General features: G+C 61.2%; 50 protein-coding genes (2 of these 50 cut by a window edge). 23 read left to right on the top strand and 27 right to left on the bottom strand.

Annotation, left to right across the window (positions count from 1 at the left end):
- Positions 1-113, bottom strand: the 5' portion of a protein-coding gene (locus LIS66_RS23415; RefSeq protein ID WP_024014441.1) for a hypothetical protein. The gene continues 211 nt to the left of window position 1, outside the view; the window shows 113 of its 324 coding nt (coding positions 1-113); it begins with the start codon at positions 111-113; the stop codon falls past the left edge of the window.
- A gap of 254 nt (positions 114-367) precedes the next feature.
- On the opposite strand from LIS66_RS23415, the gene leuS reads away from it, so the two are divergent.
- From leuS to LIS66_RS23440, 5 genes are all read left to right on the top strand, one after another.
- The gene (gene leuS / locus LIS66_RS23420; protein ID WP_227973129.1) at positions 368-2,974 is read left to right on the top strand and encodes a leucine--tRNA ligase; all 2,607 of its coding nucleotides are present in this window, start codon (positions 368-370) and stop codon (positions 2,972-2,974) included.
- 88 nt (positions 2,975-3,062) lie between these two features.
- On the top strand, positions 3,063-3,668 hold the full coding sequence (lptE, locus tag LIS66_RS23425; protein ID WP_042610574.1) for an LPS assembly lipoprotein LptE: 606 nt from the start codon (positions 3,063-3,065) through the stop codon (positions 3,666-3,668).
- Positions 3,669-3,707: 39 nt separating this feature from the next.
- On the top strand, positions 3,708-4,745 hold the full coding sequence (gene holA, locus LIS66_RS23430) for a DNA polymerase III subunit delta (RefSeq protein WP_064364060.1): 1,038 nt from the start codon (positions 3,708-3,710) through the stop codon (positions 4,743-4,745).
- Positions 4,746-4,921: 176 nt separating this feature from the next.
- Positions 4,922-5,086: an alternative ribosome rescue factor ArfA gene (gene arfA, locus LIS66_RS23435; RefSeq protein WP_042610576.1), complete on the top strand. Its 165-nt coding sequence runs from the start codon at positions 4,922-4,924 to the stop codon at positions 5,084-5,086.
- 61 nt (positions 5,087-5,147) lie between these two features.
- The gene (locus LIS66_RS23440; RefSeq protein ID WP_083353633.1) at positions 5,148-6,470 is read left to right on the top strand and encodes a lytic murein transglycosylase; all 1,323 of its coding nucleotides are present in this window, start codon (positions 5,148-5,150) and stop codon (positions 6,468-6,470) included.
- A 100-nt stretch (positions 6,471-6,570) separates the two neighbouring features.
- Here the strand turns inward: LIS66_RS23440 and LIS66_RS23445 are convergent, their stop codons facing one another.
- From LIS66_RS23445 to LIS66_RS23505, 13 genes are all read right to left on the bottom strand, one after another.
- Positions 6,571-7,518 (bottom strand): S66 peptidase family protein, encoded by a 948-nt coding sequence (locus LIS66_RS23445; RefSeq protein WP_159245714.1) that lies wholly within the window; start codon positions 7,516-7,518, stop codon positions 6,571-6,573.
- A 171-nt stretch (positions 7,519-7,689) separates the two neighbouring features.
- Complete coding sequence (gene lipA / locus LIS66_RS23450; RefSeq protein ID WP_160768663.1) at positions 7,690-8,688, bottom strand: lipoyl synthase; 999 nt, start codon at positions 8,686-8,688, stop codon at positions 7,690-7,692.
- Between the two features lie 25 nt (positions 8,689-8,713).
- Positions 8,714-9,361, bottom strand: coding sequence for a lipoyl(octanoyl) transferase LipB (gene lipB, locus LIS66_RS23455; RefSeq protein WP_042610579.1), 648 nt, complete (start codon positions 9,359-9,361; stop codon positions 8,714-8,716).
- On the bottom strand, positions 9,361-9,636 hold the full coding sequence (locus LIS66_RS23460; protein ID WP_042610580.1) for a DUF493 domain-containing protein: 276 nt from the start codon (positions 9,634-9,636) through the stop codon (positions 9,361-9,363). Before LIS66_RS23460 ends, lipB begins: the two co-directional genes overlap by 1 nt.
- 80 nt (positions 9,637-9,716) lie before the next feature.
- Positions 9,717-10,874, bottom strand: coding sequence for a D-alanyl-D-alanine carboxypeptidase family protein (locus LIS66_RS23465; RefSeq protein ID WP_016773028.1), 1,158 nt, complete (start codon positions 10,872-10,874; stop codon positions 9,717-9,719).
- A gap of 187 nt (positions 10,875-11,061) precedes the next feature.
- On the bottom strand, positions 11,062-12,072 hold the full coding sequence (locus tag LIS66_RS23470; RefSeq protein ID WP_016773027.1) for a septal ring lytic transglycosylase RlpA family protein: 1,011 nt from the start codon (positions 12,070-12,072) through the stop codon (positions 11,062-11,064).
- Positions 12,072-13,082 carry a lytic murein transglycosylase B gene (mltB, locus tag LIS66_RS23475; protein ID WP_042610581.1) on the bottom strand — a complete coding sequence of 337 codons (1,011 nt, stop codon included), beginning with the start codon at positions 13,080-13,082 and terminating at the stop codon, positions 12,072-12,074. The genes LIS66_RS23470 and mltB overlap by 1 nt, the downstream gene beginning before the upstream one ends.
- A gap of 17 nt (positions 13,083-13,099) precedes the next feature.
- Complete coding sequence (gene rodA, locus LIS66_RS23480; RefSeq protein ID WP_042610663.1) at positions 13,100-14,203, bottom strand: rod shape-determining protein RodA; 1,104 nt, start codon at positions 14,201-14,203, stop codon at positions 13,100-13,102.
- A 31-nt stretch (positions 14,204-14,234) separates the two neighbouring features.
- Positions 14,235-16,130 (bottom strand): penicillin-binding protein 2, encoded by a 1,896-nt coding sequence (gene mrdA / locus LIS66_RS23485; RefSeq protein WP_042610582.1) that lies wholly within the window; start codon positions 16,128-16,130, stop codon positions 14,235-14,237.
- Between the two features lie 10 nt (positions 16,131-16,140).
- Entirely contained in the window at positions 16,141-16,608 is a 468-nt protein-coding gene (gene rlmH, locus LIS66_RS23490) for a 23S rRNA (pseudouridine(1915)-N(3))-methyltransferase RlmH (RefSeq protein WP_011063671.1), read from the bottom strand.
- A gap of 9 nt (positions 16,609-16,617) precedes the next feature.
- A complete protein-coding gene (gene rsfS / locus LIS66_RS23495) occupies positions 16,618-17,112 on the bottom strand; it encodes a ribosome silencing factor (protein ID WP_227973130.1) in 495 nt (164 codons plus the stop codon).
- 72 nt (positions 17,113-17,184) lie between these two features.
- A complete protein-coding gene (nadD, locus tag LIS66_RS23500) occupies positions 17,185-17,859 on the bottom strand; it encodes a nicotinate-nucleotide adenylyltransferase (protein WP_376779090.1) in 675 nt (224 codons plus the stop codon).
- Between the two features lie 16 nt (positions 17,860-17,875).
- Positions 17,876-19,147 carry a glutamate-5-semialdehyde dehydrogenase gene (locus LIS66_RS23505; protein WP_227973131.1) on the bottom strand — a complete coding sequence of 424 codons (1,272 nt, stop codon included), beginning with the start codon at positions 19,145-19,147 and terminating at the stop codon, positions 17,876-17,878.
- Positions 19,148-19,325: 178 nt separating this feature from the next.
- On the opposite strand from LIS66_RS23505, the gene LIS66_RS23510 reads away from it, so the two are divergent.
- The 5 genes from LIS66_RS23510 to LIS66_RS23530 all read left to right on the top strand — a co-directional run bounded on the left by LIS66_RS23510 (position 19,326) and on the right by LIS66_RS23530 (position 29,470).
- Complete coding sequence (locus LIS66_RS23510) at positions 19,326-20,051, top strand: DNA-3-methyladenine glycosylase (RefSeq protein WP_065615615.1); 726 nt, start codon at positions 19,326-19,328, stop codon at positions 20,049-20,051.
- A 151-nt stretch (positions 20,052-20,202) separates the two neighbouring features.
- Entirely contained in the window at positions 20,203-21,519 is a 1,317-nt protein-coding gene (locus LIS66_RS23515; RefSeq protein WP_042610587.1) for a bifunctional DedA family/phosphatase PAP2 family protein, read from the top strand.
- Positions 21,520-22,125: 606 nt separating this feature from the next.
- Entirely contained in the window at positions 22,126-23,832 is a 1,707-nt protein-coding gene (locus LIS66_RS23520; protein ID WP_227973132.1) for a hypothetical protein, read from the top strand.
- A 69-nt stretch (positions 23,833-23,901) separates the two neighbouring features.
- Positions 23,902-27,387, top strand: coding sequence for a calcium-binding protein (locus LIS66_RS23525; RefSeq protein WP_227973133.1), 3,486 nt, complete (start codon positions 23,902-23,904; stop codon positions 27,385-27,387).
- Between the two features lie 307 nt (positions 27,388-27,694).
- Complete coding sequence (locus tag LIS66_RS23530; protein ID WP_227973134.1) at positions 27,695-29,470, top strand: hypothetical protein; 1,776 nt, start codon at positions 27,695-27,697, stop codon at positions 29,468-29,470.
- 42 nt (positions 29,471-29,512) lie between these two features.
- Here the strand turns inward: LIS66_RS23530 and LIS66_RS23535 are convergent, their stop codons facing one another.
- The 5 genes from LIS66_RS23535 to LIS66_RS23555 form a co-directional block, all read right to left on the bottom strand.
- The gene (locus LIS66_RS23535) at positions 29,513-30,091 is read right to left on the bottom strand and encodes a hypothetical protein (RefSeq protein WP_042610591.1); all 579 of its coding nucleotides are present in this window, start codon (positions 30,089-30,091) and stop codon (positions 29,513-29,515) included.
- Positions 30,092-30,160: 69 nt separating this feature from the next.
- Positions 30,161-30,391: a hypothetical protein gene (locus LIS66_RS23540; protein ID WP_042610592.1), complete on the bottom strand. Its 231-nt coding sequence runs from the start codon at positions 30,389-30,391 to the stop codon at positions 30,161-30,163.
- 113 nt (positions 30,392-30,504) lie between these two features.
- Entirely contained in the window at positions 30,505-31,095 is a 591-nt protein-coding gene (locus LIS66_RS23545; protein ID WP_227973135.1) for an LON peptidase substrate-binding domain-containing protein, read from the bottom strand.
- Positions 31,096-31,105: 10 nt separating this feature from the next.
- Positions 31,106-31,822 (bottom strand): LrgB family protein, encoded by a 717-nt coding sequence (locus LIS66_RS23550; protein WP_016773013.1) that lies wholly within the window; start codon positions 31,820-31,822, stop codon positions 31,106-31,108.
- The gene (locus LIS66_RS23555; RefSeq protein WP_227973136.1) at positions 31,822-32,184 is read right to left on the bottom strand and encodes a CidA/LrgA family protein; all 363 of its coding nucleotides are present in this window, start codon (positions 32,182-32,184) and stop codon (positions 31,822-31,824) included. Before LIS66_RS23555 ends, LIS66_RS23550 begins: the two co-directional genes overlap by 1 nt.
- A 193-nt stretch (positions 32,185-32,377) precedes the next feature.
- Between LIS66_RS23555 and LIS66_RS23560 the strand changes: the two genes are divergently transcribed.
- The 3 genes from LIS66_RS23560 (at position 32,378) to LIS66_RS23570 (ending at position 35,332) form a co-directional block, all read left to right on the top strand.
- Complete coding sequence (locus tag LIS66_RS23560; protein ID WP_227973137.1) at positions 32,378-32,833, top strand: MaoC family dehydratase; 456 nt, start codon at positions 32,378-32,380, stop codon at positions 32,831-32,833.
- A gap of 102 nt (positions 32,834-32,935) precedes the next feature.
- Positions 32,936-34,663, top strand: coding sequence for a C13 family peptidase (locus LIS66_RS23565; RefSeq protein ID WP_227973138.1), 1,728 nt, complete (start codon positions 32,936-32,938; stop codon positions 34,661-34,663).
- Positions 34,664-34,690: 27 nt separating this feature from the next.
- On the top strand, positions 34,691-35,332 hold the full coding sequence (locus LIS66_RS23570) for an oxidoreductase (protein ID WP_227973139.1): 642 nt from the start codon (positions 34,691-34,693) through the stop codon (positions 35,330-35,332).
- Positions 35,333-35,492: 160 nt separating this feature from the next.
- Here LIS66_RS23570 and LIS66_RS23575 read toward each other — a convergent pair whose 3' ends face one another.
- From LIS66_RS23575 to LIS66_RS23590, 4 genes are all read right to left on the bottom strand, one after another.
- Complete coding sequence (locus LIS66_RS23575; protein WP_064364047.1) at positions 35,493-35,777, bottom strand: YceK/YidQ family lipoprotein; 285 nt, start codon at positions 35,775-35,777, stop codon at positions 35,493-35,495.
- Entirely contained in the window at positions 35,770-36,417 is a 648-nt protein-coding gene (gene ubiX, locus LIS66_RS23580; protein WP_024014462.1) for a flavin prenyltransferase UbiX, read from the bottom strand. Before ubiX ends, LIS66_RS23575 begins: the two co-directional genes overlap by 8 nt.
- Positions 36,414-37,763, bottom strand: coding sequence for a UDP-N-acetylmuramate:L-alanyl-gamma-D-glutamyl-meso-diaminopimelate ligase (gene mpl, locus LIS66_RS23585; RefSeq protein ID WP_227973140.1), 1,350 nt, complete (start codon positions 37,761-37,763; stop codon positions 36,414-36,416). Before mpl ends, ubiX begins: the two co-directional genes overlap by 4 nt.
- A gap of 266 nt (positions 37,764-38,029) precedes the next feature.
- Entirely contained in the window at positions 38,030-39,943 is a 1,914-nt protein-coding gene (locus LIS66_RS23590) for a sigma-54-dependent Fis family transcriptional regulator (protein WP_227973141.1), read from the bottom strand.
- 302 nt (positions 39,944-40,245) lie between these two features.
- On the opposite strand from LIS66_RS23590, the gene LIS66_RS23595 reads away from it, so the two are divergent.
- The 10 genes from LIS66_RS23595 (at position 40,246) to LIS66_RS23640 (ending at position 50,305) form a co-directional block, all read left to right on the top strand.
- Positions 40,246-41,766: an aldehyde dehydrogenase family protein gene (locus LIS66_RS23595; RefSeq protein ID WP_024014465.1), complete on the top strand. Its 1,521-nt coding sequence runs from the start codon at positions 40,246-40,248 to the stop codon at positions 41,764-41,766.
- A gap of 192 nt (positions 41,767-41,958) precedes the next feature.
- A complete protein-coding gene (gene eat / locus LIS66_RS23600) occupies positions 41,959-43,410 on the top strand; it encodes an ethanolamine permease (RefSeq protein WP_227973142.1) in 1,452 nt (483 codons plus the stop codon).
- A gap of 52 nt (positions 43,411-43,462) precedes the next feature.
- Complete coding sequence (locus LIS66_RS23605) at positions 43,463-44,857, top strand: ethanolamine ammonia-lyase subunit EutB (RefSeq protein WP_123420054.1); 1,395 nt, start codon at positions 43,463-43,465, stop codon at positions 44,855-44,857.
- Between the two features lie 5 nt (positions 44,858-44,862).
- Positions 44,863-45,687, top strand: coding sequence for an ethanolamine ammonia-lyase subunit EutC (gene eutC / locus LIS66_RS23610; RefSeq protein ID WP_227973143.1), 825 nt, complete (start codon positions 44,863-44,865; stop codon positions 45,685-45,687).
- A gap of 115 nt (positions 45,688-45,802) precedes the next feature.
- Positions 45,803-46,264, top strand: a complete 462-nt coding sequence (locus tag LIS66_RS23615) for a GNAT family N-acetyltransferase (protein WP_007958617.1) — start codon at positions 45,803-45,805, stop codon at positions 46,262-46,264.
- Between the two features lie 259 nt (positions 46,265-46,523).
- Positions 46,524-47,174 (top strand): DedA family protein, encoded by a 651-nt coding sequence (locus LIS66_RS23620; RefSeq protein ID WP_016773001.1) that lies wholly within the window; start codon positions 46,524-46,526, stop codon positions 47,172-47,174.
- A gap of 4 nt (positions 47,175-47,178) precedes the next feature.
- Entirely contained in the window at positions 47,179-47,991 is an 813-nt protein-coding gene (locus LIS66_RS23625) for a zinc-dependent peptidase (protein WP_227973144.1), read from the top strand.
- Between the two features lie 112 nt (positions 47,992-48,103).
- A complete protein-coding gene (gene ppa / locus LIS66_RS23630) occupies positions 48,104-48,631 on the top strand; it encodes an inorganic diphosphatase (RefSeq protein ID WP_003205933.1) in 528 nt (175 codons plus the stop codon).
- A 320-nt stretch (positions 48,632-48,951) separates the two neighbouring features.
- On the top strand, positions 48,952-49,698 hold the full coding sequence (locus LIS66_RS23635) for a S24 family peptidase (protein WP_042610604.1): 747 nt from the start codon (positions 48,952-48,954) through the stop codon (positions 49,696-49,698).
- A 436-nt stretch (positions 49,699-50,134) separates the two neighbouring features.
- Positions 50,135-50,305 (top strand): hypothetical protein, encoded by a 171-nt coding sequence (locus LIS66_RS23640; protein WP_227973145.1) that lies wholly within the window; start codon positions 50,135-50,137, stop codon positions 50,303-50,305.
- Positions 50,306-50,379: 74 nt separating this feature from the next.
- Here LIS66_RS23640 and LIS66_RS23645 read toward each other — a convergent pair whose 3' ends face one another.
- The 4 genes in view from LIS66_RS23645 to LIS66_RS23660 are tightly spaced (at most 3 nt apart) and all read right to left on the bottom strand, a layout consistent with a single transcriptional unit that may run on beyond the window.
- On the bottom strand, positions 50,380-51,192 hold the full coding sequence (locus LIS66_RS23645; RefSeq protein ID WP_227973146.1) for a YfaP family protein: 813 nt from the start codon (positions 51,190-51,192) through the stop codon (positions 50,380-50,382).
- A 3-nt stretch (positions 51,193-51,195) separates the two neighbouring features.
- The gene (locus LIS66_RS23650) at positions 51,196-52,815 is read right to left on the bottom strand and encodes a DUF2300 domain-containing protein (protein WP_227973147.1); all 1,620 of its coding nucleotides are present in this window, start codon (positions 52,813-52,815) and stop codon (positions 51,196-51,198) included.
- 1 nt (position 52,816) lies between these two features.
- Complete coding sequence (locus LIS66_RS23655; RefSeq protein ID WP_227973148.1) at positions 52,817-57,391, bottom strand: alpha-2-macroglobulin family protein; 4,575 nt, start codon at positions 57,389-57,391, stop codon at positions 52,817-52,819.
- Positions 57,388-57,671, bottom strand: the end of a protein-coding gene (locus LIS66_RS23660) for a DUF1175 domain-containing protein (RefSeq protein ID WP_227974545.1). The gene runs 367 nt beyond the window's last position; the window shows 284 of its 651 coding nt (coding positions 368-651); its start codon lies beyond the right edge, outside the window — the gene reads right to left on this strand; it ends in the stop codon at positions 57,388-57,390. Before LIS66_RS23660 ends, LIS66_RS23655 begins: the two co-directional genes overlap by 4 nt.

A 57,671-nucleotide genomic window follows, 5' to 3' on the forward strand; every position in this document is an offset into this window, starting at 1 on the left:
TCGTCGCGCAGCCGGTCAGCGGTTTTCACGGCGTCCAACGCCATGCCCAGACGATCGATCAACCTTTCGTACAACTCGGGTTTCGTTACGTTTTTTTTCCGTTGCTCCACCATCCCTCACCTCATTGAAGATAAGACTCACTCCCCAGTTAGAGCTTAGCTTCGCTGCACGAACCGGCTACACGCCGCGACCAACGGCCCTCGCCACGCAACCCTCTGGCAAACAGCTGTAATCAGGGTTTCCCTCGGCCAAGCGCGGTCATGTATGCTACGGCGCTTCCTGTCATTCCACTTCCAGCGCACTCGGGCGATCCCGAATGCAGCCGTCGAAGCGGATTAGGCCACCCCTATCCAGTACAAAAGTAGCCATGCACGAACAATATCAGCCACGTGAGATCGAAGCCGCCGCCCAGTCGTTCTGGGATGAGCAAAAGTCCTTTGAAGTCAGTGAACAGCCAGGCAAGGAAACCTACTACTGCCTGTCGATGTTCCCGTACCCCAGCGGCAAGCTGCACATGGGCCACGTGCGCAACTACACCATCGGCGACGTGATTTCGCGCTACCAGCGCATGCAAGGCAAGAATGTTCTGCAGCCAATGGGTTGGGATGCGTTCGGCATGCCGGCGGAAAACGCCGCGATGAAGAACAACGTGGCGCCCGCCAAGTGGACCTACGAAAACATCGCCTACATGAAGTCGCAGCTGCGCAGCCTCGGCCTCGCGGTCGACTGGTCCCGTGAAGTGACCACCTGCAAGCCGGACTACTACCGCTGGGAACAATGGCTGTTCACTCGCCTGTTCGAAAAAGGCGTGATCTACCGCAAGAACGGCACCGTGAACTGGGACCCGGTCGACCAGACCGTGCTGGCCAACGAGCAAGTCATCGACGGACGCGGCTGGCGCTCCGGCGCGCTGATCGAAAAGCGCGAAATCCCGATGTACTACTTCAAGATCACTGCCTATGCGGACGAGCTGCTGGAAAGCCTCGACGAACTGACTGGCTGGCCGGAACAGGTCAAGACCATGCAGCGCAACTGGATCGGCAAGTCCCGCGGCATGGAAGTGCAGTTTCCGTACAACGTCGACTCGATCGGCGAAGCCGGCACCCTGAAAGTCTTCACCACCCGTCCGGACACCCTGATGGGCGCGACCTACGTCGCCGTGGCGGCCGAGCACCCGCTGGCGACCCTTGCCGCGCAAAACAACCCTGAGCTGCAAGCGTTCATCGCTGAATGCAAGGGCGGCAGCGTCGCTGAAGCCGACGTCGCCACCCAGGAAAAGAAAGGCCTGCCGACCGGCCTGTTCGTCGAGCACCCGCTGACCGGTGAAAAACTGCCGGTGTGGGTCGCCAACTACGTGCTGATGCACTACGGCGACGGCGCAGTCATGGCGGTCCCGGCGCACGACGAGCGCGATTTCGAATTCGCCCACAAGTACAATCTGCCGGTGAAATCGGTGGTGCGCACCAGCTCCGGTGACACCAACCCGGCGCCGTGGCAAGACGCCTATGGCGAGCACGGCACGCTGATCAACTCCGGTGAGTTCGACGGCCTCGACTTCGCTGGCGCGTTCGACGCCATGGAAGTGGCCCTGATCAAGAAAGAGCTGGGCGCCTCGCGCACCCAGTTCCGCCTGCACGACTGGGGCATCAGCCGCCAGCGCTACTGGGGCTGCCCGATCCCGATCATCCACTGCGCTGCGTGCGGTGACGTACCGGTGCCGGAAGATCAACTGCCGGTCGTATTGCCTGAAGACGTGGTGCCGGACGGCGCCGGTTCGCCGCTGGCGCGCATGCCCGAGTTCTACGAGTGCACTTGCCCGAAATGCGGCGAGCCTGCCAAGCGTGAAACCGACACCATGGACACCTTCGTCGAGTCGTCGTGGTACTACGCCCGTTACGCCTCGCCGCACTTCGAGGGTGGTCTGGTCGAGAAATCCGCCGCCGATCACTGGCTGCCGGTGGATCAGTACATCGGTGGCATCGAACACGCCATTCTTCACCTGCTCTATGCGCGCTTCTTCCACAAGCTGATGCGCGATGAAGGTCTGGTCAGCTCCAACGAGCCGTTCAAGAACCTGCTGACCCAAGGCATGGTGATCGCCGAAACCTACTATCGTCGCGAAGCCAACGGCGCCTACACCTGGTTCAACCCGGCCGACGTCGAACTCGAACGCGACAGCAAAGCCAAGGTCATCAGCGCCAGGCTGAAATCCGACGGCCTGCCGGTGGAAATCGGCGGCACCGAGAAGATGGCCAAGTCGAAGAACAACGGCGTCGACCCGCAGTCGATGATCGACCAGTTCGGTGCCGACACTTGCCGCCTGTTCATGATGTTCGCCTCGCCGCCCGACATGAGTGCGGAATGGTCGGACTCCGGCGTTGAAGGCTCGCACCGCTTCCTCAAGCGTGTCTGGCGTCTGGCGCAAGCCCACGTCACCCAAGGCTTGCCGGGCAAGCTTGAGGTTGGCGCTCTGAGCGACGAGCAGAAATCCGTGCGTCGCGCGATCCACCTGGCGATCAAGCAGGCCAGCCATGACGTCGGCCAGAACCACAAATTCAACACCGCCATCGCGCAAGTCATGACGCTGATGAACGTGCTGGAAAAAGCCGCCCAAGGCACCGAACAGGATCGCGCGCTGCTGCACGAAGGTCTCGAAGCGGTCACTTTGCTGCTGGCGCCGATCACTCCGCATATCAGCCATGAACTGTGGAAACAGTTGGGTCACGCCGATGCGGTGATCGATGCCGGCTGGCCGGCGGTGGACGAAAGCGCTCTGGTGCAGGACAACCTGACTCTGGTCATTCAGGTCAACGGTAAACTGCGCGGCCAGATCGAAATGCCGGCCAGCGCCACCCGCGAGGAAATCGAAGCCGCCGCGCGCGTCAACGAGAACGTGCTGCGGTTCGTCGACGGCCTGACCATTCGCAAAGTGATTGTGGTGCCGGGCAAACTGGTCAACATCGTCGCCAGCTAAATTGGATCGGGTGTCGGGTTCGCCTGGCACCCAGTAAAACCTTTCGGGCCGCAGAGTCGGCTCACCTGGTTTCAAGGGGAGCAACACAATGATCAAACGCAATCTGCTGGTGATGGGCCTCGCCGTTCTGCTGAGCGCCTGCGGTTTCCAGTTGCGTGGTACCGGCACCAACGAACTGTCGATCAAGGAACTCGACCTGAGCGCGCGCAACGCCTACGGCGAAACCGTGACGCAACTGCGTCAGGTGCTTGAGTCCAGTGGCGTCAAGATCTACAGCGGCGCGCCGTACAAGCTGTTTCTGGCTGACGAGCAGGAAAGCCAGCGCATCCTCAGCTACGCCGGTGCCGGTCGTACAGGCGAATATCAGGTCAGCACAGTGCTGAGCTACGATATCCGCGGCGAGAAGAACCTGTCGCTGCTCAGCGACAAGCTCGAAGTGCAGAAAGTCTTCATTCATGACGGCAACAACCTCGTCGGTTCCGATCAGGAAGCCAACGATGCCCGTCGCGAAATCCGCCGCGAACTGGTACAGCGCATGATGCTGCGCCTGCAACAGCTGACTCCGGGGCAATTGCAGCAACTGCAGCAAGCCGCCAATGACCGCGCCAAGGCCGAAGCCGACGCGCTGGAAGCGGCACAAAAGGCTGAAGCGGAAACTCCGCGTCAGTCGCCGCTCGAAATCCCGCAGCAGTAAGACGGCCGGGGCGCTCAGGCGCCCCGCTCGCCCTTCCTTATGAAGCTCACCCCCGCGCAACTCGGCAAACACCTGCAAGGCGCACTCGCGCCGGTCTACATCATCAGCGGCGATGACCCGTTGCTGTGTCAGGAAGCCGCCGATGCCATCCGCAGTGCTGCTCGCCAGCAAGGTTTCGACGAACGTCAGGTCTTCGCCGCCGACGCCAATTTCGATTGGGGGACGTTGCTGCAGGCGGGTGCGAGCATGTCGCTGTTCGCCGAAAAACGCCTGTTGGAGCTGCGTCTGCCGTCGGGCAAACCGGGCGACAAAGGCGCGGCCGCGCTGATCGAATATTGCTCGCGCCCCGCCGAAGATACGCTGCTGCTGATCAGCTTGCCGAAGCTCGATGGCAGTGCGCAGAAAACCAAGTGGGGCAAGGCCCTGGTCGAAGGCCAGCAAACCCAGTTCGTGCAGATCTGGCCGGTGGATGCCAATCAGCTGCCGAGCTGGATTCGTCAGCGATTGTCACAGGCAGGCCTGTCGGCCAGTCAGGACGCTGTCGAATTGATTGCCGCACGTGTCGAAGGCAACCTGCTCGCCGCCGCCCAGGAAATCGAAAAGCTGAAGTTGATGGCCGAAGGTGGGCAGATCACCGTCGAAACCGTGCAGGCCGCCGTGGCCGACAGTGCGCGGTTTGACGTGTTCGGCCTGACCGACGCGGTGCTCAACGGCGAACCGGCTCACGCCCTGCGCATGCTCGAAGGTCTGCGCGGTGAAGGCGTCGAGCCGCCTGTGATCCTTTGGGCGCTGGCGCGGGAGTTGCGCCTGCTGGCCAATATCTCCCTGCAATACAGCCAAGGCACACCGCTGGACAAGTGCTTCAGCCAGTCGAAACCGCCGGTCTGGGACAAGCGCAAGCCGCTGATGAGCAAGGCCCTGCAACGCTATTCGGCGCAACGCTGGGCGCAGCTGCTGCTCGAAGCCCAGCGTATCGATGCGCAGATCAAGGGTCAGGCCGCGGGTTCGCCATGGATGAGCCTTAGCCGTCTGGCTTTATTGATGTCAGGCCAGCGACTGTCATTGCCTGCTGAATAAGATCAAAAGATCGCAGCCTTCGGCAGCTCCTGCACCGATCCCTGTAGGAGCTGCGGCACGCTGCGATCTTTTGATCTTGTTTTCCTACAAACACTGCCCATATTTGTCCTATAGACAGATGCCCGACATCGGCAGATTATTCCCCCCGCAAAACTCACCTCACCGAGAGAACCCTCATGAGCAAAAAGCCTGCAAAGCATGGCCCCAACAAGGCCAAATCCATCGTCGCCCAGCCCTTGTTTCGCAGCCGCCAGGAACGACCTTCCAAGGGCAAAGGCAGCTACCGCCGCGAAGCCTTCCAGTCTGACAACTGGGAGGCTTCTTGTTTTCTGGCTGCCTGAAGCGCACTACCCCCCGCTCATGTTAAGGTCTGCACCTGATTCGTTTCCCCTGGAACTGTGCATGCCCCCAAGTCTTTCCCGTCGTTGGCCTGTTCGCCAATTGATCGCTGCCTCCAGCTTCATTCTGCTTGTCGCCTGCGCGGAAAAACCCACCGCCGCCGATGCACAACCGCTTCAAGCCGCCCCGGTCACCACGGCCCCAGCGATCATTCCGCCGGTAGTGCCGTCCACCGACCCGCTCGATATTCAACCGACCCAGACCTTTGCCGAATGGCAGGCCGGTTTCCGCAAGGATGCCCTCGCCGCGGGGATTCGTGCCGAGCTGTTCGATCAGGCATTTGCCAATGTCAGCTTCGACGCCAGCGTGATTCGTGCCGATCGCAGTCAGCCAGAGTTCTCCCGCCCCGTGTGGGAATACCTCGATGGCGCGCTGTCGCCACTGCGCGTACGCAAAGGCCAGGCGTTGATCAGCCAGTACGCCGACATTCTGCAAAGCATCGAGCAGCGTTATGGCGTTGATCGCCAGGCGTTGGTGTCGGTGTGGGGCATGGAAAGCAATTTCGGCCAGTTCCAGGGCAGCAAGTCGGTGATCAACTCGCTGGCCACGCTCGCCTACGAGGGGCGTCGCCCGGGCTTTGCTCACGCGCAATTGATCGCCGCCCTGCAGATTCTGCAACAGGGCGATATCACACCGGAGAAGATGCTGGGTTCCTGGGCCGGTGCAATGGGCCAGACGCAGTTCATTCCCACCACCTACAACACCCATGCGGTGGACTTTGACGGTGACGGTCGCCGCGACATCTGGGGCAGCCCGGCGGATGCGCTGGCTTCGACTGCGCATTACCTGCAAAGCTCGGGCTGGCAGCGTGGCCAGCCATGGGGCTTCGAAGTGCAGCTGCCGAGCGGTTTCAACTACACCCTGGCGGACGGCGCGATTCGTAAAAGCGTGGCTGAATGGCGGCAACTGGGCGTGAACCTGCCGAACGGCGCTCAGGTTCCGGCAGGTTCAGAACAACTGTCCGCCGCCCTGCTGCTGCCCGCCGGCTATCGTGGCCCGGCGTTTCTGATCCTCGACAACTTCCGGGCGATTCTCAAGTACAACAATTCGTCGTCCTATGCGCTGGCAGTGAGTCTATTGTCCGAGCGTTTCGAAGGTGCAGGCCTGATCAATGGCAACTGGCCGAAAGATGACCTGCCGCTGAGCCGTACCGAGCGCATCGAACTGCAGACGCTGTTGAGCGCGCGTAATTACGACGCCGGCACGGCTGACGGGATTATCGGCGCCAACACCCGCAAAGCGATTCGCAGCGCACAGCAAGCGCTGGGGTGGCCGGCGGATGGTTATCCGACGCACAAGCTGCTTGAGAGCCTGCGTAGCCAATAGAACAAATCAAAAGATCGCAGCCTTCGGCAGCTCCTACAGGACGCTCGTCAATCCCATGTAGGAGCTGCCGAAGGCTGCGATCTTTTGAGCCTCACCCCAATTATCGGATGACCACATCCTGCTCCAGCATCAACTCCTGCTTCCCCGCATCCAGCCGCACCAGCGCGCCCAACGGCAGCGTCAGGTTCGGATCACAATGGCCACTGCGCCAGCCCGACAACACTGGGATCCGCAACGGCTCAAACGTCTGCTTGAGCAAGCGATTCAGCGCCTCGACATCGACCCCGGCGATATCACCGACCAGCACACCGCGCAGCCTGGCCAACTTGCCAGCCAGACGCATCTGGGTCAGCAGCCGGTCGATACGATACAGCGGCTCGTTGATGTCCTCGATGAACAGGACCGCGCCGTCGACATCGATCTCGTAAGGCGTGCCGAGGGTCGCGGCGATCATCGCCAGATTGCCTCCCAGCAACCGCCCGTGGGCAACGCCCGGCTCGACGGTTGATAGCGGATAAGCCGCCGGATGGCTCAGCACACTGCCCGCCTTCATTTGCCCGCGGAGCATGGCGAAGAATGAAGTGACGGTCGGCGGCTCCTTGTCGCCCAGAAGGTCGGCATTGAGCAACGGCCCGTGAAAGGTCACGAATCCGGCGTAGCGACTGATGGCCAGATGCAGCGCGGTGATATCGCTGTAGCCGACAAAGGGTTTGGCGTGACGGCTCAGCAGGTCGTAATCGATTCGGTCGAGCAGACGCGGCGTGCCGTAGCCGCCGCGCAGGCAAATGATCGCGTCGACGTCGGGATCAGCGAACGCCGCGTGCAGATCGCGCAGACGCACGTCATCACTGCCGGCCAGATAGCCGTCCTTCTCGTAGACGCCGGGAAACACCTTCAGCCCATAGCCGCGTGCGCGCATCCATTGCAGCGCCTTATCGGTGTCCAGAGCACCCGGGCCGGCAGGCGCAATGACGCCGATCAGCCCTTCCGAGGGCAGTGCGGGCACGGCTTTGTGCGGGCAGAGTGTATGGGTCGGTCGAACGGTCATCCTTGGATCTCCCTGTGAATTGATGCTCACACATTAGTCAGGAACGTGAACAAACAGAAGAGGATCAGCCACGCCGTGCATTGAAGGAAAAATCAGCAGCGAATGTAAGTCGGGCAAAAAAATGCCCGCCGGGCTATCAGACCTCGGCGGGCATTTTTCCTCGGCGCTGAATCAGGAACCCAGCAGCTCGGCCTTGACCAGCTTCGCCTGCTCGTCGGCGTGGTACGAGGAACGTACCAGCGGGCCCGATGCAACGTTCTTGAAGCCCATCTTGTAACCTTCTTCGGCGAACCAGGCGAAGGTGTCCGGGTGCACGAAACGCTGCACCGGCAAGTGGCTGCGCGACGGTTGCAGGTACTGGCCGAGAGTCAGCATGTCGATGTCGTGTTCGCGCATGCGCTTCATGACTTCGATGACTTCCTCGTCGGTCTCGCCCAGGCCCAGCATCAGGCCGGACTTGGTCGGAATGTGCGGCATCATCTGCTTGAAGCGCTGCAGCAGCGTCAGCGACCACTGGTAATCCGAACCCGGGCGCGCAGCCTTGTACAGGCGCGGCACGGTTTCCAGGTTGTGGTTGAACACATCCGGTGGCTCGGCGGCGGTGATTTCCAGCGCGATGTCCATGCGGCCACGGTAGTCCGGGACCAGGGTCTCGAGCTGCACGTTCGGCGACAGTTTGCGGATTTCGCGGATGCAGTCGGCAAAGTGCTGGGCACCGCCGTCACGCAGGTCATCGCGGTCCACCGAAGTGATCACCACGTATTTGAGCTTGAGGTCGGCAATGGCGATGGCCAGGCTTTCCGGCTCGTTGACGTCCAGTGGCTTCGGACGGCCGTGGCCAACGTCGCAGAACGGGCAGCGACGGGTGCAGATGTCGCCCATGATCATGAAGGTCGCGGTGCCGCCGGAGAAGCATTCGCCGAGGTTCGGGCAGGATGCCTCTTCGCAGACGCTGTGCAGCTTGTGCTTGCGCAGCAGGCTCTTGATGCGGTCGACTTCCGGCGAAACCGGGATGCGCACGCGAATCCAGTCAGGTTTCTTCGGCAGTTCGGTGGTCGGGATGATCTTGACCGGGATGCGTGCAACCTTCTCGGCGCCGCGCAGCTTGACGCCGGCTTCAACCTTGGGACGCGGGGCCGGGCGCTCGGTCACGTCGAGCGTCGGGATCATGGTTTGCACTGCATCAGTAGTCATATCAGTCGATTCCGCCCGTGAGGGTCGTCTGCTCAGCATAGTCGAGGTGTTTGACGAGCTGCGCGCGCAGCCGGGCACTTACCTCGGCAAATTCAATCGATCCTGCGTGATCGCTCAGCTGGGTCATGGCCAGCCCGGCGTAGCCGCAGGGATTAATCCGTCGAAACGGTTCCAGGTTCATATCCACGTTCAGGGCCAGGCCATGAAAGGAACAACCGTGGCGAATGCGCAAACCCAGAGAAGCGATTTTCGCTCCATCGACATACACGCCGGGAGCATCTGGCTTGGCCGCAGCGGTGACGCCGTAGCTGGCCAGCAGTTCGATCAGGCAGGCTTCCATGCGGCTGACCAGATCACGCACGCCGAAACCCAGCTTGCGCACATCCAGCAACAGATAAGCCACCAGTTGCCCGGGGCCATGATAAGTCACTTGGCCGCCACGATCGACCTGCACCACCGGAATATCTCCCGGCAGCAACAGGTGTTCGGCCTTGCCGGCCTGGCCCTGGGTGAACACCGGCGGGTGTTCGACGAGCCAGATTTCGTCGGCGGCAGCGCTGCCACGTTCGTTGGTGAAGCGTTGCATGGCATGCCAGACCGGCTCGTAAGCCATCTGGCCAAGCTCGCGAAAGCCCAGCGTGCCGTGCATCACAACACCATGTGCACGAAGCCGGTCGCCCGCAGTTCGCTGTTGATGTTGTACAGCTGATCCTGGTCGGTGGCGACGATATGCAACTGAATCGTGGTGTATTTGCCGTTGGTGCTTTGACGTTCGTCGATGCGCTCATCGTTGATGGTCGCGTGTTTCTTGACGATGTCGATGATCTGGTCTTTGTTGCCGACGCCCGTGTCGCTGATCACCTTGATCGGATAATCAGTCTGGGGAAATTCGATCTTTGGCGCCTTTACTTCGGTATCGGTCATGGCGTAACGGCCTCTTAAGCCGTGGTAACGCACACGGCCCCGCACCGGATCGGGGCGGGGCCATGCAGGTCAACACTGAATCAGTTGAACAAGCCGTAGAAGAATAGACGGATGCTATCCCACATGCGGCGGAAGATACCACCCTCCTCGACGCCATCCAGAGCGATCAGGTCGGCGCTGTGCACCACCTTGTCTTCCAGTTTGACTTCGACTTTACCGATCACGTCGCCCTTGGCGATTGGCGCAACCAGTTGCGGGTTCATGGTCATGCTGGCAGCGAGCTTCTTCAGCTGGCCTTTCGGCAGGGTCATGGTCAGGTCTTGTGCCAGGCCGGCCTTGACCTGGCTGGTGGTGCCTTTCCACACCGGCGCCTGCGCCAGTTCAGTACCCTTCTGATAGAAGGTCTGGGTTTCGAAGAAGCGGAAACCGTAGGTCAGCAGCTTCTGGGTTTCTGCGGCGCGGGCCACTTCGCTGTTGGTGCCGAACACCACGGCGATCAGGCGCTGGCCGTCACGTACCGCCGAGGACACCATGCAGTAGCCGGCTTCGTCGGTGTGGCCGGTTTTCAGACCGTCAACGGTCTTGTCGCGCCACAGCAGCAGGTTGCGGTTAGGCTGCTTGATGCCGTTCCAGAAGAACTCCTTCTGCGAGTAGATCGCGTAGTGAGCCGGGTCTTCGTGGATGATCGCACGGGCCAGGATCGCCATGTCGTGGGCCGACGAGTAGTGCTCAGGGTTCGGCAGACCGGTCGGGTTCATGAAGTGGGTATTGGTCATGCCCAGTTCGGTGACGGTCTTGTTCATCAGGTCGGCGAATGCGTCTTCGCTGCCGGCGATGTGCTCGGCCAGGGCGACGCTGGCGTCGTTACCGGACTGGATGATGATGCCGTGCAGCAGGTCGCTGACAGTCACCTGCGAGCCGACCTTGATGAACATCCGCGAACCGCCGGTGCGCCAGGCGTTTTCGCTGACGGTCACCGGGTCGTTTTCACCGATCTGGCCGCGACGGATTTCCAGGGTCGCGATGTACGCGGTCATCAGCTTGGTCAGGCTGGCCGGTGGCAGACGCTGGTCGCCGTTGTTTTCGACCAGCACGTTGCCGCTGCTGGCATCCATCAGAACATAGGCCTTGGCGGCCAGTTGTGGTGGCGACGGCATCATCTCGGCCGCGAAAGCGGCTGGCGAGAGGAGCAGCGGGACTAGCAGACACAGGCGTTTGGCAAAGGTGGTGATGTTCATCCGTCTCTCGAAATCGCTAATGGAAACTTGCCCGAAGGCAAAACTTATTCAGACAGCCTTCTAACGGGCCATCGCGTGTTCAGTTGCTCACTCCAGTCACCCTTGCCGGGCTTTTGTTCTTCGACGAGCCAACAACCTGGTTCACCCCCCGAATACCGCAAGTGAACCGTCAATCAAGGTCTACGTATTACTCGGTGACCACGCTGGGCGAACCCAGATTGGCCAGCCGCACACTGTTCTGCACCTGGGCGATTTCACCCGGCGAGCCGATCGGCCCCAGGCGTACCCGGTGCAGGGTCTGCTGATTGCGCACGATCGAGCTGATGAACACCGGCGCGCTCACCATCCCGCTGAGCTTCGACCTCAGCAGTTCGGCAGCGTCCGGGTTGGCGAACGCGCCCACCTGCAGATACTGGCCAGACGCTGGTGCAGAAGCGTTTTTTTTTGCATCGATCTGCACGGGCACCACGGCCGCCGCGTGCTGCTGCGGCGGCGGCGTCCACTGCTCGACAGTACCGGCCGAAGCGGTGATCACCGGGGCGCTATTCTGCGCCACTTGCGGCTCGTTGAGCATCAGCGGCGCCGGACGGCCCTTGGCCGCCCACCATTGCTGCGGATCGATGCCTTCGACCTTGACCCGTGCGGTGCCGGTTTCGGCATAGCCGAGTTTTTTCGCCGCCGCGTAGGACAGGTCGATGATGCGATCGGAGTAGAACGGCCCACGGTCGTTGACGCGCAGGATCACGGTCTTGTTGTTGTCCAGGTTGGTCACCCGAACGTAACTTGGCAGTGGCAAGGTCTTGTGCGCGGCGCTCATGCCGTACAGGTCATACACTTCGCCGTTGGCGGTGTTCTGACCGTGGAACTTGGTGCCGTACCAGGACGCCGTGCCCGAGGCCACGTAGGTCTTGGATTCCTGCAGCGGGAAATAGGTCTTGCCCAACACCGTGTAAGGGTTGGCCTTGTACGGGCCGGTGTGCAGGGTCGGTGTCGCATCGGGGATGCGCGAGACATCGACGTCCCACCACGGCGCGCCGTCTTTGTGCGCGCGGTTGATGTCCAGGCCCGGTTGGGCGCGGACCGCGGTGGACGGGGTTTTCTGTGTCGGCGTGCGGCTGGTCGTGCAACTGGCGACCAGGACTGCCAACGCAGCGAAAGCCACCAGCTTCAGGGGTTTATTGTTAGGCAATGCCTGCATTACTTGACGCCCCGTGCTTGTACCAGCTGTTCAGACAGTTGATGTACGGCCATGGCGTACATCACGCTGCGGTTATAACGCGTGATCGCGTAGAAATTCTGCAGGCCCATCCAGTATTCAGGGCCGTTGTCGCCTTCGAGGCGAAATGCGGTAACCGGCATATCATCGCGCAGCGCATCATGACTTGACCAGCCCAGCGCCCGCAACTCTGCGACCGTTTTCACTGGCTCGATACCGGTGGTCAGGCCTTCATCGACCTGCTCGCCGCGCACATCGGCGCGGCTGACCACTGGCTCACCGGCGACCCAGCCATGGCGCTTGAAATAGCTGGCGACGCTACCGATCGCATCGTCCGGGTTGTTCCAGATATTGATGTGGCCGTCACCGTCGAAATCCACTGCGTAGGCGCGAAAGCTGCTCGGCATGAACTGCGGCAGGCCCATGGCCCCGGCGTACGAGCCTTTCAGGGTCAGCGGATCGACCTGCTCTTCGCGGGCCAGCAGGAGGAACTCACGCAGTTCCTTGCGGAAAAATTCGGCACGGGGAGGATAGTCGAAGCCGAGGGTCGACAATGCATCGATCACTCGGAAATTACCGGTATTACGTCCAAAAAAGGTCTCGACGCCGATGATCGACACGATGACCTGTGCCGGCACGCCGTATTCCTGCTCGGCGCGGGCCAGGGTCGCCTCGTGCTGACGCCAGAAGTCCACACCCCGGGCGATGCGCGCGTCGGTGATGAACATCGGACGATATTCGTTCCACTGCTTGACCCGTTCGGCGGGTTTGGAGATGGCGTCGAGAATCGACTGCTTGCGTTGCGCCTCGCGGAACACACCCATCAGTTGTTCGCCGGCGAAACCGTAGTCGCGGGTCATTTCACCGACGAATTCGGCCACCTGCGGCGAGCCTTCATAGTCGCCGGCCAGCGCTTCCTGCACGCTCCCCAGCAGGCCCATCAGGCCAACCAGCGGCGCGCATCGAGTCGCCCAGCCACGCATTGCTTGCATTGCACTCTTCACCTTATTCAAACCTGTGCGATCCACTTGCGATGGGTATGGATCGACATCAAAACCCCAAACGCTGACAGCAGCGTCACCAGCGAAGTTCCTCCGTAGCTAATGAACGGCAACGGCACCCCCACGACCGGCAACAGGCCACTGACCATACCGATGTTGACGAAAACGTAAACAAAAAAAGTCATGGTCAACGCGCCGGCGAGCAATTTGCCGAACAGCGTTTGCGCCTGGGCAGTGATCACCAGCCCGCGACCGATCAACAGCAAGTAGATCAGCAGCAGTGCGCAAATCCCCACCAGACCGAACTCTTCGCCCAGCACGGCAATGATGAAGTCGGTGTGGCTTTCCGGAAGGAAATCGAGGTGCGACTGGGTGCCGAGCAGCCAGCCTTTGCCGAATACGCCGCCGGAACCGATCGCGGCTTTCGACTGAATGATGTTCCAGCCGGTGCCGAGCGGATCGCTTTCCGGGTCGAGAAAGGTCAGGACCCGCTGCTTCTGATAGTCGTGCATGACGAAGAACCACATCGCCACCGACACCGGCACCGCCGCCGCCAGCACGCTGAGAATCCAGCGCCAGCGCAGGCCGCCCATGAACAGGACGAAGGCGCCACCAGCCAGAATCAGCAGCGATGTGCCGAGATCCGGCTGGCGCACGATCAGAATGAACGGCACACCAATCAGCATCAGGCTGATGCCGACGTGCTTGAGCTGCGGCGGCAAGGTGCGTTTCGACAGATACCAGGCGATGGTCGCCGGCATGAGAATTTTCATGAATTCCGAGGGCTGGAAGCGGATCACCCCGGGGATGTTGATCCAGCGCGTGGCGCCCATGGCGTTGTGGCCCATGATGTCGACGACGATCAGCAACACCACGCCGATCACGTAGCCGAGCGGCACCCAGCGGGCCATGAATCGCGGCTCGAGCTGGGCGATGACGATCATCGCCACCAGGCCGATGCCGAACGACGTCGCCTGCTTGCCGAGCAGATCCCAGCTCTTGCCGCTGGCCGAATACAGCACGAACAGACTGCCGGCGGCGAGGATCAGCAACAGGATCAACAGCGGGCCATCGATATGCAGTCTTTGCAGCAACGTCGCGCGGCGACGCATCACATCCTCGCTGGAGAGCATGCGATCAAAATTATTCATCACGGGCCGTGGCCTCCGCAGTGATAGGGCTGGCGTACTCGGCTTTCAGATGGCCGTCCTGGTCGAGCAACCAGGCATCCATGACCTGACGTACCACGGGCGCGGCCACGCCGGAGCCGGACTCACCGTTCTCGACCATCACCGAGACGACAATTTTCGGGTCATCGGCCGGGGCGAAGCCGACGAACAGGGCGTGGTCGCGGTGGCGCTCCTGAACCTTGGAGCGGTCGTATTTCTCGCCCTGCTTGATCGCCACCACCTGCGCGGTACCGGACTTGCCGGCGATCCGGTATTGCGCGCCGATCGCCGCTTTGCGCGCGGTACCACGGGCACCGTGCATCACCTGCTGCATGCCATGGTTGACCTTGTTCCAGTCGGAGGGGTCGCGCAGGACGATGTTAGGCATCGGGTTGTCATCCACGGGTTTGACCCCATCGAGGGACCTGGCCAGGTGCGGACGATTCCAGATGCCCTTGTTCGCCACCAGCGCCGTGGCCTGGGCCAGTTGCAGCGGAGTCGACTGCATGTAGCCCTGGCCGATCCCGAGAATCAGGGTTTCGCCGGGGAACCACGCCTGTTTGCGCGTCGCCCGCTTCCATTCGCGAGACGGCATCAGGCCCGGGGACTCTTCAAACATGTCCAGCGAAACCTTCTGGCCGATGCCGAACTTGTTCATGTAGGTCGACAGCCGATCGATGCCGAGCTTGTGCGCCAGGTCATAGAAGTAGGTGTCGTTGGACCGCATGATCGCCGTGTCGAGGTCGACGAAGCCGTCACCGGTGCGGTTCCAGTTGCGGTACTTGTGATCGTAGTTGGGCAGCATGTAATAGCCCGGGTCGAACACTCGGCTGGAAGCCGTGACCACGCCAGCGTCGAGACCGGCAATCGCCACCGCCGGTTTAATCGTCGAGCCCGGCGGGTACAGGCCGCGCAGCACACGGTTGAACAGCGGCCGATCAATGGAATCGCGCAACTCGGCGTAAGCCTTGAAGCTGATGCCGGTGACGAACAGGTTCGGGTCGAAACTCGGCTGACTGACCATCGCCAGCACTTCACCGGTTTTCGGATCGAGCGCTACCACCGCGCCACGTCGCCCGCCCAGTGCGGCCTCGGCGGCTTCCTGCAATTTGATGTCGAGGCTCAGGACGATGTCCTTGCCGGGAATCGGATCGGTGCGTTTGAGCACGCGCAACACGCGGCCACGGGCGTTGGTCTCGACTTCCTCGTAACCGACCTGACCGTGCAACTCCGGCTCGTAGAAACGCTCGATGCCGGTTTTGCCGATGTGGTGGGTGCCGCTGTAGTTGACCGGATCCAGCGACTTGAGCTCCTTCTCGTTGATCCGCCCCATGTAGCCCACCGAGTGCGCAAAATGCGCACCCTGCGGGTAATGCCGGACCAGTTGCGCGACCACTTCCACCCCGGGCAGGCGGAACTGGTTCACCGCGATCCGGGCGATCTGTTCTTCGGTCAGCTCGAACAGGATCGGTACCGGCTCGAACGGCCGGCGCCCCTGACGCATGCGCTTCTCGAAGATCACCCGGTCCTCGGGCGTCAGCTCCAGCACCTCGACAATGACGTCGAGCACCTGTTGCCAGTCGCCGGAGCGCTCGCGGGTCATGCTCAGGCTGAAGCTCGGCCGGTTGTCGGCCACGACCACACCGTTGCGGTCGAAAATCAGCCCGCGCGTCGGCGGAATCGGCTGCACGTGGACGCGGTTGTTTTCCGACAGGGTCGAGTGGTACTCGTACTGGATCACCTGCAGGTAATACAGGCGCGCGATCAGCACACAGATCAGCGACACGATCACGATCGCACCGAACACGACACGGCTGCGCACCAGACGGGCGTCCTTTTCGTGGTCCTTGATGCGGATCGGCTGAGACATGAGGGCAGGCTTACTTGTGGTAAGGGTGGCCGGACAACACGGTCCAGGCACGGTACAACTGTTCGCCGATCAGAATCCGCACCAACGGGTGCGGCAAGGTCAGCGGCGATAACGACCAGCGCTGGTCGGCGCGGGCACAGACTTCCGGTGCCAGCCCTTCCGGGCCGCCGACCATGAAGTTGACCGTGCGCGAATCCAGGCGCCAGCGATCAAGTTCGACCGCCAGTTGCTCGGTGCTCCAGGGCTTGCCGTGAACCTCCAGCGTGACGATCCGCTCGTTGTGCCCGACCTTGGCCAGCATGGCTTCGCCTTCCTGGCGGATGAAACGGGCCACGTCGGCATTCTTGCCACGGGTGTTGAGCGGAATTTCCACCAGTTCCAGCGCCAGCTCGGACGGAAGACGCTTGGCATACTCATGCCAGCCTTCTTCCACCCACTTGGGCATGCGTGAACCGACGGCGATCAGGCGCAGTCGCACAGCAATCCCTTAGAACTGGTCTTTGTTGAGCTTGGTGAAATGCTCGTGGGTGTTCTCCGGGCTATGGTGCTTGGCATCGGCCGCACGGCTTTGCTCGGCACCGGCCCACAGGCGCTCCAGGTCGTAGAACTGACGCGCCGAGGCGGTCATCATGTGCACGATCACCAGGTCGAGGTCGAGCAGCACCCAGTCGCTGTCGCCCTTGCCTTCTTCGCCCAGCGGCTTGGCGCCCTGCTTTTTCACTTCCTCGCGGACCTTGTCCAGCATCGCGTTGATCTGGCGATTGGAAGTACCGGTGGCGATGATCATGTAGTCAGTGATGCTCTGCTTGTCGCGCACATCGATGATCTGGATGTCCTGGGCCTTGACGTCTTCCAGCGCGGCGACGGCAATCTTGACCAGTTCGTCGCCCTTGAGCGGCTCGTTGGTGTTGAAGGCTTCCGGCAGTGGTGCGCTCTTGAACGTGCCTTTGCGCTTTACTTTCGGTAGATCTTTATCAGTCATATGAAACTCGTTTTGCTCATGTATTCGGCGGCTTGGGGATACGGTAATCCGCATCGGTGAAGCACGCCTTGTTCAGTTCGACGCACGGTACAGACCGTGCGCATCGATGTAGGCCAGGACCGCGTCGGGCACCAGGAAACGTACCGACTTACCGCTGGCCAGCAGTTGACGGATCTGGGTGGCGGAAACCGCGAGCGGTGTCTGCCAGACGAATGCAATCTGTCCGCTCGGCCCTTTCAGGGCCAGCGGGTCGCTCACCGAACGCGCTGCCAGCAGGTTGCGCAAGGCATCCGGCGGTTCGCTGTCGGCGTCCGGGCGCTGTAGCACCAGGATGTGGCAATGCTGGAGCAACTCTTCCCAGCGGTGCCAAGTGGGCAGGCCGCAAAATGCGTCCCAGCCCAAAAGCAGAAAAACCTGGGTCTCGGCGGGCATCTCTGCGCGCAGCGACTCCAGGGTATCGATGGTCCAGGACGGTTTGTCCCGCTGCAATTCGCGGGCGTCCACCACCAGCGGCGGCAATCCGGCCACCGCGCACTCGACCATCGCCAGCCGATCCTGCGCCGACACCTGCGGCGTACCGCGATGTGGCGGCCGCGCGTTCGGCATCAGGCGCAACTCGTCCAGCGCCAACGCCTCGACGACTTCCAGCGCGCCACGCAAATGGCCGATGTGCACCGGGTCGAACGTACCGCCCAGTACGCCAATGCGTTGCGGGCGCGACTCGCTGCCGGTGTGCGGCGCTGTCAGGTCGAGGTCGGTCAAGTCAGACCGTCGCCTGGCCGCGCAACTGGCCGTCGCCGACCACGATGTACTTCTCGCAGGTCAGCCCTTCGAGGCCCACCGGGCCGCGGGCGTGCAGCTTATCAGTAGAAATGCCGATCTCGGCACCCAATCCGTATTCAAATCCATCGGCAAAGCAGGTCGGTGTGTTGATCATCACCGAGGCCGAATCGACTTCCGCCACGAACCGGCGGGTGTCGGCGAGGTTTTCGCTGGCGATCGAGTCGGTGTGATGGGAGCCGTAATGGTTGATGTGTTCGATCGCCTGCTCCAGGCCGTCGACCACGCGGATCGACAGGATCGGCGCCAGATACTCGGTGTGCCAGTCGTCCTCGGTGGCAGCTACAGCCTCGATGATCGCCCGGGTACGCTCGCAACCACGCAGCTCGACGCCTTTTTCGCGGAACTGCGCAGCCATTGCTGGCAGAAAGTCATTTGCAACAGCCTGATCGACCAGCAGGGTCTCCATCGCGCCGCAGATGCCATAACGGTAAGTCTTGGCGTTGAAGGCGATGCGTTGAGCTTTTGCCAGATCGGCGTATGCGCTGACGTAAACGTGGCAGATGCCGTCCAGATGCTTGATCACCGGCACCCGGGCATCGCGGCTGATGCGCTCGATCAGGCCACGCCCGCCACGCGGAACGATGACGTCGACGTATTCAGGCATGCTGATCATCGCACCGACGGCGGCGCGGTCGGTGGTTTCCACCACTTGCACCACGGCGGCGGGCAGTTCGGCCTCGGCCAGACCGCGCTGGATGCAGGCGGCAATCGCCCGGTTGGAATGAATCGCCTCGGAGCCACCGCGCAGGATGGTCGCATTGCCGGACTTCAGGCACAGGCTGGCGGCATCGATGGTCACGTTCGGGCGGGATTCGTAGATGATCCCGATCACGCCCAGCGGGACACGCATCTTGCCGACCTGAATGCCCGACGGACGGAAGCTCATGTCGCGGACCGCACCGACCGGATCCGCCAGTGCTGCGACCTGGCGCAAGCCGACGATCATCCCGTCGATGCGTGCAGGGGTCAGTTCCAGACGCTCGAGCAATGCCGGTTCCAGACCGTTGGCGCGACCGGCTGCCAGATCCTGCTCATTGGCGGCAGCAAGCTCGGCGCGCGCAGCATCCAGAGCATTGGCGGCAGCCTGCAAGGCGCGGTTTTTCTGCGCGGTGCTGGCGCGACCGATGACCCGGGAGGCAGCGCGGGCGGCGCGACCCAATCGGGTCATGTAGTCAAGAACGGACTCAGTCATGGTCTGCTGGGGTCTTGGCAAAGAGGAAAGCGGCAGATTATAGCTGTCGCGTCCCGGGACTAACAGCGGTGACGGGCGGATGGTCGAAATGAGCTGCGTTTGCCCGTCGTTCAGACGTAATTAAGCTCAGCGTTGTTATCATCACGACCTCATTGAGCCTGGATAAACCTTGCCCATCATGACCAACGTGCCCCTATGTCCCGAGTCCGCGCGCCTGCCCGTGGGCCTGCCGGACAGTTTTTTCGACCGCGACGCCCAGGTACTGGCGCAGGCTCTGCTCGGTAAAGTGATCCGTCACCGCGTCGGCGATCTGTGGCTGAGTGCGCGGATCATCGAAACCGAAGCTTATTACTGCGCGGAAAAAGGCAGCCACGCCTCCCTCGGCTATACAGAAAAACGTAAGGCTTTGTTTCTGGATGGCGGGCACATCTATATGTACTACGCCCGCGGCGGTGATTCGCTGAACTTCAGCGCCCAGGGGCCGGGCAATGCCGTTTTGATCAAGTCCGCCTATCCGTGGGTCGATGAAGTCAGCGGCCCGGCGAGTCTGGCGCAGATGCTGGTGAACAACCCCGATGCCCAGGGCCGGCCGCGTCCGACGCAGAAGCTCTGCGCCGGGCAGACATTGCTGTGCAAGGCGCTGGGGTTGAAAGTGCCGATGTGGGACGCCAAGCGTTTCGATCATGAATTGTTGCTGGTCGAGGACGCCGGGGCGCCGCCGACACATATTATCCAGACCACCCGGCTGGGCATTCCGCTGGGCCGCGATGAACACTTGATGTATCGCTTCGTTGACGCCGCGTATGCCCAATGGTGCACGCGGAACCCGCTGCGACGGGGTCAGGTCGAAGGCCGGGATTATTGCCTGCTTCCCGGAGCTGACGCCGAATCCGCAAATAGATGATGTCCCCGTGTGGGAGCGAGCCTGCTCGCGAAGGGGTCGTGCCAGCCAACGCTTCTATCGTCTGACACACCGCATTCGCGAGCAGGCTCGCTCCCCCAGGTCAGAAGTCAAACGCGTAACGATCAATTAAAGATTGGATGGAGTTTTCTCTATGGGCCCATGGCTCGATAGCATCACCGGATGGCTCGGCGCCAATCCACAGTGGCTGGCCGCAGCGGTGTTCATCGTTGCGTGCGTGGAATGTCTGGCGATTGCCGGGCTGATCGTCCCGGGCACGGTGCTGTTGTTCGCCGTGGCGGTACTGGCCGGCAGCGGCGCGCTGTCATTGAGCGAGACGCTGCTGCTGGGCTTTCTCGGCGGCATCCTCGGCGATCTGATTTCGTATTTCCTCGGGCGCCATTTCCACCAGAACATCCGCCGCCTCCCCGGGCTGCGCCACCACCCGGAATGGATGGCAGGCGCCGAGTCGTACTTCCAGCGCTATGGCATCGCCAGCCTGCTGGTCGGGCGTTTCATCGGTCCTTTGCGGCCGATGCTGCCGATGGTCGCGGGGATGTGCGACATGCCGTTCCCGCGTTTCTTCGCCGTCAGCCTGCTCGCAGCCGCCGGCTGGAGCCTGGCCTATCTGCTGCCGGGCTGGGCCACAGGTGCTGCGTTCCGCCTGCCTCTGCCCGAAGGTTTCTGGCTCGAGGCCGGCATCGTCGCCGCCAGCGTGGCAGTGATGGTCGGCCTGAGCGTCAACAGCAGTGTGCGTCGTCATCGTCGCGCGACAATCTGGATCGGCAGCATGAGCCTGCTGATCCTGATCGGCCTGTTCATCGGCTATCCGTACCTGACCGCGCTCGACAATGGCGTGATGACCCTGGTGCAGGAGCACCGCCAGCCAGCGCTGGACGAAATCGCCGTGACGCTGACCCTGATCGGCGAATTCCGCAACATGCTGCTGTTCAGCGCCCTGCTCGTCGTGCTGCTGTTGCTGTGCAAGCAATGGCGCCAGGCGATGTTCGCCGGCTCCACCATGCTCATCACGGCGATGGCCAACACCGGAACCAAATACTTTTTCGCCCGGGTACGCCCAGAGGTGCTCAGTGATCCATTGACCACCTACAGCATGCCCAGCGGCCACGCATCCGGCGCGTTTGCCCTGTTCCTGACACTCGGCGTGCTGGCCGGTCGCGGACAGCCGCCACGCATGCGCCTGACCTGGCTGCTGATTGCCTGTATCCCGGCGCTGTCGATCGCCTTGTCGCGGGTTTATCTGGGCGCGCACTGGCCGACCGACATCCTCGCCGGCGCCATGCTCGCCAGTTGCGTCTGCGCCGCGATGTTATGGCTGAGCCAGCGGCAGACGTCACTCGACCCGATGCCGTTCAGGATCTGGTGGTTGATCCTGCCATCGATGGTGGCCCTGTTCGGTTTTTTCGTCTTGCGCCACCTGCCACACACACTGTTGCGTTACGCCTACTAAACCGGACCAACTTACAAGTATTGTTTGTCTAACGCCGCTCTTTAGGAATATTCCGACAAGAGCGGCACTCACTGCTGACACTCGATTACTTGTGCCCGGTCAAACTTCCTGATTAAAACCAGACAATTCCCCGCTCGAAACATATACAAAACAGACGTTACATAATCAGGCCACACTTTGCTTGAAAGTGTCATTCCTCCCAGTGAAAACCGGTTAGATTGATTTGGCTTAATTACAACTAAAGCGCATGTTCAACGTTTGATACCGCAACTTTCAAACGTCTAAAACAATGCCTTTCAATCTGTTTGTTCCGAGTATTCCATGAGCCCAAAAACACCTCGAAAGCCCCCCGCGGCCACGTCGCACCCGCCGGAATCCGCCGCTCTCCCGCCACGCCAGCTCGATGGCGTTTCACCCGCCCTCTTCCCCACACCCGGCCTTGTCGATCCCACGTCGCCGGCGGATGCAATGGGCCTGCAAATCGTCGCGCCCCGTTTACAGCCACCCGCCGTCGAAATCTTTCGGATGCCGACACGGGGCACCCAGGCGCCTCACGCCAATAGTCCGGTCCATGACTACTGGCTGTCCGACGCTTTTGTGCACGGAATGAACCCCGCGGACGCTGACGGATTTCGCTGGATCGTCGGCAGAAGATTTGTCGATGTCGAAATTGACGGCGCAATCAAGACCACCCATGTTGACCTGGATGAGTCCGGCGTATGGCGCAGCAAGCGCTTGACCGAACGCACCGCCTCCGGCCCGCGCCTTTATAAAAACGTCGACAGCCCGACCTGGCGCCTGACCGAACAACCGGTGCCGCAGCGGGCCGGGGTGACCGTGAGCGTACAGCCCGATGCCGCCCCTGTTGCCAAGCGCCCGCGTTTGACCTCGATGACCACGCCTATCGATGAAAGCCGTTACCGCGCTTCGCAGCGTTCGCCGGATGCCCAGGGCTACTACGAAATGCAACCGGTTCTGAGGTCGAACGAAGACGGCATCCAGTTTGCTTTCAGGGATTCTTTCGGCAACCTCAGGCGGGTCGATCCTCCAGAGGGCGGTTTCAACGCATCTCCCACGCACCTCAAGCAGTGGACCGATCTGGAAATCTGGCAACTGTATGGGCTGCAAGGCCGGGACATCACGCGGTTTCGTGTCGAAGCCGAGGCCGCAGGAACACCCCCACAGTGGGCAGATCCGGTGAGCACGGAAAATCCGGCCACGGACTTGCTGCGCGACGCTTTGCGCTGGCTGCATCCGGGCTTGAGCCTGGCAGAGCGCGAAGCCGTTCTGCAGTCCTACAACCTGCTGCCGGATCAACTGACGCGTTTGCGGCAGGAGATGGAAAAGCAACTGGCGATTCCTGCATGGGCCCAGGCACACAAGCGGCTGCTGGACGATGTCGACAATCCGCACCGCCTCGATCAGTTCGCCAAGGATGCGGTTGAACAGCTGAACCTCAAGCGCAATGCCCGCCACGACTGGTATCACGCCGAAAACTTTCTGACCCCCGAGCTACGCGAAGCGCTGCTCAAGCGAATCGGCTATCTGCGCAACAAGAACAACTGCCTGTACCGCACCGATATCCCGGCGCTGTTTCGCGGTGACGAGCGCACCCCTTTCGAATTGGCAAGCGACGGCACCATGCTGCCGCGCTACCACCATGAGCCCGGCGCCACCACGCACAAGCCGATCAGCGCAACGTTCAGCCTCAAAGAAGCGCAGGTGTATGCCAGCGCGCCCGATCCCGAGTACCTGCGTTTCAACAGTCAGATGCATAAGTACCCGGGGCGGGATGCCGCAGACAGCAGCTCGGACAGTGACGCAAGTGATTCTTCGAGCAGTTCGTCTTCCGACTGGTCTGACCCGGCCAGCCCCGTGACATGGGATCACGAGCGCGGTTATCGATCCACGCGCACGCGCCAGACGGAGATGTTCCTCTACGCCCTCGACACCCGGAACCTGGAAGTCGTCCCCCACGAAGAAAACATGATGTTCAATGCCACCGCGCGCGACACGCCGCCGACCTGGTTCCCCAGCGACGATTTCGAGGGGCTGATTTCGGTCACCCGCAGCGGTCTCGATGCCCAGCGCATCTGGCTGCTCAACAGTGCCCAGACCAAAGGCGCCAGGGTGATGGACATCAAGGACATGGCCGGCAACAGCGCCGAGCGGATCGAAGCGGCCACCCATGCCGGGCATGCCAACAAGTTCGAATACGATCGATTGATCGACAAGGCCGAAGCGGCCGCTCTGCCGATAGTCAGGCTGTCGGGCAACAGGAACGAGTCCGGGCACGACATCGTCTGGCCCTGAAACGCAGATGACACAGGCAACACCGGTAAGGAAACCGGCTCTTCAAACACACCATTAAAGGATTAAGACGTGTCGAAACTCATCGTACCCTCCGCGCACATTGCCAATGTGCGCCTGCTTCAGGTCACGCCGATCGATGCCTCGGCCAATGTCCATGCGCCCTCGACAGGCAATCTCCATCATTTGCCTTCACCCGCTCTCGAAAACAACGCTGATGCCGCCCACCGGCAAAGCCTCAGGTCTCTCGACAAGTATTACGGCCCATTGCGCATCGGCGAGTTCACGACCAGTCGGGTCGAACTGCAAGCATTGGGCGCCATGGTCAACGGGCAACCCGTCAGCCCGGCCAATACCGATATGAAAAATGCCGATCAGGCCTTTCTGGATGGCCTTAATTTCGAAGCGGCAAAAGTCGAAGCCCGGCTGCAGTCGGTCGACATTCCGGACAGCGCCGTGCCTGCCATGCTGTTTTTTGAAATCGCCTGCAAACGCTCCATCGATGCCGGGCCGTTGTTCATCTGCGATACGCCCATCGGTACCGGGAGCACGATGGAGCGCCTCAACCAGCTCGGCAAAGCCGCGCAGAAACTGGGCATCCATCGGGCCGATTCGTTCGAAAACACCCCCGGCTGGGTTAACAGGAACAAAAGCTATTTGATGAGCGGTGCAGGCGTGGGCTTGCAAGCCTTCGGCATTTACAGCGGCTACATGGCCATGGCCGACGCAATCAGAAAGGGTGACAAGCTGGAAGCGATCTTCCAGGGCGGATCCATCGCAGCGGAACTGGGCTCGCTGATCATCGAGCAGGGCCTGACCAAAACCGGCGAGGCAATGCTCACCAACGGCGGCAAACTCTTCAAATATTTCCCGCTGACGTCGGTGGGCAAATACATGAGCCGCGGGGCCGGGATGTTCGCCAGCGCGATCACGCTGCCCTTCGATATCATCGACGCCGTCAAATCGTTCAACGCCGCCGCGGCCACATCCGGCAAAGAGGCCCAGGATCACTACGTCAGCGGTGCCATGAGTGTCGCCGGTGCGGGGATCAGCCTGGTGCTGGGCGTCGCCGCCCTGGCCGGTTTTGGCAGCGTTGCAGGGCCCGTCGGCCTCGTCGCTGCGGCATTGTTGATCGCCGGCTCAATGATCTACCAGGCTGCACGAGTGGTTGACGATATCGACGACTACATCGAGCTGACCGCCCATGAACGCCTGCGCTCGGGCTGGTTCGCCTTCACTGGCAAGGAGCTGGACACCGAGGTAATGGATCGCTTCAAGCTGTCCAAAGGCTATCGCGACCATGAGAAACAGCTCGAACTGTCAGCCAAGGACATGCTGGAGGGCGCGTACAAAAATTCCATCGAACATGTGGTGAACGGCGCCTTCCGCGCCGAATTACAGGCTGTCGAGCTATGGCGTTACGTCTGGGACGAAAGCACCGGGGAGAAACCGTTCAAGCTCGACAATCAGGCAGTGATCGTCGGCGCAGACGATGTGATCGATGCCCGCGATGGCTTGCCCGCGGATCTCAAGGGCAAGGTCAGCGGCAGCGCGGGGGAAGGCAAAGGCGTGTTCTGGCGCATGGGCGATGGCAATGATCGCGTCGTCGGCGTCAAGGCGCAGCCCAACCTGTTCACCTACCGCGACGGCCACAAGGCCCTCACCGGCGGCGACAAGAACGATGCCTTCTATCACGAAATCACAGCCCAGGAACTGGATCGCTCGGGCAAACCGGCCCATGTCAACGTGCTGGACGGCGGAGGCGGCGCTGATACGGTGGCGTTCGAAGGCAGTCGCCCGACCAGTGACACGCGCCACGTCGGGCATGACATCAATCTGCAGACCGGCAAAGTGATGCTGCGCGGCCTGGATCCGCAGGCCGAAGGGATCGAAGTCGCCCACCTGACCTCTTTCGAGAATGTCTCGACCCTGCGCAAGGGCACCAGTCACGTCACGGGTACGACCGACGCCAATCAGATTTCTGCCAACGGATACGACCGCGTCAAGGCCGGCGACGGCAATGACACTATCGCTATCTTCGGCACCGAATGTCGGGTCGACGGGGGTCACGGCGAAGATCGTTACTACATCGCCAACACCAACGCGCGGACGACAATCATCGAGGAGGGTGAACATTCGAGCGTGGTCGAGTTCGGCTGGGCGCGGGCGGTCATTCAGCGCTGGCAGCTCATCGGCACTTCACTGGTGATCACCTCGTTGCGCGGCAACGATGGCTGCGACCCCGACCATGTGCTGACTCTGGAAAACGTCTATCAGATAGTCGACGGCCAACGCCAACTGAAAAACGCCCGATGGCTGTTCCGCACTCAGGACGAATATGAACTGCTGGCGCTGCTCCCGGCTCGACCTGGTGAAGCAGCGAGTCAGGACATCGAGGTCGCTGTGACCGTCAACGGTCGACCGGCACCTGCCCCGGCCATCGTCAATGGCGGCACGGTGACGATCACCCCTCAGGGCTTGCACCGACACTTCGTTGCACGCACGGATCGTCGGGTCGAGTTCGTTGCAGCGACTGCTGCCGCTGCCACGGCCAGCACGGTTTACCTTGACTTCAATGCCAGCGAAATCGTCGACGCGGTGCTCAGCTACCAGGTCGAAGTGCGTAACGGCGTTTCGGGCAATACCCACCTGATCTACAAAGACATTTGCCTGTCGCTTCTGCTGCCCTCCAAAGCAGTACTGTTTAAAGGCGTGATAACGACCATCGCCGCGGCCACGGGCTACAGCGGCCGCAACAGCCTGAAAGTCACCACCCCGTTGCTGGCGCAAGACATCGTGCTGGTCATGCAGGATGAAGTCTCGTACCGCCTGCAGGTGCCCGTGCTGGACTACGAAGAGGACGCCAGAAATCCCGGTACGCGGGTGTCCAGCACGCGCAGCTGGCTGAAAAGGCGCAATGGCAACTACCTGTTTGTCCAGCCCCTGGTCAGCGAAAAACCGGTGCTGACTGCGCAAGCGAGCAAAGTGGTCATCGAGCCACGCACGCACACAGGCATCTACGTACTCGAGGGCCAGAGCGCGACGTACGACGTTTACCTGGCCAGCAACTGCATCGTGCGCCTGTCCACCCCGGGCGCCGCGGCGAAAACGGCGAATGCGTCAACGTGGAATCTGTTCACTCGCACGCTGAGCGAAACCGTCAAACGTGACGATATCCAGCTTGAGGACAATCGCTTGCGCATTGCCAGCGTCACCATCGAACTGCCGGATATCGAGGATGACACGCCTGTGGAATCCATCAGCGTGGTGACCTCCGCCGGCCATATCTATGAAGTCTCGCTGCTGTTTGAAGTGTTGCAGCTGTACGTCATCAATGCCCGCAGCTACGCCAGCGTCGACGCACTGGTGGCCGACATCAAGCAGCACAGACAGCGCAACGAACTGGCGGCACGGGTTTACGTAACCGACATCGGTTACCAGCCCGACACCGTGGGTACGCTGACTTACAACTCGATCAGAAAAAGCTGGAGCCTGGCGACCGATCCGCAGAAACACTTGAACCTCGACGATCTCTTCATCCCCATCAGTGGAACCTGACCGCGACCGCTCCAGATTCAACAACGTGCCAGTGCGGGCTCCGATGCCCGGACTGGCACCCGCTCACCACGGCCCATGGAGGGCCGACTCGCAAAAAAAGGATTTTCCCATGCGACAAAAACCTGGGGGCGTACGCCCTTCATTGACGCCAGATGCATCGACTTCAACATCCCGCCCCTCTCATCCTGAGCGCACGATGGATCTGGACTTGCACTTGCCCGTGCGCATGAGGCCGGACGATCCGGACTGGTTGCCCGGACCTGTCACTGGCCACCCTCACAGCAGTCTTGCAAAAACAGAGCCTGGCATGACAATTACGCAGATTCCGCAAACGCAGGCACTTCAACGTCGAGCGGCGGCATCACCCCTGGAGCCCTATTTGCAGAGGATTGATGAGACGTTGAGTCACAATGCCGACGGATTGAAGGTCTACAAGGGTCGCTCGTTCGCCGACATCGCCAACGATGACGGGGCAGCTTCCGGACTGACAGTGATGGTGGCGTTTCACGATCTGATGAAGGCCTGGCGCGCCAGATTGCCGAGCGAGCGGATTCCTTCAGGGCCTGCTCTCTATCGCGTGAACGACAGTAATGTCTGGAGTCTGAAGAAGCCGCTCGAGTACTACGACCCCATGCAGTACGCATCGTCTTATACCGCGGATGCGCGGGGCTATTACTCGGTTCGCGAACACCGGGCGATCGAGCACACTGGCCCGTATGGCAAGTGGCATGAATTCACAGTAGTGAAACGAGAAGCAGGTTTCGCCCTGGCGGATGAGAATGGACGCTTGATTCGGGTTGATCCGAACGAGGCACGGGGCGATGCATCTGTCCCGCTGAAACTTGCGCATTGGAGCGATGGTGATATCTGGAGCGTATACCGCCTTGAGGGCGCACAGGCGCTGGTATTCCGAATCGAAGCAGAAGCCTTGGGAAGAGCGCCCGACTGGGCTACGCGCTTCAACGAGCCGGATACTCACAAGTTTCTGAGCGACTCATTCAGATGGTCATATCCACACAGGTCCGAGACGGAACGTGCGCACATTCTGCGCAGCTACAACTTGAGCATGGCTCAGCAAAAACGTCTGCGACAAGACATGGAGCAGGGGCGATTCCCCGATTGGGCCGAACAGCACAAACGCCTGACCGAGAATCCGCTGGATGACACCCGCTTTGCGCAGATTGCAGAAGAGATGCAACCTCTCGTTCTGAGAATGAGAGAGGAAGGCGAGAGCTCTGAGTTCGACTCGCATCCCGTAGAGCAGCGCTATGAAGAAAACTTCCTGAAAAGTTATCTGGAGCATGCAGGCTACAAGAGAAACAAGCATGGCTACCTTTACCGAACAGACATCCCGGCCATGTTCCGTGCTGACTTGCGCACGCCTTTTGAACTGGCTCGAGACAAACGCCTGGTGAAATTGCGGGGCAATCCTTCCGACTCCACGACCAAATCGGCTTTCAGCGCGACATTCGGCGCGGCCGATGGCTTGACCTACATGAATTTTGATTACTACTCCAACCCAAGGCACTACAACAGTCAGGCCAACCGTTATCCGGGGCATTTCTCTGACAGTGATTCGTCGAGCGGAAATCGACACAGTTCAGCCAACGATTCCGAGACATCGTTTGAAATGGACAACTCGCGTGACTATCCCTTGCTCCGTCGCAAGCAAACGCTAGGCTTCCTGTACGTCATCGACACTCGGGGTATCGAGGTGGTGCCACGAGTGGAAAACATCTATCTGAACAACAAGGATTTCGACGGCGATACCCTCGAAGGCCGGATATCAATGCCGACGCGAGGTATCAGTGCAGAGAGGATATGGCTGGTGAGTTCGGACTTGAGCCAGGCGGCCAGAGTCGAAGATATCTTGCGCAAAGCCGGGAACTCCGCTGAGGCTATCGAGAAAGCCACATGGGCAGGCACCGACGGGGCCGATTACATGCGCCATGGTGCCACTGCTTATGACCATTTGATCAATCGAATAGCCCGCTCCGGCGGTGTCGTCTTGAAGTTGCCAAAAGGCGAAAACACCTACTCCAACGATGTGACCTGGCCAGTGCCCGAACATTATCGAGCCTGACAAAAGGCGCCATTCATTTAAAAATGAATGGCGCCTTTTTTATCAAGTAACCGCTGAACGCTCGTCGATGACCTTGATCACAAATATCGCAGGTTTGTTATTGAAGGCGTTATGCCCAGTGCTATTGGGATCGACCGCGAGGAATGTGCTCATTCCGCTGCTTATATGACGATACAAGGGCCTGTCATGAGGCTCGCCGATCAGCTCGAGCCAGGCAGGGCCGGATTTGAAATGACTGAAGCTGGCCTTTGAAACACCGGTAGTGCTGATTGAAAAGTACTGCTCTGGGGCACTGGTGCTGGCCAACAGATTATGAGTCTTGTCCTCCAGGAATAACCGCGCGCCATCGAACATTCCCGCCAGCACCACACTGATGAGATATTCGTCACCTTTGGGGACAAATTTCAGCGACAGTGGTGTGTCGTCTTCATGGTCGGCCAGGGTTATGAAACTGGACACGCGTGAATCTGCGAGTCCTACTTCGGCCTCCAGTTTCTCGGCTCTGGTTATCCGCAGGTTGCGCAGAGCCTGTTGCAGACGTTGTTGATTGAGCACTACCGGCCGGCCATCAAGATAAAGATGCGCGGTGAATGTCTGGTTGTTTATGTTTGCTAAAGCCATGGTTGCCCACCTGTAAACACCTGCCGTCTGGTAACCGCAACGGCAGGCAATGCTGAAAAAGGGAAATAATCAGACCGCCGTCGCAGTCACGACGGTAGTTGCTGATGCAGACATCCGCGGCACTTCGCCGACAGGAACTTTTTCAGATTTTCTTTTACGGCGGGCTATCACCATCAGGTCCGCATAAGTTGATGCCGCGTCAACCACGTGCCTGACATTATGATCCGTCTCGGCATGTTTCAAAATATACTTGCCGGCAATGTCATCCCAAAATGCCCATTCATCTTCATATACAGTCATGATTCGTCCTTATTTTTATTCAACTATCCCGCTTCCTGCGGGTCACCTGAAATTATGATAAAGACCGAACCAATACAATGCTGGCAGGCGCCCTGAGTTGATTCAGAGTGCAACTAGGCAAACAATTCACCCTGCAACTCATCCAGCAACGCCTGGATTGCGTCGAGCCGCTGCTGCGGGTCTTCGAGTTGCAGCAGATCAATCTTGTCTTCTTCGGCGAAAGGCAACAGATAGGCAAGCTGATTGGCCAGTGACTGTTGGCCCGCGGCTTCGGTGCCCATGTCCAGCGCTTCGACCATCGGGTGCTCGGCCAGCGCCTTGAGCAGCGCCACCAGATCGGCGTCCTCCTCCTGCAGCGGTTGCTCGGGCTCGTCGTCGAGCCACTCGACATCGGCGAGAATCAATTGATCACGCTGCACTTCGGTGCGCAGCACATTGAAGCGTCGCCCGCCCTGCACGCGGATGCCGAGCAGACCGTTGTCCTGCTGCTGGAAATCGGTGATCCGCGCCTCGCATCCCACCAGCGCGAACCCCTCCGGCGCCACGCCGACTTCACTGCCTTCAAGAATGCACACCACCCCGAAGCCGACACCCTGCTTCATGCAGCGGCCGATCATGTCGAGGTAGCGTGCCTCGAAGATCTGCAGATCGAGATTGCAGCCGGGGAACAGCACCGTGTTCAGCGGGAAAAGCGGCAGACTCATAGACATTTCCTTACACCACCATCGACACCGCCAACGGCAGGAACACCGCCGTGGCCACGCCCATCAGACTCATCGCCAGCGCGGCAAACGCGCCGCACTCATCATTTTCCTGCATCGCCACCGCCGTGCCGACCGCGTGGGCGGTCATGCCCAGCGCCATGCCGCGCGCCTCGGGGCTGTGCACGCCAAGCCGGGTCAACAGCGCGGGGCCGAAGATCGCGCCGATCACCCCGGTGATCAGCACGAACACCGCGGCCAGCGCGGCCACACCGCCGATCTGCTCGGCGACCAGCATGGCGATCGGCGAAGTCACCGACTTCGGCGCCATGGTCATCAGGATCATGTGATCGGCACCGAACCACCAGCCCAGCGCCACGCCCATGCCCGTCGCCACTACCCCGCCTATCACCAGCGTAGTAAAAATCGGCCAGAACAATTGGCGGATCCGGCGCAGATTCAGGTACAGCGGCACCGCCAGCGCGACGGTTGCCGGCCCCAGCAGAATGCTGAGGATTTCGGTGCTCTTGCGGTACTCAGCGTAGGTCAGGCCGCAGCCGACCAGCACACCGATCACCAACAACATGGAGACCAGCACCGGTTGCAGAAAGATCCAGCGGGTTTTCTCGAACGCCGCCAGCACCAGTTGATAGGCACCGAGGGTAATGCCGATGCCGAACAGCGGATGGTGAATCACCGAGGCCCACGCGCCTTGCCAGTCGAACAGCATCAGGACTCCTCCGCCGGCGGCGCGTGACGCTTGACCAAACGTTGCATGAGCACGCCGGCAAAGGCCATCGACAGGATCAGCGAGACCACCAGCGCGCCGACGATCGCCCAGAAATCGGCGGCAATCGCCGTGGCATAGACCATCACGCCTACTGCCGGCGGCACCAGCAGCAACGGTAGATAACGCAGCAGACTGCCCGCCGCCTGGTTCAGCGGCTCGCCGACTTCACCGCGAATGATCAGGAACACCAGCAACAGCAGCAGCCCGATGATCGCCCCCGGCAATATCGGCAGCAGCAAGTGATTGAGCGCTGTGCCGAGCAATTGAAACAGCACCAGCAGGGTCAGGCCACGTAACAACATCTGACATCTCCGTCTTGTATTTCACCCAGCAGGGGCCCGGCATTATAAGCATGCCGGCGCTATGGACCGGCATTCGCCAAAAGCATGGTCGGTTGACCTGAGCAAATCGCCATGATGATCTACAGTGGTTCGCAGGCCGGTCAAATCCGCCACCAGAAAAACTATAAAACCGATGAACCCAAGGAGAGTCTCAATGCCCTATGTTCCCGTTGCAGAGCTCAAAGATTATGTCGGCAAGGAACTTGGACGTTCCGAATGGCTCACCATCGATCAGGAGCGTATCAACCTGTTCGCCGAAGCCACCGGTGATTTTCAGTTCATTCACATCGATCCGGTCAAAGCCGCGCAAACGCCATTCGGCAGCACGATAGCCCACGGTTTCCTGTCGCTGTCGCTGATGCCGAAACTGATGGAAGACATCCTCGTGCTGCCCGAAGGCGTGAAGATGGTCGTCAACTATGGCCTGGACAGCGTGCGGTTCATCCAGCCGGTCAAGGTCAATTCGAAAGTCCGATTGAAGGTCGACATGGTCGAAGTCACCGAGAAAAAACCCGGCCAGTGGCTGCTCAAGGCTACCGCGACACTGGAGATAGAGGGCTCGGACAAACCCGCCTATATCGCCGAGCCGCTGTCACTCTGCTTCGTCTGATCATCCCGGATGCGAAGCAGCGCACGCTGTTTCGCGTCACGTCTCTATATATGCGATGCATAGCTGCGGCATACTCGGTCGCCTAATTGCCCGGATCCCGCTATGCGCTCAATCGCTCGACTTGCACCCCTTGCCCTGACCCTGATGCTCACCGCTTGCGGCGACGGCGAATCGCTGTTGCCGCCGGATGCGCGCCTGCCCGATGGCGGACGCTATCGCGGCGAACTGGTCGACGGCTTGCTGCAGGGTCAGGGCCGCGTCGACTACCCAAACGGCAGCTGGTACGCCGGGCAGTTCGACAAGGGCCAGTGGCACGGGCAAGGCGAATGGCACGGCAGCAATGGCGAGGTCTATCGCGGCCAGTTCCAGCAAGGTCTGTTTGACGGCCAGGGCAGCCTGAGCACCCATGCCAGCAGCTACACCGGCGGTTTCAAGCAGGGCCGGCGCGATGGCGAGGGTACGCTGAAAGAAAACGGCATGACCTATCGCGGCGAATTCAAGGCTGACCAGTATTCCGGCCTCGGCCGTCTGGAGATGGACGACGGCAGCTCCTATCAAGGCCAGTTCGCCCACGGCAAACCCAACGGTGAAGGCCAGCGCGGCGACGCCAGCGGCAATGCGTTCACGGGGCATTTCGTCAACGGTCAACTGGAAGGCAACGGCACTTACACCAGCGCCGACGGCGATATCTACGTTGGCGGTTTCAAGAACAATCAACTGCACGGCAAGGGCCGCTACGAGAATGCCGACGGCGACGTCTGGCTCGGCCAGTTCAAGGAAGGCGCGCTGAGCGGCAAGGGCGAATTGATCGGCGCTGACGGCAGCCATTACATCGGTGTGTTCAACGACTGGCGATTCACCGGCCAGGGCCGTTTGAACCTGTCCGACGGCAGCTTCTACGTCGGCGGCTTCGACAACGACAGCTACTCCGGCCGCGGCACGCTGGTGCTGACCGATGGCAGCGTGCTCAGTGGCACCTGGATCAACGGCCAGCGTGTGCGAGACGCCGACGGCAAATTGCTGCCCGACACCCTCGAGCTCGGTTTGCTCGCCCAGGGTCGTCTGCTCGACGAGGCGCTGTCGGCAATCCCGGCCTCGACCCCGGCGGTCGAGTTGTACACCCTGACCCTCGGTGGCGATGGCAAGCAAAGCGTGTTTCTGCGCGAATCCGACTACGTCGCCAACATGCTCAACACACGCTTCGGCGCCTTCGGCCAGATCCGTCTGGTCAATCACCGCGACCACCTCGGTGACCGGCCGATGGCCACCCGCGAAAACCTGCGCCGCGCGGCGCAAACCCTCGCTGAACGCAGCGGGCCGGAAGATCTGCTGTTCATTTATCTGACCAGCCACGGCACCGCCGAGCATGAACTGGTGCTCGATCAGCCGCGCATGGAACTGGCCGACCTGCCCGCCGATGAACTCGCCGCGGTGCTCGCGCCGCTCAAGCATCGCGACAAGGTCATCGTGATTTCCTCGTGCTATTCCGGCGGTTTCATCCCGGCATTGAAGGACGAACGCACGCTGATCATGACCGCCTCGCGTGCAGATCGGGTGTCGTTCGGCTGTTCGGAAGAAGCCAATTTCACTTACTTTGGCGACGCCCTGTTTGCTCAGGCGCTGAACCAGACCGACGATCTGGAACAAGCTTTCAAACTGGCCAAGGCCACTGTCGCCGAACGCGAACTGGCCGACGGTTTCGAAGCCTCGGAGCCGCAGATCTGGGCACCGAAGACCGTGCTGTCGCACTGGCAATTGCTGCGTAAACAGCAAGCGCGCAAAGCTTTGCAAAGCAGCGCATTGAACGACGCAGCGAAAAAAGGCAACTAAGCTGAACAGTATCAAGGGAGAGACACTATGTACTTGACGCCTCAGCACGTATTGCTTGCCGGAGCCACCGGACTGACCGGTGAACATCTGCTCGACCGTTTGCTCAACGAGCCAACGATTACCCGTGTCCTCGCCCCATCACGCCGGCCGCTGGCCGAGCATCCGCATCTGGAAAACCCGGTCGGCGACCCGCAGATGTTTCTGCCGCAGCTCAGTGGCCGGGTCGATATCGCTTATTGCTGCCTCGGCACCACGATCAAGCAGGCCGGCTCCGAAGAAGCCTTTCGCGCAGTGGATCTGGACATGGTCGTGGCGTTTGCCAAACGAGCGCGGGAGATGGGCGCGCGGCACCTGATCGTGATCAGCGCGATTGGCGCCGATCCGAATTCCTCGGTGTTCTACAACCGCGTCAAAGGCGAGATGGAACAGGCCCTGCGCGCGCAGAACTGGCCGCAACTGACCATCTGCCGACCTTCGCTGTTGCTGGGCGAGCGCATTGAACCGCGTCTGGCCGAGCAACTGGCCGGGCCGTTATCGAAGCTGATTCCGGGGAAATATCACGGCATCGAAGCCTGCCAACTGGCGCGGGCGATGTGGCGCCTGGCGCTGGAAGAACAGGATGGGGTGCGGGTGATCGAATCGGATGAATTGAGGAAGCTCGGTAAATAACCCCGGCCCCTGTGGCGAGGGAGCTTGCTCCCGCTGGGCTGCGAAGCGGCCCCAAAACCGTTCGAATCGGATTTATCGGGTGATCGCGTGCGCAGGGATTGCGACTGCTACGCAGCCGAGCGGGAGCAAGCTCCCTCGCCACAGGTACTATTCAGCTCCCCTACAATCCGCCAGTCGCCTGGAATCCCACGCCGATCACAGTCAGCAAAGACAGCGGCAACAACAGCGTGTCGAGCAACGCGCTGGCCGGCAGGTCCACGCCCGGGTAACTCGGCGCCTCGGCACCAAACCGATCCATCGCACAGCAGCCGCCATTCAACGCATACAAATCCAGCCGCGTCCCGGCATACACCACCGGCGCGCCGGGTTTCGCCGCATCCAGCGTGCGCGCGGTGGCACACCCGGTCAGCAGCACCGCCAGCACGAGCACCGGCAGCTTATTCATCGCTGCTCAGATGATGCTCACCCCAACGCGGCAACATGTCCTGCGGGATGCCGAGCAGATTGAGAATCCGCGCCACGACGAAGTCGATCAAATCATCGATGGTCTGCGGCTGGTGATAGAAGCCCGGCGACGCCGGCAAAATGGTCACGCCCAGGTTCGACAGCTTGAGCATGTGCTCCAGATGAATGCTCGAGTACGGCGCCTCCCGCGGCACCAGAATCAACTGGCGGCGCTCTTTCAACGTGACGTCGGCCGCGCGTTCGATGAGGTTGTTGCAGGCACCGGTGGCAATTGCCGACAGCGTGCCGGTCGAGCACGGCACCACCACCATTGCCGCCGGCGCACCGGAGCCGGAGGCCACCGGGGACATCCAGTCTTCCTTGCCATACACCCGAATCTGCCCGGCGGCGGCGCCGGTGTACTCGGTGAGAAAGGCCTGCATCATCTGAGGTTTGTTCGGCAGGGACACGTCGGTCTCGGTAGCCATCACCAGTTGCGCAGCCTTGGAGATCAGGAAGTGCACTTCGCGATCTTCGCGTACCAGACAATCAAGCAGGCGCAAACCGTACTGCGCGCCCGAGGCGCCGGTCATCGCCAAGGTGATGCGTTCCGGGCCGCCGGCCTGGGAAAAAGTGTTCATTGCAGCGCCTCGGCGAGTTTGCCGTGCAGGCCGCCGAAGCCACCGTTGCTCATGATCACCACGTGGGTGCCGGGCTGCGCCTGGCTCTTCACGCGCTCGATGATGCCTTCCAGCGAATCGCTGACGATCGACGGCACCGTGCACAACGCAGCGGTTGCAGCCAAGTCCCAGCCAAGGTTGGCCGGGGCGTACCAGATCACCTGATCGGCATCGACCACGCTGTCCGGCAAACCGTCACGGTGGGCGCCGAGTTTCATCGAATTGGAGCGCGGCTCGATGATCGCAATCAGTGGCGCGTCGCCGATACGTTTGCGCAGACCATCGAGCGTAGTAGCGATGGCGGTCGGATGGTGAGCGAAGTCGTCGTAAATGGTGATGCCGCGCACCTCAGCGACTTTCTCCATGCGCCGTTTGACGTTCTTGAACGCGCTCAACCCGGCAATGCCCATCGATGGCACCACACCGACATGCCGCGCCGCAGCCAGAGCAGCCAAGGCATTGGCGACGTTGTGCTGACCGGTCAATTCCCACTCGACGGTGCCTTGCGACACACCTTCGAACATCACTTCGAATGCCGAGCCGTCTTCGCTGAGCAACTTGACCTGCCACTGACCGCCGGCACCGGTGGTTTGCACCGGGGTCCAGCAACCCATTTCAATCACGCGCTGCAAGGCCGGCTCGGTGGTCGGATGGATCACCAGGCCTTCGCTCGGGATGGTGCGGACCAAGTGGTGGAACTGTCGTTCGATCGCCGGCAGATCGGGGAAGATGTCAGCGTGATCGTACTCAAGGTTGTTGAGGATCGCGGTGCGCGGGCGGTAGTGGACGAACTTCGAGCGCTTGTCGAAAAAGGCGCTGTCGTATTCGTCAGCCTCGATCACAAAAAATGGTGTGCCGCCCAGGCGCGCCGACACCGAGAAATTCTGCGGCACGCCGCCGATGAGGAAACCCGGGCTCATGCCGGCGTGTTCCAGCACCCAGGCGAGCATGCTGCTGGTGGTGGTCTTGCCGTGGGTACCGGCAACGGCCAGTACCCAGCGCCCTTGCAGGACATGATCGGCCAGCCATTGCGGGCCGGAGACGTACGGCAGGCCTTTGTTCAGTACATATTCCACCGCCGGGTTGCCACGGGACATGGCATTGCCGATCACCACCAGATCCGGCGCCGGATCGAGCTGCGCCGGGTCATAACCCTGCGTCAGCTGAATGCCCTGGGCCTCGAGCTGCGTGCTCATCGGCGGATAGACGTTGGCGTCGGAGCCGGTCACGTGATGGCCCAGCTCTTTGGCCAACACCGCCATCGAGCCCATGAAAGTCCCGCAGATACCCAGAATATGAATGTGCATAGTCGACCTCGTAAAACATGGCCGCAGGTTAGCGTAGGGAGGGGGAAATGGCACTCTTTAGCTGAAGGATGGAGACGGGTTGGCGGCTACATCTGCGCACGGCTTCAGACCGCAGCCCCTCACCCCAGCCCTCTCCCCAGGGAGAGGGAGCCGATCTCGGTCGCCTTCAAATCCTGAGTTCGGCTCGATATTTCAGGTCGGCGTAAATCGCCAAAACACCTCGGTCAGTCCCCTCTCCCTCTGGGAGAGGGTTAGGGTGAGGGCTTTCAGCTGACACGCCGCTCAATTCCGTGTTTACGCAGTTTTCTATAAAGGGTGTTGCGGCTTACGCCCAGTTGCTGCGCTGTATGGGTCATGTGCCACCGGGTCTGCTCCAGCGCACTCAGCAATGCGAGACGCTCGGCATCTTCCAGTGGCTGTGCGGCAGTGTCGGCCGCCAAAACCGCCGGCCGCGCCTGCCGAATCATCACCGGTAAATCCTCAACCCCGACCCGCCCGCCATCACACAACGCCGCCAGCGTGCGCAGGACATTGCGCAGTTGCCGCACGTTCCCCGGCCAGTTGAACGCCAGCAACGCCTGCCGCGCCGTCTCGTCGATCAGGATGGTTTCGCCGCTGGCCTCCTCGGCCAGCAGAAAATCCAGTAGCTGCGATTTGTCACTGCGCTTACGCAATGCCGGCAACGCCACTTCCAGCCCGTTCAAGCGGTAATACAGATCCTCGCGAAAACTGCCATCCTCGACCCGCTCCAGCAGATTGCGGTGCGTCGCGCTGATGATCCGCACGTCCACCGCTTGCGGTTCGCCGCCAATCGGCACCACTTGTCGATCCTCCAGCACCCGCAGCAAGCGCGTCTGCAAGGCCAGTGGCATGTCGCCGATTTCATCGAGAAACAACGTGCCGCCATCGGCCTGTTGCAGTTTGCCGCGCATGCCGTCCTTGCGCGCGCCAGTGAAGCTGCCCCCGCGATAGCCGAACAGTTCGCTCTCGATCAGGCTTTCCGGAATGGCTGCGCAATTGAGTGCGACGAAGGCATTGCCGCAGCGCTGGCTGGCCTGATGCACAGCCTTGGCGAACGCCTCTTTGCCCGAGCCGGTTTCGCCGTTGATCAGCAACGGCACGTCACGCTCGAACACGCGCAGGGCTTTGCGGAACTCGGCCTGCAACGCTTCGTCGCCGAGGCAAATGCCGGACAGGCGTGGTGCCGGCGCAGGGGTGGGCGTTGGGACAATCGCTGTCGGCTTGCGCGATTCGCCGCGCAACACGGCAAACAAATGCCGCCCGTCACAGGTACGCAGCGGCCAACTGGCGCTGGCATTGGCACTCGCACGGCCAAGCAATTCGTCCAGCGAGCAATCGAAAAACGCTTCCACCGGTTGCCCGAGCAGACCACCGCGACCATGCCCGAGCAGGTTCAGCGCGCTCTGGTTGACCGCGCTGATCCGCCCTTCGCCGTCGAACGCCAATAGTCCTTCGCTGAACAAGCCGACGGACTCGGCCTGAAGGTGAAAACGCAGCAACCACTGATTGTCGAAACAGCGCAGGAAGTAGCAGCTCTCGATCATCTTCGCCGACAGATTGACCAGCGCCATGGTGTGGAACTGGCTTTGCCGCGAGACGTCCGGCCGCGCCGAGGAGACGTCGAGTACCGCCAGCAGCTCACCCTGCGGATCGAACACCGGGCTCGCCGAGCAGGTCAGCCCGGTGTGGCGGCCGCGAAAGTGTTCGTCCTGATGAATGGTCAGCGCCTGACGCTCGACCAGGCAGGTGCCGATGCCATTGGTGCCTTCGCAGGCTTCGCTCCAGTCGGCGCCGAGCCAGAGCCCGGCGCGCTCGAAAATCTTGCGCTCGGACGGTGCGGTGACGCAATTGAGGATCACCCCACGCGCGTCGGTCAGCAGCACCGCGTGGCCGGCGCCGGAGAGTTGTTGATGCAGGCTGCTCATTTCGGTGCCAGCGATCTGCAGCACTTGTTGCAGACGTTCGCGACTTTCCAGCACCCGGCCATGCTCGAGCACGGTCGGGGCCATGGTCACAGAAGGATCGAGGTGATAGTCCTCAAGGCAACGCAGCCACGAACGGGCGATCGACGGATCGGCTCCGGGGCCGTGCAGGTGCGGTTTGCCCTGGGTGACGGTGAGAACCTGGCGGGCATGGCGACTCAAATGGTTGTCGTGCATTTCTTATTGTTCTCCCCGAGGCGCGACGGCCCAAAGCATGAGGTGACGCTCAGCATCCTCCAGCCACCGACGCATTGCAATGCTGGCAAGACCGCTCGGTCACGGGCTGTGCCGCAAGCGGTACAAATTGTCACACGCGCTGTACCGAAACCGTCACAGCGCCGATCCATTCGTCCGAGACAAACCGGCCAAGCCCTTGATTTGCCTGACCCGCACGGCAGTGGCCCGGCCCTTGCTCTACGCTTATAGCAAGCGCACTTGCGCGTTTCTCTAATAAGTACAAAGCCAAGGAGAACATCATCATGCGTTACGCCCACCCCGGTACTGACGGCGCCAAAGTCTCGTTCAAAAGCAAGTACGGCAACTACATCGGCGGCGAGTTCGTCGCGCCGGTCAAAGGTCAGTACTTCACCAACACCTCGCCAGTGAATGGCCAGCCCATCGCCGAATTCCCCCGCTCCACCGCCGAAGACATCGACAAGGCGCTGGACGCTGCACATGCCGCCGCCGATGCGTGGGGCGCCACTTCCGTGCAGGCACGCTCACTGATCCTGCTGAAAATCGCCGACCGTATCGAAGAAAACCTCGAACTGCTGGCGATCACCGAAACCTGGGACAACGGCAAAGCCATCCGCGAAACCCTCAACGCCGATATCCCGCTGGCTGCTGACCACTTCCGCTACTTCGCCGGGTGCTTGCGCGCTCAGGAAGGCAGCGCTGCGGAAATCGACGGCAACACCGTGGCCTATCACATCCATGAACCGCTGGGCGTGGTCGGCCAGATCATCCCGTGGAACTTCCCGCTGCTGATGGCCGCGTGGAAACTCGCGCCAGCACTGGCCGCCGGTAACTGCGTGGTGCTCAAACCTGCCGAGCAAACCCCGCTGGGCATCTGCGTGCTGATGGAACTGATCGGCGACCTGCTGCCGCCGGGCGTGCTCAACGTCGTGCAAGGCTTCGGCAAAGAAGCCGGCGAAGCCTTGGCGACCAGCAAGCGCATCGCCAAGATCGCCTTCACCGGTTCGACCCCGGTCGGCTCGCACATCATGAAATGCGCGGCGGAAAACATCATTCCGTCCACCGTGGAGCTAGGCGGCAAGTCGCCGAACATCTTCTTCGAAGACATCATGCAGGCCGAGCCGAGCTTCATCGAAAAAGCCGCCGAAGGTCTGGTCCTGGCGTTCTTCAACCAGGGCGAAGTGTGCACCTGCCCTTCCCGCGCGCTGGTGCAGGAATCGATCTACGACGAATTCATGCAGGCCGTGATGAAGAAGGTCAGCCAGATCAAACGTGGCGACCCGCTCGACACCGACACCATGGTCGGCGCGCAAGCGTCGGAGCAGCAATTCGACAAGATCCTCTCGTACCTGGAAATCGCCAAGGGCGAAGGCGCGGAACTGCTGACCGGCGGCAAGGTGGAAAAACTCGAGGGCAGCCTGGCGACCGGTTATTACATCCAGCCGACTCTGCTCAAAGGCACCAACAAAATGCGCGTGTTCCAGGAAGAAATCTTCGGCCCGGTGGTGAGCATCACCACCTTCAAGGACGAAGCCGAAGCCCTGGCGATCGCCAACGACACCGAGTTCGGCCTCGGTGCCGGCCTGTGGACCCGCGACATCAACCGCGCCTACCGCATGGGCCGGGCGATCAAGGCCGGTCGCGTGTGGACCAACTGCTACCACCTGTACCCGGCGCATGCTGCGTTTGGTGGCTACAAGAAATCCGGCGTCGGGCGTGAGACCCACAAGATGATGCTCGACCATTACCAGCAGACCAAAAACCTGCTGGTGAGCTACGACATCAATCCGTTGGGGTTCTTCTGATGCAGACGGGGTGAGGCAGTTGTTCCTGCTTCGCCCTCTGGATTGTCTTCGCGAGCAGGCTCGCTCCCACAGGTGATTTATGGTCGTACGCAATCCCCTGTGGGAGCGAGCCTGCTCGCGAAAGCGTTGTGCCATTCAACCCAATGGCTTGGCTGTAGCCGGGCCTATAAAACAATAAGAAAGGTGAACCCTATGCCAAGCGAATCCCCGGCCGGCGCTCCGGCGACCGGCTCCTCCGTCGACTTCGAAAAAGTCGGCTCCGACTATTTCCAACAACGCGAACTGAAACAAGGCGCCGCCGGCTGGGTCCTGCTCGTCGGCCTCGGCGTCGCCTATGTGATTTCCGGCGACTACGCCGGCTGGAACTTCGGCCTTGCCCAGGGTGGCTGGGGCGGGATGTTCCTGGCCACACTGCTGATGGCGACCATGTACCTGTGCATGTGCTTTTCCCTGGCCGAACTGTCCTCGATGATTCCTACCGCCGGCGGCGGCTACGGTTTCGCCCGCAGTGCGTTCGGGCCATGGGGCGGATTTCTCACCGGCACGGCGATCCTTATCGAATACGCCATCGCCCCCGCCGCCATCGCGGTGTTTATCGGTGCCTACTGCGAGTCGCTGTTCGGCATTGGCGGCTGGATGATCTATCTGGCGTTCTACATCATCTTCATCGCCATCCATATTTTCGGGGTCGGTGAAGCGCTCAAACTGATGTTCATCATCACCGCCGTCGCCGCGTTGGCGCTGGGCGTGTTTCTGGTGGCGATGGTGCCGCACTTCGACGTTGCCAATCTGCTCGACATCCCGGTGACCACTGCGGTCGGCGCCAGCTCGTTTCTGCCGTTCGGCTATGTCGGCGTGTGGGCGGCGATTCCCTATGCAATCTGGTTTTTTCTCGCCGTCGAAGGCGTGCCGCTGGCAGCCGAAGAAACCAAAAATCCCAAGCGCGACCTGCCGCGCGGTCTGATCGGGGCGATGCTGGTGTTGCTGATGTTCGCTCTGCTGATCCTGATCGTCGGCCCCGGCGGCGCGGGCGCCAACTCGTTGCTGACCTCCGGCAACCCGCTGGTCGAGGCGCTGAGTAGAGCCTACGGCGGCTCGACCTGGATGGGCAGCTTCGTCAATCTCGTCGGTCTGGCCGGGCTGATCGCCAGTTTCTTCTCGATCATCTACGCCTACTCGCGGCAGATCTTCGCGCTGTCGCGGGCCGGTTACCTGCCGCGCAAACTGTCGCAGACCAACAAGAGCAAAGCACCGGTGCTGGCGCTGGTGATTCCCGGCATCATCGGCTTTGGTCTGTCGCTGACCGGTCAGGGCGACCTGCTGATTCTGGTCGCGGTGTTCGGCGCTACCATTTCCTATGTGCTGATGATGGCCGCGCACATCACCTTGCGCATCCGCCGCCCCAAAATGGACCGACCGTACCGTACGCCGGGCGGCATTTTCACCTCGGGTGTCGCGCTGGTGCTGGCCTGCCTCGCCGTGGTGGCGGGGTTCCTCGTCGATCCACGGGTGGTGATCGGCGCGGCGATCATCTATGGAGTGTTAATTGCTTACTTTGCTTTCTACAGTCGGCATCATTTGGTAGCGGGCACGCCGGAAGAAGAATTCGCGGCGATTCAAAAAGCTGAACAAGCCTTGCACTGATTGTCGAAAACCACGGCGCAGAGCTGTTCTGCGCCGTCACGGAGAACGCTGAATGGCCAGTTTTGCTCACACGGTCGGCGCGCAGACCTATCGCTTCGACAGCCTCAAAGACGTCATGGCCAAGGCCAGCCCGGCACGCTCGGGAGACTTCCTCGCCGAGATCGCGGCGCTCAACGACGGCGAACGGGTGGCCGCGCAGATGGCGCTGGCGGACATCCCGCTCACGCACTTTCTGCAGGAAGCGCTGATCCCCTACGAAGCCGATGAAGTCACCCGGCTGATCATCGACACCCACGACGCACAGGCCTTCGCCGTGGTCAGCCACCTCACCGTCGGCGGCTTTCGCGACTGGCTGCTCAGCGATGCCGCTGACGAAACCAGCCTGCGCGCCCTCGCCCCCGGCCTGACCCCGGAGATGGTCGCCGCCGTGTCGAAAATCATGCGCGTGCAGGACCTGGTGCTGGTGGCGCAGAAAATCCGTGTGGTGACAAAATTTCGCGGCACCCTCGGTTTGCGCGGGCGCTTGTCGACCCGCCTGCAACCTAACCACCCGACTGACGAGCCGTCCGGCATCGCCGCGAGCATTCTCGACGGTCTGCTGTACGGCAACGGCGATGCGATGATCGGCGTTAACCCGGCCACCGACAGCATCGCTTCGATCTGCGCGATGCTGGAGATGCTCGACGCGATCATCCAGCGCTACGACATCCCGACCCAGGCCTGCGTACTGACCCACGTCACCACCTCGATCGAGGCGATCAATCGTGGCGTGCCATTGGATCTGGTGTTCCAGTCGATTGCCGGCACCGAAGCCGCCAATGCCAGTTTCGGCATCAACCTGAACGTCTTGCAGGAAGGCTACGACGCCGGCCTGAGCCTCAAGCGCGGCACCCTCGGGCAGAACCTGATGTATTTCGAAACCGGTCAGGGCAGCGCGCTGTCAGCCAATGCCCATCACGGCGTCGATCAACAGACCTGCGAGACGAGAGCCTACGCCGTGGCGCGACATTTCAAGCCGTTCCTGGTGAACACCGTCGTAGGATTTATCGGCCCGGAGTATCTGTACAACGGCAAGCAGATCATCCGCGCCGGCCTCGAAGATCACTTCTGCGGCAAGTTGCTCGGCGTGCCGATGGGCTGCGACATCTGCTACACCAACCATGCCGAAGCCGATCAGGACGACATGGACACCCTGCTGACGTTGCTCGGCGTCGCCGGGATCAACTTCATCATGGGCATCCCCGGCTCCGACGACATCATGCTCAATTACCAGACCACTTCGTTTCACGACGCCTTGTACGCCCGCCAGACCCTGGGCCTGAAACCGGCGCCGGAGTTCGAGCAATGGCTGGCCAACATGGGCATCTTCACCCAGGCGGACGGCAAGGTTCGCTTCGGCAACAACCTGCCGCCGGCCTTCCGCCAGGCCTTGGCGCACTTGGGATGAGTCTTATGGAAAAACCACCGGTCGATCCGCAAAACCCCTGGCTGGAACTGCGTCGCCTGACCCCGGCGCGGATTGCCTTGGGCCGCACCGGCACCAGCCTGCCGACGCGGGCGCAGCTGGATTTTCAGTTTGCCCACGCACAGGCCCGTGATGCCGTGCATCTGGCCTTCGACCATGCCGAGATCAGCAGCCAGCTCAGCGAGCGCGGGCGGGAAACCCTGCTGCTGCACAGCGCCGCGCCCGATCGTGACAGCTACCTGCAACGCCCGGATCTGGGACGCAAACTCAACGATGAATCAGCGCAGACCTTGCGGGACTACACCAGCCAACATCCGGGCGGAATCGATCTGGTGCTTGTCGTCGCTGATGGCCTGTCGGCGCTGGCGGTGCATCGGCACACGCTTCCATTTCTGACGCGGCTGGAAGAACAGATGAGCGGCGACGGCTGGTCCGTGGCCCCCGTGGTGCTGGTCGAACAGGGTCGCGTCGCCATCGGAGACGAGATCGGCCAGTTGCTCGGGGCGAAAATGCTGGTGATGCTGATCGGCGAGCGCCCGGGCCTGAGTTCGCCGGACAGTCTCGGGCTGTATTTCACCTACGCGCCGAAGGTCGGTCTGACCGACGCGTATCGCAATTGCATTTCCAATGTTCGTCTTGAAGGCTTGAGCTACGGCATGGCGGCGCATCGCTTGCTGTATCTGATGCGCGAAGCCTGCCGTCGGCAGCTATCGGGAGTCAATTTGAAGGACGAAGCCCAGCTTCATACATTGGAAACGGACGACGCTGTCGACATGAAAGGTAATTTCCTGCTCGATCCGCCGCCAGCCTGAACCGTTTCCGCATTGCCATTCTGCGCTGCTTTCAGGCAGGATCGACGCACGGCCGCGCGGGTTTCCCATCGCCGTCAGAGCAGTTGAAGACAGCCACTTGAAGACGAGACCTATCATGCGGATTATTCAAGCGACCCTCGAACATCTGGATTTGCTGACTCCTTTGTTCGTCAAATATCGCGAGTTCTACGGCTCCCTGCCTTACCCGGATTCCTCCCGGGCGTTTCTCGAAAAACGCCTGCGCCGCAAAGAGTCGGTGATCTATCTGGCCCTGGCCGACGATGACGACAAGAAACTCATGGGTTTCTGCCAGCTCTATCCGAGCTTCTCGTCGCTGTCGCTCAAACGCGTGTGGATTCTCAACGATATCTACGTGGCTGAAGACGCGCGCCGGCAACTGGTGGCCGACAACCTGATCCGCACCGCGAAGAAAATGGCCAAGGAAACCCAGGCCGTGCGCATGCGCGTCTCGACCAGCGCAGACAACGAAGTGGCGCAGAAAACCTACGAATCCATCGGTTTCAAGGAAGACACCGAGTTCAAGAACTACGTGCTGCCGATCAGCGACGAGCTCTGACCGCAAAAGATCGCAGCCTTCGGCAGCTCCTGCAGCGCAACGCGCTCCAATTGCAGGATCTGCCGAAGGCTGCGATCTTTTCAGGGCTGACAATTGTTCACACCACGACACTCCCCGCTACAAAACCGGCGCGCTTTTCAGCGGTCAGACCGTATAATCCCGATCTTTCCGGCTTGTAAGAAAAACTACACCCCGCTGTAGGCTTACACGAAGTCAACCGCACAGGCCTGCCGAGTCGGGCCGTCATACAGGTGCCCCCATGGATTTCAACCCGCTCGACCTTATCCTGCATCTCGATGTGTACCTCGATTTGCTGGTGAACAACTATGGGCCATGGATCTACGCCATCCTGTTTCTGGTGATTTTCTGTGAAACCGGGTTGGTGGTGATGCCGTTCCTGCCGGGCGACTCGCTGCTGTTCATCGCCGGCGCGGTGGCAGCCGGCGGCGGCATGGATCCGGTGTTGCTTGGCGGCCTGCTGATGCTGGCGGCGATCATGGGCGACAGCACCAACTATGTGATCGGACGCACGGCTGGGGAGAAGTTGTTCAGCAACCCGAACTCGAAAATCTTCCGCCGCGATTACCTGCAAAAGACCCACGATTTCTACGACAAGCACGGCGGCAAGACCGTGACCATGGCGCGCTTCCTGCCGATCATCCGCACCTTCGCGCCATTCGTCGCCGGTGTGGCGCGGATGCCGTACCCGCGGTTCTTCGGCTTCAGCGTGCTCGGCACCATCCTCTGGGTCGGCGGTCTGGTCACGCTCGGTTACTTCTTCGGCAACGTGCCGTTCATCAAGAAAAACCTCTCGCTGCTGGTGGTGGCAATCATCCTGCTGTCGCTGGTGCCGATGATCATCGGCGTGGTGCGCAGCCGTTTCGGCGGCACCAAAGTGCAATCACACTGATCCGATGTGGTCACTGAGCGCCTGGCGTCGCCGGCGCATCCTCGCCAGGCACCCGATTGCCAACGACCTGTGGCAACGGGTGCGCCATCAGCTCTCCTTTCTCGACGGCATCAGCGCTGCTGAAGACCAGTGGTTGCGCGAAGCCTGCGTGCTGTTTCTCGAGGACAAACGCCTGACCGCCCTGCCCGGTGTCGAACTGCATCAGGAGCAACGCCTGCTGCTCGCCGCGCAAGCACAGTTGCCGCTGCTGCATCTCGGTGATCTGAACTGGTATCAGGGGTTTCACGAGATCGTGCTGTACCCGGACGACTTCCTCAGCCCGCAACGCCATCGCGATGCCAGCGGCGTCGAGCATGAGTGGGACGGCGAACACAGCGGTGAAGCCTGGCAGCAGGGGCCGGTGATTCTCGCCTGGCCCGGCGTACAGGCCAGCGGTGGCTGGGAAGGCTACAACCTGGTGATCCACGAACTGGCGCACAAGCTCGATATGCTCAACGGCGACGCCAACGGCCTGCCGCCGTTGCATGCCGATATGCGCGTCAGCGACTGGGCCGCGGTGATGCAGGCCGCTTACGACGACCTCAACCGCCAGCTCGACCACGATCCCGACGCCGAAACCGCCATCGATCCCTATGCCGCCGAGAACCCGGCGGAGTTCTTCGCCGTCACCAGCGAATACTTCTTCAGCGCCCCGGATCTGCTCCACGAGGCTTATCCACAGGTCTACTTGCAGCTGCAGCTTTTCTACCGGCAGGATCCGTTGGGCAGACTGCGGCAACTTCAGGCCACAGACCCGGTCTATCAGGCGCACGACTAAGCTCTGCACGACTTCTGGTACGTGGCGTCGGCGTAGGAATGTGCCTATAATCGCCGCCACTTTTTGGTCAATCCGGCCAAGTGTTTTTGGTCAACTACGGGGGCAACGCCCAATGAGCTACAGCAAGATTCCGGCTGGCAAAGACCTGCCGAACGACATCTACGTCGCGATCGAGATCCCGGCCAACCACGCGCCGATCAAATACGAAATCGACAAAGACAGCGATTGCCTGTTCGTTGACCGTTTCATGGCCACCCCAATGTTCTACCCGGCCAACTACGGTTACATCCCGAACACCCTGGCTGACGACGGTGATCCCCTCGACGTGCTGGTTGTGACTCCTTACCCGGTAGCGCCAGGCTCGGTCATCCGCGCCCGTCCGGTCGGCATCCTGAACATGACCGACGACGGCGGCGGCGATGCCAAAGTCATCGCAGTGCCACACGACAAGCTGTCGCAGCTGTACGTCGACGTGAAGGAATACACCGACCTGCCTCCCCTGCTGATCCAGCAGATCGAGCACTTCTTCGCGAACTACAAGGATCTCGAGAAAGGCAAGTGGGTCAAGATCGAAGGCTGGGCCGGCGCAGACGCCGCCCGCGAAGCGATCACCAAGTCGGTTGCCGCCTACAAGGGCTAAGTCATTGCGCTTTGCGTGAAGCTTGAAAAAAACCCCGGACTTCCGGGGTTTTTTGTTATCGGCGTCTGCATAATCGACTCGGTTCTTCAAGTCGATGTAACTCGAAATACACTCTGGTCGGCCCCCTCTCCCTCCGGGAGAGGGCTGGGGTGAGGGGCTCTTGAAAAACCCAGATTAAACAAGCCGTTTAAATTCCTACATGCAGTTTTAATCTGTTTAATTTCCCACAAGCGCGTCTTACATCCCGTCGCAAAATACAGGCTTTTTTTGAACGCCCGGTTTATTCAAACCGCTCTAGTCCGGCCGTAGACTCCGTGTTTATGAGAAAGAACACTAGCGGTCCACGATTCAAGGCACTCCTGGAAGCAGCGAACATCAGCACCACGGATTTCGCAAGGTTCTGGGGCACGGAAGCCCAAAACGTTCATAACTGGTACACCCGGGGCGTCCCGGCGTATCGCATGGAAGAAGTCTCACGCCTGTTGTCGGTCAATAGTGAATGGCTGAAAACCGGGGAAGGCGTCAAGGAGGTCCCACGCCTGCACCCGCCCGCCAGCAATGGCGACACGTTCGATGCCCAGTCGATCTGCGGCGTCTACACCGTCATCAACCCCAGCGACATCGACCTGGCGTTTTTCAAGGAAACTCCGATCGCCAATGGCGACGGCAAAACCCACGTCATCCTCGACCCCGACCAATCCCTGCGCCTGCCCCGCGCCCACCTCGATCAACTCGACATCCAGCACGCCAACGCCATCTGCGCGCACATGATCGGCAACAGCATGGCCGAACGCATCGAAGACGGCTCCATCGTCGCCATCGACCGCGGCCTGACCCAGGTTGTCGACGGCGAAATCTACGCCATCGAACACGACGGCATGCTGCGCATCAAATACCTGCACCGCATGCCCGGCAACGGCCTGCGCATGCGCAGCCACAACAGCGCCGAATACCCCGACGAGGTTTTCCGGCCGGCGCAGATCGAAGAGCAGCGGATTCACATTCTTGGCTGGGTGTTCTGGTGGTCGACACTGGGCAAGCGCAGGCCGGTGGTGCCGTTTCTGTGATGCGTGCGCCGATCTCGATTTTTACGCAGAACCTGTGGGAGCGAGCCTGCTCGCGAAGAGGGCCCTGATAACCGGTACAAATCCAGGATTTGTACCGCTTAAGTCGCTCTAAACCGCACTCGAGGCTGGGAATCCAAAGCAAAACTCAGTATCCTGCGCCCCACATTCGCGCATCGACCCGCCCAGCGGCTCGGATGACGCCCGACGCGGCAGACCAACGTCTGACCAAGTCCCACAGCCGGACGCAGATCCGGATGTACGTTTTGAAGGCTGGCGCGGTTTACCAAAAATAAACCAAGCCAGTCCCCGAGAAGCCGGCCACAAGCCGGCTTTTTAATGCCTGCAACAAATCATATCCATTGCTGAAATTGCATTTCCAGCTTGTATAGCGCCCAATGCACTGGCTACCGCCCCGCCAAATATCGCAGGGAACATAATGCCCGGAATCTCATCCCTCATTGAGGACGCGCTGAAACGCACCGCTGAACTAGGCGAGCTGCCTGCCGAAGACAAGTTGGCCAGTGAAGAGGATGACGAACTTGCCGCCATCGTTCACGAGCGCCTCGCCGCTCCTCAGCGAATGCAGGTCCGTCTGGCTGATCTGTAAGTCGGACCTGAATATGAATTGAGCGCCCCGCTACAGCCCCTGAATTGTCCAACAACTTGTTGGACAAATTCCCCTCACGGATAACTAAACGACTTCACCAACGTCAACTCCCCCGCCGTCCGCATCGGCACTACAAACGTTTCCATCTTCTCGCTCGGCGTGCCTTCTTCAGTAATCACCGTCACCTGCGCGGTCGTCAGCGCCTGCACCGCTTCATCCCCGCCCTCGTCATCCCCGCGATACCCGCCGCCGTAATAATTCACATACACCAGATACTGCCCCTTCATCGGCGCGGGCATGGCGGCGATTTCCGGGCCGTAGCCGGTGGTGACGTCAACGTCGAGGGCGGCGCCGTTGGCGGCAGTGCGATTGCCGTACCAGATGTGGGCGCCATCGGGGGTGATCAGGTGCAGGTCGAGGTCGGTGCCGTCGCTGTCCCAGGCCAGCAGCACGCGCAGTTTCGCCGGGGTGGCGCCGCCGCGGGCGTTGAGGAATTGCGTGCGGTGGCGTTGCTGGCCGTCGGCGCTGCGGACTTCGACGCTGTTGCTGCCGTTGGGGAAGGAGAAGGGGCGATCGAAGCCGCCGGTTGGGTCGATTTTCAGTGGCATGCTCACGCCATTGACGATCAGGCGTCCGGGTTCGTTGTTCTTCGGCACGGCTTTGATCTGGCCGCTGATTCTGGCGGTATTGGCTTGGCCAAGCGGTGTGTTGACCGACGAGGCCGGGTAGTTGACGGTCTGGCGGAAGCTTTCGCCCTCGCCTTGCGGTGCGCCGCTGCGCCAGCCGCCGACCGGGGTGTCGAGTTTCACGCCATCGGCGGCGTAGGCCTGCGGCAGCACATTGAGGGCACAGAGCAGCAGCAAGACCTGTGGATAACGGAGTGTCATGGTCTATTCCAGCAAAAGGTGACGGGCGAGCCCTTCGATGTAGGTTTCGTCCTGGCCGTTGGGGTGTGCTTCGAAGGCCAGGTGCAGATATTCGTGGGTCAGGTCGAGGCGATCCTGCAGGGTCAGCACGCCGCGCACGTAAATGCGCTGGCGTTCGCGGTCGACGAAGGGCCGGCCGAAGGCGAGTTTGCAAACGGCGAAAGTGCTGACTTCGTTGTAGCCGGTTTCGCTTTCGAGCCTCGGACGCCAGCCGCGTCGCTGCTTCTGCAGCCAGTCTTGCGCGGCGGGTAATGCTTCGCAGGAGGCGACCGGGTTGTCCCAGCGGCTGAGGCTGGCGCGTGGATAGGCGTGCAGCAGAATCGCGTCGTAGCGCTGGCCGGCGCTTGCCTGTTCCACGGCTTGCTGCCAGGCGAGTTTGTCCGGGCCGGGTTGCTCGGAGTGATAGGTGACGGTGCTGCCGGCCAGTACCAGATCCGCCGTCCACGCCGCGATGTTGCGTGACTCGGCAGAGGCTGGACGCGGGGCGACGCGCTGGCGATTGCTGCTGTCGTCGATGCTCAGGCAATCACCGTTGCGCGAGGCGTTTTGCAGCAGATAAGTGCGGATCGCTACGGCCAGCGCCTTGGCGGCTTCGGCAGGTTCAGGTCTGGCTTCGCGCTCAAGGACACGGGCGACATATTCTTCGCGATCAAGCCTTGCGACGAGTTTGTCATTGAGCAGAAACAGTTCGCCATCGCTGTGGATATCCAGTGCGTTGCCGTTGGCAAATTCGACGCGGTAGTCGCCGCGCATTGGCCCGGACGTGGCAACGCGATCCCCCGCCAGAACTTTCGAAACCGGGTATTTCGAAAACAGCCCGACTTCCACACAACGGCCTGCGTCCACCGGCCAAGCCGTCGGCAATACGCTGGCCAACGCTTGGCCGTAGTGACGCAGGACCATCTGACTGGTGCCGCGCCCGCCCGCCCAGACCGGTGCGCCATCGGTGGTCCAGCCAGCGAATCCGCCTTGTCGCGATTGCGCATCCTGGTCGCCGAGCCAGCTCCAGGTTTTCACCCGCAAACGCCCGCCCAACTCGCCGACGACATTGCCGTCCGCCGCGTTCAGCACGACATCGAGCAACACCCGGCGCATCTGGTCCTGAGCAGGCAAAGCGGCCAGAACTTTCAGCAATTCAGCCACGGTAACCCGCTGCGCCGGTTGCACCGATGGCAAGTCGAGCAACCACGACGGCGCCTGCCGAGCCTGCCAATACTCACGCCAATCCGCCGCCGCAATGCCCAACCGTGCGGGTTCGAAATACAATCCGCAGGATTTCACCAGCGCCTGATCCCGCTCGATCCTGCCGCCCGCCGCACAGCAATAAACCTCTTCCTTCAACTGCCCCCGACATTCATACGGCGGTTCCCGCGCGCCGGTGTCCACCAGCCACGCGTAGACGAACAATTTCCACAGACTGCCCAACGGCGCATCCAGCGACGCTGGCAACCGTTCGCGCTTGATCAGTTGCGTCTGACTCAACGACAACAACTCGCCCTTGTACGCCACGCGCAACGGCTCGTCCTGCGCCGTTGCCAGCGCAGGCATCACACACATCAGCAGCCACAGCAGCGGCCGAATCATGTCAGTTGACCGTGACCTGACCGAGGGCGGCTTTCGCTTCCTGGGCCTGATGCTGCGGCGCATAGACTTGCTTGAAGCGAACCGGCGGCAGGTTGAACTGGCCCTTCTGCGAGAAGCGCACCAGATGACGCAGGCGCAACTCGCCGCTCAATGCATCGACCGGCACCGCATAAGCCAACTGACCCGGTTCAAAGCGCGCCTTCTCCAGCGCGGTCGGCTCGGTGCCATCCTTGCCCTGCAACTTGATGCCCCACGTCGTGCGTTCGACATCGGCGCCCGGTGGCAGCGGCACTTCAAGCATGCCGTAGCGCAGCGGTTTCGGCGCTTTACTGGTGAGAATCACCTCGTCCAGATAGAGGCTGTCGCTGGACAGAGGCTTCGTGCCGACCGGCTCAAGTTTGAAGGTGAACGCTTCGTCGCCCGGCACCAGTCGTGACAGGCGCCGGGTGATGGTCACGGCCATCGGATCGACCTGCGGCTGCTGAGTCTGGAAGCTCAGCGCGGCACGCAACGGCCGCTCTTGCGTGCCGGACACGGTCAGCACGCTCGGCAGCGGTGTCGCGCCTTGCCATGTCCAGTACATCTCGCCGCTGGCGCCGTAGTTTTTCTTCCATCCTTCACCGGGCATCAACGCGATGGTCGGTGACGCCTGGGCGATGCTGCGTTGCAGCCAGGTCAGCGCCAGCGCACGTTCCAGCGTCGATTGCTGTGGCAGCAACCGTTGCAGCAACGCCGTCGCGCGAGCTTGATCGAACGGCTGCAGTGACAGGTTCAGTGCTTCTACAAAAGGCTGCGAACTGGTCGCCAGACGTTGTTGCGCCGCGCCCAGTTGACGATTGAACGCCTCCGGCAAAGCGACTTTCGACTGCGTGGCCAACGATGCGGCGAGCACCCGCGCCGCTGCCAGACCCAGCGCCGAATCCGGATCGCTCATCACCAGACTGTCCTCGCCGTCGTCGAGCAAGGTTTCGGCACGGCCTTCACCCGCCCTGGCCAGATCGTCGATCAAACCGCTGAGCAGCGTGGTGACCGGCAACTGCATCTGCCTGGCGAACGACAGAATCAACGCCCGTTGCAACAACGGCGTGTTCGGTGCCTGCTTGGCGTAAACCTCCAGCACCCGCTGCCAGTGCTCCGGCGGCAGGGTCAGGTCGAGTACGCGGCTGGCATTCCAGTCGGCGTAATAGGCATAGGCGGTGAGGAATGCATCCGGCTCGCCGTCGTAGCCCCACCAAGTGAAGCTCGCCGACGGCCCGGCCATTTGCACCAGACGCAGGCGGCTGTTCTGCATGATCAGACGCAAGCGATCGCGAGTCTGCGGGTTCGAGGCCAGCGATGGATAAGCGATGCTTAGCGGCAACAGGCGACTGGCGGTCTGCTCGACGCCGCCGTACGGGTAGCTGAGCAGGTCGTCGAGGGCCGAACGGAACAGCGCTTGTGGACTGTCATCCAGCCGCAGACGAATATCCGTGGCATCAGCGGGCAAACTCAACGGAGTGTCACCGCTAACCACATCGAGGCTTTGCGTCTGCGTGACTTGCCAGCCTTCACCGGTTGCACTCAAGCGCACAGCCAGGGCATCGGCGACTTTGCCGTCCTGCACCAGCTCCGCCGTCCACTCGCCAGAGGCCAGGGCAAGCGCCGGCAGCGGCAAATAATTGATGCCGCTGTTCAGGCTCACCGGCATGCGCTGTTCGGCGCCGGCATAGTGCGTGACCAGTTCAGCCTTGACCGGTTTCTCTGCCTGACTGAACGCAAACACACCCAGTTGCGGCTGATCGCCCTTGCGGAATTTGCTCGGCCCGCTCCACTTCAGGTACAGCGGTTTTTCCGAACGGACAAACTGCTTCTTCTGCCCGACCTGACCGTCATCGGCGATGGCGCGGGCAGTGATGCGCCAGCGGGTCAGCGAGTCCGGCATCTTGAAGGTGAAACGGGTTTTGCCGTCGGTGCCGGTCAATAGCTCCGGCTGCCATGCCGCGGTGTCAACGTCTTCACGGCGTGGACGTTCCAGCACTTTCACGCCGCGTTCGCTGCGGTTGGCCTTGCCCGGTGCGCCGGGGCTGCCCGGCAACGCCACGTCGTAGCTGATGAACGACAGGCTGGCGCTGGTGCGCACATTGTTGCGCCGTGGGTGGTAGAAGAACTGATCGATGCTCGGCGCGACTTCTGGTTGCAGCGCGTAGACCATTTCGTCGATCACGCTGACCGTCAAGTGTGCCGGGACGGCTTTGCCGGCGAACTGCGTGGTCAGGTCGACCGTGACCGTATCGCCCGGCAGGTACACCGCTTTGTCGGTGCTGATCGCCACGTCGATTTGCGGCGCGACCACTTTGATCCCGGCATTCTGGAAGCTGTACTGACCGCCCTTGGTGTAGAGCACGGAGAAGGTCAGGTTAGGGGCGAAGTTGTCCTTCACCGCAATGCGCGCGCGGTATTGGGTGTCGCTGAGTTTTTCCAGCTTCAGCCAGTCACCGCCCTTGGCCAGCAGCGCGGTGGCTTCGACCTTGTCGCGCTCCAGCGACAGCAATGCATCGGTGACCGGTTCGGGAAAGGTGATCAGCGCCAGCGCTTCTTCGCCGGCCTTGTACTCGGGCTTGTCGAGGACGATTTCCACCGTGCCCGGCACCGCTTTGACACCGTCGCCAGTGACCGAATGGCCGGTGGCGCCGAGGACGCGACCGTGTTGATCCTTGAGCGTCAGGTTGTAAGTGCCCGGACGCTCGAAAGCGAGGCTGAAACCTTTGTCAGCTGCAGCGAGTTTGCCTTCACCGCTGCTTTGGTCTTCCAGGCGTACCCAGGCGTAGCTGCTCGGCGTCACCGCTTTGCTTTGTTCGGTACCCCCCTCGTTGGCATAGCTGAAGGCGACCTTGTCACCGACCGCGCTGAAACGCTGCGGCGCACTCAGGCGAAAAGTTGCCGCGCCACGATCGATCAGGATTTCCTTGGTGGTCTTGACCCGATACGCCGCGCCGTCGCTGGCAAACACCGTGAGCATGTAGCGGCTCGGCTTGTCGGCGGCCGGAAGGTCGAGGGTCGCGTTGCCCTTGCTGTCGGTGGTCAGTTCGGTACTGGTCAGCTCCACCGGGAATTGCCCGAGGTATTGCAGCTCGTTGTCGACCATCGACAGTTGCTGGGCGCGCAGGCTCAGGTTCAATTTGGCGTTGGCCACCGGTTTACCATCCGGATAGAGCAACACCAGACTGCCTTTCACCGGCTCGCCAGTGCGGTAGTCCTGCTTGGCCAGATTCAGCGAAATTTCGAAGTGCGGTTTGATGTACTCAGCCACACGGAAGGCACTGCTGTAGGCCTGATCCTTGTAGTTGAAACGGATCTCGTAGCCGCCGGCGACGGCGTTGTCCGGCAACTGGAAGCGGCCCTGGGTTCCAGCCTTGGAATCAAGTTTCAGGTCGAGGGTCTGCAGTTCGGTACCCGTGGCATCGAGCACGCTGACGCTGACATCCGCCGCACCCGGCAACACCGAGTCCCGTGCATTCTTGAACTCGCGACCGACGATTTTCAGCGACACCCAATCGCCCGGACGATACAGCGGCCGGTCGGTGAAGGCGTAGAGTTTGGTGTCGTAGATTTCGCTGTCGTAGTAGAAGTTTTCCGAGACGAACACGCCGCCCTCTTCGTCCTCGCCGATAACGAACGAACGCTCCGGGCTGACGTGTTTCAGACGCAGCAAACCGTCGGCATCGGTGGCGCCGCTGCTCATCACGCCGAGGCCGTCGGTCCACAACACATTGACCTTCGCCACCGAACTGCCTTCATGCTTGCGTGCGGCCCAGACCAGCAGTTCATCACCGGCAATCTTGCTCACCGCGACGGTGTTGGAGACGAAAACCATGGTGGTCGCGCGGTATTTGCCGATCAACGCTTCGACCAGATACAGCCCGGGCTTCAGATTACCCAGCGGAATGTAGACGTTGCCCGGTGCGACGCTGACGAAGTCGCTGGACGAGCCGGCCAGATTGACCCCGGCCGGCGGCTGAATCGGCTTGGCTTGCCACAGCGGATAACGGAACTGGCTGACCACCGGCAGACCCGGGATCAAGGCAAATTGCGGCTGCGCGTCGTAAGGCGTCGGCGCAACCATGGCCTCGCCCATCTTCAGCTCCGGCACTTCTTCGGTGACCTGTTTGCGCGACTCGTAAGAGAACGCACGCTGCATCACCCGGCGGGATTTGCGATACCAGTTGTCCCACAGATATGCGAGGGTGTTGGACAGGCCTTCGCCCTTGAACTGGCCGTCACTGACGACGCGGTGCAGGTTCTTCTGGCGTTTGAGGAAATCCAGCGGCTTGTCGATGCGATACACGCGAATGTCGGCGCCACCGTACGGCTCCATGCGAAAACGCCGGTAGTCACGACCCGGTGCTTCGAGGCGGACCATCGCCTGCTCGTCGCTGGCAAAACTGCTGTCGGCCAGCAGAAAGAAACTCTCACCGGCCACCGGCGTGTAATTGCTCGGCTCCACCGAGTCTTCGGCATTGGCGCTGGTCAACGGCAGCAGCAACGCCAACAGCAAGGAAATTCGCGAACAGATACGCAACATGCGGGCACCGGTCATTGGGAGAGAAAGTTCAGTCGATAGACGCCGATGAAGTTGGGGTTGGCTGCGTCGGGTATCCATCGGGTGTCCTTCCATGTCATGAGTTGCTGCAGGCTTGCCGAACGCATGCCGTTGTCAGTGGGGGTGGTGGTGCCGGTGTGATAGGCGATGTAGCGGCCCATCCAGATCATCAGGTGCTGGTCGTCGCCCTGATCGAAAAACATCAGGTCACCGGGCCGCGCCTGCGACACATCGCGGCTGATCAGGTGGCTGTTGAACTGAATCAGTTTGATCGCGT

Origin of the sequence: Pseudomonas sp. HN2 (assembly GCF_020736465.1) — a bacterium.
GTDB lineage: Bacteria > Pseudomonadota > Gammaproteobacteria > Pseudomonadales > Pseudomonadaceae > Aquipseudomonas > Aquipseudomonas moraviensis_A.

What these genes read in the sequence shown, in the direction of transcription:
- leuS (WP_227973129.1), top strand. Translation starts at nt 368, where the DNA reads ATGCACGAACAATATCAGCCACGTGAGATCGAAGCCGCCGCCCAGTCG.
- lptE (WP_042610574.1), top strand. Translation starts at nt 3,063, where the DNA reads ATGATCAAACGCAATCTGCTGGTGATGGGCCTCGCCGTTCTGCTGAGC.
- holA (WP_064364060.1), top strand. Translation starts at nt 3,708, where the DNA reads ATGAAGCTCACCCCCGCGCAACTCGGCAAACACCTGCAAGGCGCACTC.
- arfA (WP_042610576.1), top strand. Translation starts at nt 4,922, where the DNA reads ATGAGCAAAAAGCCTGCAAAGCATGGCCCCAACAAGGCCAAATCCATC.
- LIS66_RS23440 (WP_083353633.1), top strand. Translation starts at nt 5,148, where the DNA reads ATGCCCCCAAGTCTTTCCCGTCGTTGGCCTGTTCGCCAATTGATCGCT.
- LIS66_RS23445 (WP_159245714.1), bottom strand. Translation starts at nt 7,518, where the DNA reads ATGACCGTTCGACCGACCCATACACTCTGCCCGCACAAAGCCGTGCCC.
- lipA (WP_160768663.1), bottom strand. Translation starts at nt 8,688, where the DNA reads ATGATCCCGACGCTCGACGTGACCGAGCGCCCGGCCCCGCGTCCCAAG.
- lipB (WP_042610579.1), bottom strand. Translation starts at nt 9,361, where the DNA reads ATGCACGGCACGCTGGGCTTTCGCGAGCTTGGCCAGATGGCTTACGAG.
- LIS66_RS23460 (WP_042610580.1), bottom strand. Translation starts at nt 9,636, where the DNA reads ATGACCGATACCGAAGTAAAGGCGCCAAAGATCGAATTTCCCCAGACT.
- LIS66_RS23465 (WP_016773028.1), bottom strand. Translation starts at nt 10,874, where the DNA reads ATGAACATCACCACCTTTGCCAAACGCCTGTGTCTGCTAGTCCCGCTG.
- LIS66_RS23470 (WP_016773027.1), bottom strand. Translation starts at nt 12,072, where the DNA reads ATGCAGGCATTGCCTAACAATAAACCCCTGAAGCTGGTGGCTTTCGCT.
- mltB (WP_042610581.1), bottom strand. Translation starts at nt 13,082, where the DNA reads ATGCAAGCAATGCGTGGCTGGGCGACTCGATGCGCGCCGCTGGTTGGC.
- rodA (WP_042610663.1), bottom strand. Translation starts at nt 14,203, where the DNA reads ATGCGTCGCCGCGCGACGTTGCTGCAAAGACTGCATATCGATGGCCCG.
- mrdA (WP_042610582.1), bottom strand. Translation starts at nt 16,130, where the DNA reads ATGTCTCAGCCGATCCGCATCAAGGACCACGAAAAGGACGCCCGTCTG.
- rsfS (WP_227973130.1), bottom strand. Translation starts at nt 17,112, where the DNA reads ATGACTGATAAAGATCTACCGAAAGTAAAGCGCAAAGGCACGTTCAAG.
- LIS66_RS23505 (WP_227973131.1), bottom strand. Translation starts at nt 19,147, where the DNA reads ATGACTGAGTCCGTTCTTGACTACATGACCCGATTGGGTCGCGCCGCC.
- LIS66_RS23510 (WP_065615615.1), top strand. Translation starts at nt 19,326, where the DNA reads ATGACCAACGTGCCCCTATGTCCCGAGTCCGCGCGCCTGCCCGTGGGC.
- LIS66_RS23515 (WP_042610587.1), top strand. Translation starts at nt 20,203, where the DNA reads ATGGGCCCATGGCTCGATAGCATCACCGGATGGCTCGGCGCCAATCCA.
- LIS66_RS23520 (WP_227973132.1), top strand. Translation starts at nt 22,126, where the DNA reads ATGAACCCCGCGGACGCTGACGGATTTCGCTGGATCGTCGGCAGAAGA.
- LIS66_RS23530 (WP_227973134.1), top strand. Translation starts at nt 27,695, where the DNA reads ATGACAATTACGCAGATTCCGCAAACGCAGGCACTTCAACGTCGAGCG.
- LIS66_RS23535 (WP_042610591.1), bottom strand. Translation starts at nt 30,091, where the DNA reads ATGGCTTTAGCAAACATAAACAACCAGACATTCACCGCGCATCTTTAT.
- LIS66_RS23540 (WP_042610592.1), bottom strand. Translation starts at nt 30,391, where the DNA reads ATGACTGTATATGAAGATGAATGGGCATTTTGGGATGACATTGCCGGC.
- LIS66_RS23545 (WP_227973135.1), bottom strand. Translation starts at nt 31,095, where the DNA reads ATGAGTCTGCCGCTTTTCCCGCTGAACACGGTGCTGTTCCCCGGCTGC.
- LIS66_RS23550 (WP_016773013.1), bottom strand. Translation starts at nt 31,822, where the DNA reads ATGCTGTTCGACTGGCAAGGCGCGTGGGCCTCGGTGATTCACCATCCG.
- LIS66_RS23555 (WP_227973136.1), bottom strand. Translation starts at nt 32,184, where the DNA reads ATGTTGTTACGTGGCCTGACCCTGCTGGTGCTGTTTCAATTGCTCGGC.
- LIS66_RS23560 (WP_227973137.1), top strand. Translation starts at nt 32,378, where the DNA reads ATGCCCTATGTTCCCGTTGCAGAGCTCAAAGATTATGTCGGCAAGGAA.
- LIS66_RS23565 (WP_227973138.1), top strand. Translation starts at nt 32,936, where the DNA reads ATGCGCTCAATCGCTCGACTTGCACCCCTTGCCCTGACCCTGATGCTC.
- LIS66_RS23570 (WP_227973139.1), top strand. Translation starts at nt 34,691, where the DNA reads ATGTACTTGACGCCTCAGCACGTATTGCTTGCCGGAGCCACCGGACTG.
- LIS66_RS23575 (WP_064364047.1), bottom strand. Translation starts at nt 35,777, where the DNA reads ATGAATAAGCTGCCGGTGCTCGTGCTGGCGGTGCTGCTGACCGGGTGT.
- ubiX (WP_024014462.1), bottom strand. Translation starts at nt 36,417, where the DNA reads ATGAACACTTTTTCCCAGGCCGGCGGCCCGGAACGCATCACCTTGGCG.
- mpl (WP_227973140.1), bottom strand. Translation starts at nt 37,763, where the DNA reads ATGCACATTCATATTCTGGGTATCTGCGGGACTTTCATGGGCTCGATG.
- LIS66_RS23590 (WP_227973141.1), bottom strand. Translation starts at nt 39,943, where the DNA reads ATGCACGACAACCATTTGAGTCGCCATGCCCGCCAGGTTCTCACCGTC.
- LIS66_RS23595 (WP_024014465.1), top strand. Translation starts at nt 40,246, where the DNA reads ATGCGTTACGCCCACCCCGGTACTGACGGCGCCAAAGTCTCGTTCAAA.
- eat (WP_227973142.1), top strand. Translation starts at nt 41,959, where the DNA reads ATGCCAAGCGAATCCCCGGCCGGCGCTCCGGCGACCGGCTCCTCCGTC.
- LIS66_RS23605 (WP_123420054.1), top strand. Translation starts at nt 43,463, where the DNA reads ATGGCCAGTTTTGCTCACACGGTCGGCGCGCAGACCTATCGCTTCGAC.
- eutC (WP_227973143.1), top strand. Translation starts at nt 44,863, where the DNA reads ATGGAAAAACCACCGGTCGATCCGCAAAACCCCTGGCTGGAACTGCGT.
- LIS66_RS23615 (WP_007958617.1), top strand. Translation starts at nt 45,803, where the DNA reads ATGCGGATTATTCAAGCGACCCTCGAACATCTGGATTTGCTGACTCCT.
- LIS66_RS23620 (WP_016773001.1), top strand. Translation starts at nt 46,524, where the DNA reads ATGGATTTCAACCCGCTCGACCTTATCCTGCATCTCGATGTGTACCTC.
- LIS66_RS23625 (WP_227973144.1), top strand. Translation starts at nt 47,179, where the DNA reads ATGTGGTCACTGAGCGCCTGGCGTCGCCGGCGCATCCTCGCCAGGCAC.
- ppa (WP_003205933.1), top strand. Translation starts at nt 48,104, where the DNA reads ATGAGCTACAGCAAGATTCCGGCTGGCAAAGACCTGCCGAACGACATC.
- LIS66_RS23635 (WP_042610604.1), top strand. Translation starts at nt 48,952, where the DNA reads ATGAGAAAGAACACTAGCGGTCCACGATTCAAGGCACTCCTGGAAGCA.
- LIS66_RS23640 (WP_227973145.1), top strand. Translation starts at nt 50,135, where the DNA reads ATGCCCGGAATCTCATCCCTCATTGAGGACGCGCTGAAACGCACCGCT.
- LIS66_RS23645 (WP_227973146.1), bottom strand. Translation starts at nt 51,192, where the DNA reads ATGACACTCCGTTATCCACAGGTCTTGCTGCTGCTCTGTGCCCTCAAT.
- LIS66_RS23650 (WP_227973147.1), bottom strand. Translation starts at nt 52,815, where the DNA reads ATGATTCGGCCGCTGCTGTGGCTGCTGATGTGTGTGATGCCTGCGCTG.
- LIS66_RS23655 (WP_227973148.1), bottom strand. Translation starts at nt 57,391, where the DNA reads ATGACCGGTGCCCGCATGTTGCGTATCTGTTCGCGAATTTCCTTGCTG.